Here is a 57671-nt window from a genome sequence, read left to right as displayed (position 1 = left end):
TCTAAGTTTTGGATTTGGAGTGAAAACAAATCTCCAAGGCTGTCATATTCTTGAACAGTTTTTTCCCGATAGCCTCCTTCAGGATTAATTCCGATAGTTTCCTTTTTGATTAAGCGGTTTAATAAATCGTAATACCGGATGATTTTCAGACTATCGCTTACCTCAGTACTGATTTTCAAAAATGCGATGTTAACTGAATCTTCTGGGGCTATATTGATAAAATGCCGATTTAATGGCTCGATTGTTCTTGTTTGTGCCTGAACAGCAGCAGCGTTCAATAATAAGCTGCTTACTAGGAGAAAAGCTTGAAAATAAAGAGATATTTTAAATAACATGAGTAGACTTTGAATACTAAACATCTAAGTAAAAAGGTTTTTCTCTTGAAGCAAAATCCAAGCAGTTCTTTTCCTATCGGGGATTAATCTTAATTTTGTTCCTCATTCCTAAAAACCTATACATGAAGGCAATCAACCCAACCTCCACTTCAGCTTGGAGGAGACTACTTGAATTAGCTACCAAATACAAAACACTTCAGATCCAATCTCTTTTTGAAGAAAGGGGTCGCTTTGATAGATATAGTATTTCTTTGGAAGATATCCTTGTTGATTTTTCAAAAAACCGCGTAAATGACGAAATCAGAAACGCTTTATTGGATTTAGCAAAAGAAACTGAGCTTCGTCAAGCCATTGAGGCAATGTTTAGCGGGCAACCTATCAATGAAACTGAAAACAGGGCTGTTTTGCATACTGCCTTGAGAAATCGTTCTAATCGGCCTGTTACTGTTGACGGCAAAGATGTTATGCCAGATGTAAATGCTGTTCTGGAAAAAATGAAATCCTTTGCTGATAAAGTCAATCAAGGAAACTGGTTAGGCTATACGGGTAAGCCCATCAAAAGCTTGGTTAATATTGGAATCGGAGGCTCTGACCTCGGGCCTGTAATGGTAACTGAGGCATTAAAGCCATACCAAGCCGAAAACCTGGAAATCTTCTTTGTATCTAACGTGGATGGAACTCACATTGCCGAGACTTTGAAGAAAGTTGATCCTGAAACTACCCTATTCTTTATAGCTTCCAAGACCTTCACTACTCAGGAAACCATGACCAATGCGCATTCTGCAAGGAATTGGTTTTTGGATCATGCCAAGGACGAGTCTGCTGTTGCGAAGCATTTTGTGGCTCTATCCACCAACCTCAAAGGAGTTGAGGCTTTCGGAATTGACCCCGCCAATATGTTTGAGTTTTGGGATTGGGTAGGAGGAAGGTACTCACTGTGGTCTGCCATCGGTCTGCCTATTGCCTGCGCTATAGGATTTGAAAATTTTGAAAAGTTACTTTCCGGGGCTTATGCCATGGATGAGCATTTTCGTACTTCAGAGTATGATCAAAATATTCCGATACTTCTCGCTTTAATCGGAATTTGGAATACCAATTTCTTAGGAGCTGCATCTGAGGCTATTTTGCCTTATGATCAATATTTACATCGCTTTGCAGCATACTTCCAGCAAGGCAATATGGAAAGCAATGGAAAATATGTGTCAAGATCAGGTGAGAAAGTAAATTATTCTACTGGCCCAATTATTTGGGGAGAGCCAGGAACCAATGGTCAGCATGCTTTCTATCAACTTATCCATCAAGGAACTCAGTTGATCCCTTGTGACTTCATAGCTCCGGCTAAATCTCATAATCCTCTTGGAGATCATCATCCAAAACTGCTATCTAATTTCTTCGCCCAAACCGAAGCTTTAATGAAAGGAAAGTCTTTGGAAGAAGTAAGAAGTGAAATGAATAAGGCGGGTAAATCCGTGGAGGAAATTGATAAAATAGCCCCTCACAGAGTATTCGAAGGAAATAGGCCTACCAACTCTATTTTGGTCAAGCAAATTACTCCATATACTCTCGGAATGCTGATTGCCATGTATGAGCATAAGATCTTTGTTCAGGGAGCGATCTGGAACATTTTCAGTTTTGATCAATGGGGGGTTGAGCTAGGAAAAGTTCTAGCAAATGGAATTCTTCCAGAATTACAAAATGAAGAAAAAATCACCACTCACGATGGATCAACTAATGGCTTGATCAATGCTTATAAAAAGATGAGGAATTAAAAAGAATGGCCTCCAGGTGGAGGCCATTTTCATTTTAAAATTTTGATTCCTGCTGACTCAATCCCAGGTAAATTTTCCTGACGCATATATTGTAGCAATACGATTGATTTTGTTCCTTCCTTCAATTGGAAAGGCATGGTGTCAAACTTGGTATAAGTATTTCCAAAACCGCTTCCCAAGGGTTCGCCTGACTTGGAATCAAATAAGGGAATATTGATTAGGCGATTTTCTGTAATCTGACCGGTAGAATCCTTGGAGATTACCCTCATATAAAAGTTAGAGAAAGGGTAGTTTTCTGTAAACCGGATTCCAATGATTGGTTTTTTGTCCTGAATAGGTAAATCTCCGATTACAAAACTTAAGCTATCATATTGATTCCAGCCTGAAGTTTCATTGACAGAAATGTAATCTTCATATAGCCTGTCTCCAGAGCAGGAATATAGACAGAGGGATAAACCGAGAAAACAAAGAATTCGCAAGCTATTCATTACCCGAGTTGTTGTTTGGATTTTGGTTTTTTCTAGGTGGAAAGCGTCTCTTGTTTTCTTTTTTAGCAGGCCCTTGCTGGTTATTACCTGCTGGATTATCCGGCTTAGCTTGTGGATTAGCAGGATTGGGAGCCTGATTTTGTGGATTTCTAGGCTTCTTTCTATTCTTATTTCTTCTCTTTCTATTTTCTGGATTTCCCACATCCTGCTTAGGACCAGCCTCAGGATTTCTAGGTCCTTTGTTCCTGTTCTCCCGGTTTTCCGGTGCTTGTCTTGAACTTGCTGCTTGGGGATTATTAGAGGTTTGCTGTTCCCTGGTTCTATTTCTGGGTTTTTTCTTCTTTTTCTTCTTAGCAAATTTCTTATCCAACAACTCTAGCTCTCTGGTAGATTGAGCGGCTAAGTCTTCCAATTCAGAAGATTCATTGTACTGTAGATTGAAAACTTTGACGCCTTTTGCATTGAGTTCCTGAATCTCCTTCACTCTTTCACAAGTGATGCTATGCCAATCGTTATCGTTGTTGTAACTGAACCACATCAACTTCCTGAAAATATCTGTTTTCTGAAGTTTGGCGATACCGGCTTCAGTTTGAAGGGGTTTGTCTACCTCTGGGATATCCTTGATGGCATCCATATAGGTATCCAATTCGTAGTTTAAGCAGCATTTCAATCTTCCACATTGGCCGCTTAACTTGCTTGGGTTCAAAGAGAGATTTTGATATCTGGCTGCAGAGGTACTGACGTTCTTGAAGTCAACAAGCCAAGTAGAGCAGCAAAGTTCTCTACCACAAACTCCAATTCCTCCCAATCTGCCAGCCTCTTGTCTCAGACTGATCTGCCTCATTTCTACCCGGATTCTGAACTCACCCGCAAGAACTTTGATCAGTTCGCGGAAATCCACCCGTTCATCAGCGGAGTAATAAAAGGTAGCTTTGGAATTGTCTGCCTGATATTCTACATCAGACATTTTCATTTTGAGTCCTAACTCTTCAACAATTTGTCGGCATCGGTATAAAGTAGGAATCTCCCGATTCTTGGCTTCTTCCCATTTTTCAATATCCTTTTGGTTTGCAATCCGATAAATTCTTAGGATGTTATCATCGTCCCGAACTTTTCTTTTTTGCATTTGGAGGCGAACCAATTCCCCCTGCAGGGATACATAGCCAATATGATGTCCGCTGGGTACATCTACTACCACAGGATCACCTGTTGTTAAGCTTAAGTAGTCTACATTTCGAAAGTATTCCTTTCTACCGCCTTTAAACTTAACCTCAACAATATCAAAATTATCAACTTGAGGAATTCCCATATGGCTTAGCCAATCAAAGGAATTCATTTTATTACAATCGCTCGTTCCGCAGGTGCCGTTGTTTTGACAGCCTCCGGTACCTCCAGTAGAGGTGGAGCAGCTACTACATCCAGACATATATCTATAAAGGCTTTCGCCCTGAATTTTTGGGTTTATTTAATCAATTTGAGAATATCCTGACCAATATCCTTTCGGTAGTAGGATTTATTCCATTTGATTTGATTAACAGCATCATAAGAGTTTTTTAGAGCCGTTTCCAAATCTTTTCCTCTCCCAGTTACTGCTATTACTCTTCCTCCTTGGTTTACTAATTTGCCTTCTGAGTTACTTGAAGTTCCCGCATGGAAAATCGTAGCCCCTTCAACTGAAGCAGGAAGTGAAATTTCAAAACCTTTTTCGTAAGAACCCGGATATCCACCACTAACCATCACCACAGTAGTAGCGTAATCAGGAGAAATTGAAAGCTCATAATCCTTCAGGTTACCTGTCCCTATAGCCCAAAGTAATTCCAAGAAATCGCTTTCAATTCTTGGTAAAACAGCTTCTGTTTCAGGGTCACCCATCCTCACATTGTATTCAATTACATAGGGGTTTCCGTTTTTATTCATCAACCCAATGAATAAAAACCCTTTGTATGGAATATCTTCTGCTGCAAGACCGGCGACAGTTGGCTGAACGATCAGCTCTTCCACCTTATCCATGAAAGCTTTATCTGCGAAAACAACAGGAGTAACAGCTCCCATGCCACCGGTATTCAAACCAGTATCGCCTTCCCCAATTCTCTTGTAATCCTTTGCCTCGGGTAAGATTTTATAACTTTTGCCATCCGTGGCAACAAATACTGAAAGCTCTATTCCTGTTAGGAATTCTTCAATCACTACTTTGGAAGAGGCTTCGCCAAATTTTTGATCCTGAAGCATTTCCTTCAGAGAAGCCTTGGCATCTTCTAATGTCTCACAAATCAGTACACCTTTACCGGCTGCTAGACCATCAGCTTTGAGTACGATCGGAAGACTTTGCTTTTCTAAATATGCTAAACCTTCTTCCAACTGATGAACGGAAAAGGTTTCATAGGCAGCTGTAGGGATATTGTTCCGCTGCATGAAGCGCTTGGAAAAATCCTTACTACCTTCTAAAGTCGCACCTAATTGGGGAGGTCCGACTACAGGAATTGTTTTGGTCTCATCGAAGGACAGAAGATAATCTACCAAACCCTCCACTAAAGGAGCTTCTGGTCCGACTACTACCAAATCAATCTTTTTATCAAGGATAGCAGCCTTAATTGCTTCAAAATCTGTGACGCCTATGGAAAGGTTGATTGCTATTTCAGAAGTCCCGGCATTACCAGGTGCAACATAAAGCTGACTGCACTTTGGGCTTTGTACTATTTTCCAAGCAAAGGCATGTTCACGGCCTCCGCTACCCAATAGAAGTATATTCATTGAATTAATTCAGTTTAATTGGCATGCTCTGAGATAAACTTGATTCGATAAACACGGAGTTCGTCTTCCGCAAAATCCTCATCTTCAAGTTCGTCAAGCGCTGCCTTTATACTATCGTTTTCCGCATTCATAAAGTAATCATGGAGAATATCTTCTCTTTCCTCATCCATGATGTGATGAATGTAGTAATCGATATTTAGTTTAGTTCCGCTATAGATAATTTGCTCTATTTCCTGAAGCAACTCACCCATACTCATATTCAAATTTTCTGCGATTTCATCCAGATCAATCTTGCGGTCGATTTGCTGGATTATTGAAATCTTCACTTTTGACCTTGTTCCTGAGGATTTGACTACAACATCAGAAGCAGTTTCAATTTCATTTTCCTCTACATAGGAAGCGATCAATTTCAGAAAAGTTGACCCAAATTTAGCCACTTTTCCCATTCCTACCCCGTTGATTTGAGCTAATTCCTCTCGGGTGGTTGGATAAACTGTTGCCATTTCCTCCAAAGAAGGATCTTGGAAAATCACATAAGGTGGTAGGTCTTTTTGTCGTGCAACCTTTTTTCGCTCTGCTTTAAGTAGTTCAAACAGTTTTTCATCATACGCCACTCCGCCTGAGGAAACTTCTACCTCCGGTTGTTCATTTTCCAGCTCTTTTTCGAAGTCATGATCGAAATGCAATTGCACTGAGTAAGGCTCATTCAGAAACGCCTGACCTTTTTTAGTCAGTTTCAGGACCCCGTAATTCTCGATGTCTTTCTCCAAGAGGTTCATGACCAATGCCTGTCGGAAAACAGATGTCCAAAGCTTTTCTGTTTGGTCTTGTCCTTTTGCAAAGACTTCTAATTTATCGTGCTTATAGCTTGATACATAATCCGTTTTTTCGCCCATCAATACTTTGACCAAATGCTCCAATCCAAATCGCTGATTGGTAAGCTTGGTAGTTTGTAAGGCCAGGGTTAGAAAATCCATCCCCTCGAAAGTTTCTCTCACGCGCTTACAGTTATCGCAGAAACCACAGTCTTCCTCCATGGTTTCTCCAAAGTAGTTGAGGATAAATTTTCTGCGACAAACTCCTGTTTCTGCATAGGCTGCCATTTCCTGAAGCAGGACTTTTGCATTTTCTCTTTCTGTTACCGCTTTGTCTTTATTGAACTTATCCAGTTTCAGGATGTCCTCATATCGGTAAAACATGAGACAATGTCCTTCCAAACCATCTCTACCTGCACGGCCAGTTTCTTGATAATATCCCTCCAGAGACTTCGGTACATCGTAGTGGATGACATATCGCACGTCCGGTTTATCAATCCCCATTCCGAAAGCGATGGTTGCTACAATCACATCCAGTTCCTCATTGAGGAAATCATCTTGGTTTTTGATTCTGACCGATGAGTCCAAACCTGCATGGTAAGGAGCAGCGTTTATTTGATTTACTTTGAGGAGATCAGCTATTTCCTCCACCTTTTTTCGGCTAAGGCAATAGATTATACCTGATTTCCCCTTGTGGGATTTGATAAACTTGATAAGTTGTTTTTTGGACTCATTCTTTACTTTTGGCCTAACCTCATAAAATAGGTTGGTCCGATTGAATGAGGACTTAAACAAATCCGCCTCTTCCATCTGTAAATTTCGCTGAATGTCCTGCTGAACTTTAGGCGTAGCAGTGGCAGTCAATGCGATGATTGGCAGATTGGGAGCAATCTGAGCGACAATAGATTTGATCTTTCTGTATTCTGGGCGGAAATCATGTCCCCACTCAGAAATACAGTGAGCTTCATCAATGGCTACAAAACTCAAATGAGCTTCCTTCAAAAAGGCTATGTTCTCTTCTTTGGTCAATGACTCAGGAGCCACATATAGAAGCTTGGCATTTTTTTTCATCACCTCGGACTTTACCCGATTGGACTCTGATTTACTGAGTGTTGAATTCAGAAAATGCGCATTGATTCCAATTGCATTCAGTTGGTCAACCTGATTTTTCATCAAGGCAATCAGAGGAGAAATGACTATCGCGGTTCCTTCCTTCACCACGGCCGGTAATTGGTAGCACAGCGATTTACCGGCTCCGGTTGGCATGATGACAAAAGTATTACGCTGCTTGAGCAGGTTGTCAACTATGAGTTCCTGATTCCCTCGAAAATGACTGAATCCGAATATGTGTTTAAGATCTGCTTTTACTTTTTCTTCCACTTGAACAGGGGCTTTAATGGTACGTAAAGCTGTAAACAGGAATGATTTATTACTTTTATACCTTTGTACAAAATTAGTGATTAACACAGGTAAAATTGAATTTAGCTAAAAATATTAAAAATACAGCGGCTAGGGTCCTGCAAAATGAATCAGAGGCTATTCTTAGGCTTGTTGATTATTTAGACGGGGATTTTGAGGCCTGTGTGGAAAGGATTCTGACAGGAAAAGGTCGCGTTGTCATCACTGGAATTGGTAAAAGCGCCATTATCGCCAATAAAATTGTAGCAACCTTAAATTCCACCGGAACTCCGGCAGTTTTCATGCATGCGGCAGATGCCATCCATGGGGATTTGGGCATGGTGCTGGAAGAAGATGTAGTTATCTGTATTTCCAAGAGCGGTAATACTCCGGAGATCAAAGTTTTGGTTCCTTTGTTGAAAAAACTGGGCTCAGTACTGGTCGCTTTGGTAAGTAATCCCAATAGTTATTTGGCAGATCATGCTGATTATGTGCTAAATGCCACCATCGGAGAAGAAGCTTGTCCTCATAATCTTGCTCCTACTACAAGTACTACCGCTCATCTGGCTTTGGGAGATGCATTGGCAGTTTGTCTTTTGGAAGCCAGAGGATTCAGTTCAGATGATTTTGCAAAATATCATCCGGGAGGTTCCTTGGGTAAGCAGCTTTATTTGAGAGTTGATGACCTGCTTAGCTCAGAGCAAATTCCTAAAGTAAAAGAAGACGCTGGCCTTGCAGAAGTTATAGTAGAGATTTCTGGAAAAAGATTGGGTGCCACCGCTGTAACCGACGAGAATGATCAACTTTTAGGGATTATTACCGATGGAGACTTGAGAAGGATGCTTCAAAAAACACTGGATATCCAAAATCTTAAGGCAAAAGATATCATGACTCAAAATCCAAAGACTATTTCAAAGGATGAATATGCCATTCGTGCCTTGAATATGATGCGTAATCATAATATTACTCAATTAGTGGCCATGGATGGGGAAAAAATCGCAGGATTTATCCATATTCATGAATTAATGAAAGAAGGTATAGTTTAACGAATTAATGCAGGAAAAACCCTACATCATCATCATGGCGGGGGGAATTGGCACCCGCTTTTGGCCTCATAGTAGAAGAAAGAGGCCGAAGCAATTTTTGGATATTCTCGGGACTGGGAGGTCACTTCTTCAAATGACCTATGATAGATTTTTGGAAGTTGCGGACAAGGATCGATTCTTCGTGATTACCTATAAAAAGTACGTCAACCTGGTAAAAGAGCAGTTGCCGGAATTGGAGGAGCATCAAATTCTAAGTGAGCCAAATAGAAAAAATACGGCTACCTGCATCGCTTATGCCTGCTACAAAGTAAACTCTATAGATCCGGGAGCCAGTATGATTGTTACTCCTGCAGATCATTTGATTTTGCAGGAAAGAAAATTCGTTAAAACCATTCAGAAAGCGTTAAATGCAGCAACTATTGAAGGAAGACTCATTACAGTAGGAATTAAGCCAAATAGACCGGAAACTGGATATGGGTATATTCAATACCTGGAATCCAAAAATTCAGAAGAGGCACTGAAGGTCAAAACCTTTACAGAAAAGCCTAATATCAAGCTAGCAAAGACATTTATAGAAAGTGGAGATTTCGTCTGGAACTCCGGAATTTTTGTCTGGAAATGCAGCAGTCTACTGAGTTCATTTCAAAAGCATATGCCTGACGTGGCAGAAATTTTTGACGAAGGCAAAGAGTTCTTCGGCAAGGATGCAGAACCTGATTTTGTGAGCAAGGCATACTTACAGGTGAAAAATATTTCCATTGATTACGGTTTGATGGAAAAATCCAGCGATGTATATGTGATTTTGGGCGATTTCGGATGGTCTGATCTTGGGTCCTGGTACAGCCTTCATGAGTTGAGGGAAAAGGATGAGCACAACAATGTGGTGGAGGCCAATGCCATGCTGTATGATACTGAAAACAGCTTTATCAAAGTAGATAGTGAAAAATTGGTTGTAGTGGAAGGACTCAAAAATTACCTAATCAACGAAACAGAGAATGTTCTTTTGATTTGTCCTTTGGATGGGGAGAAGAAATTTAGGGACTTTGTATCCAATGCCCGGAAAAAAGGAGAGGACTTCATCTGAAGTCCTCTTTTTTTTATGCTTTTCTCTGTCTTATTGCTTCGTATATCGCTACACCGGCAGATACTGAGACATTTAAGCTTTCAATATTTCCTGCCATAGGGATTTTGACTTTGTCATCTACGATGCCAAAAATTTCCTGAGAGATTCCATCTTCCTCTGAACCCATTACCATAGCAACAGGACTTGAAAAATCTGCCTCATACATGGATTTTTCGGTCTTTTCTGTGATGGCGATGAGACTTAAGCCCATTTTTTGTAAATCCCTGCAAGTGTAAAATAGATTTCTTACTCTCACTACGGGAAGGAAATTTAAAGCTCCGGCTGAAGTCTTGATGGCATCTGAGTTGATCTGAGCACTTCCCTTTTCAGGGATAACTATTGCATCTACCCCAGCACATTCTGCTGTTCTGGCTATGGCTCCGAAGTTTCTCACATCCGTGATATGATCCAGAACCAAAATTAAGGGAGACTTTCCGACTGCATAGCAATTGTCAATCACATGGTCCAAAGAGGCATAAGCGATGGCAGAGGTCTGTGCTATGACTCCCTGATGATTTTTGCGTGTGATTCGGTTCAATTTAGCTTCAGGAACCCTCACTACAGGCAGGCCTGAGCCTTTGCAAAGCTGAAGTAACTCCTTGATCAGGTCATTGTTCAGTTCCTTCTGAACCAATACCTTATCCAGTTCTTTGCCAGCATGGATAGCCTCCATAACTGCACGTGTTCCAAAAATAAAATCTTTGTCTTGAGCTCCTTTTTCTATTAGAAAGCCATCTTTCCGCTTCTCCATTGGGATATGTTTTTAAACCAGATCGGCTGATAGGCCCTGGATCGGTTTAAGGTGTAATAATGTGGGTTGAGAATATTTTTTACGCGGGCAAAGGTAAATCTAATTTTCGAACTCTCGTCCAATCCTTGATAGCTCCACACTTCACGGTCTAGATAAAAGTTGACTTCTTGCGGTGGACCCATCACAATATACACCATACCTTTGTCTGTTTTCCAACCTTCTTTGAAGTCTGTGAACAAAATATTAGCAAACTCAACTTGTCTAAAATACTCCCGAATGAGTTCTTTGGCGATCTCTGGGTTTCGGGTCAAATTCAACCAATATTGATCCAACGCTCTTTTTTTATCCTCCGCTATCAGTAGGGATTCATGCTCCCTTCTGGTAGAAATATATGTCACCATGTCCACCATTTCATCCCAATCTTTCACTTTAGGATAAGCATCATGGGTAGTTCGGATCAAAAGCCCAGTGGACTTACTCGTATCCTGCTGGAAAAAATAATATCCCTTTTCATCCAATTCATGAGGAACATTGGAAAGAAAATCCCCTTTATCCTTGACTTCCAATTCCCTGGGAACCGGTGCCGGTTTGGTTTCCATGGGAGGATAAGGTATTTCAAAATCCATAGGGTAAAAAAAACTATGGATGCTAGGCCCTGCTAAGCTTTTAAATAACAGCGCTTCACCAGCGGGTAGATAGTTTTGATCAAAAGGAACTCCATTGGCATAGTATGCGCCAAAACTGGGATGATCAAAAACAAATGGACTTTTGAGATCTATATGATAATTATATTCATCTCCCTGACGGGTGTCTAAGGCAGTGAAAAGTAATATGGCCTGTTCTTGATTCTCAGGAATCTGGATTTCTTTCTCAAATACCCAATGCCTGTCGGTGTCATATTTCAAATCTTCAGCAATCAGGATAGTTACATCCTCAGGTTTGATAGCTGTTTGATAGCCATCAGCCAAGGCATATGAAAAGCTGTAAGTGTTAAAATTCGGCTGATCTTCGATTTTCTCTATTACCAGCTGAGCCAAAAAAGTGGAGGAACTCTTTTTTTGAGGGATGATTTTCAAAGCCAACCTAGAATATCTGGAATATCGAAGCGCTTGATTATAATCAGCTAATCTTTTCTGGGAAAATGAGGGTATGGCACATAGAAATGCCAGTGCGAAAAAAATTGAAAGTTGAATGGTCTTTTGCTTCATCGGGTGTTATCTCTGGTTTTAAAAATTAACCTTACTTTTGCCAAAATAGTAAAATTTTACATGGCTACCTATACAACGGAAATCGCCTCGGACAAGTTGGTTAGCGATAATCCTATTCACCAACGATTATTGAAGGCATACATTGCAGCAAAACCCTGGATCAGTGGAAATCTCCTAGAAATAGGCTGTGGAGAGGGCAGAGGGGTAGAGACTTTATTGCCTTTGGCGGACAGTTATGTAGGCTTGGACAAGATAGGTGAAGTGATCGCAGACTTGCAAAAGAAATTTCCGGGGGTTGATTTTAGGCAGGCAGTAATTCCCCCTTTCCAAGGTTTTGAGGATGAGTCCTTTGATACGATTGTAAGCTTTCAGGTGATAGAGCATATCCAGAATGACCGATTGTTTTTACAGGAAATCTACCGAATGCTAAAGCCTGGAGGGAAAGCTATTATTTCAACTCCAAATAATACCCATACACTTTCCAGAAATCCATGGCATATCAGAGAATATGTTCCTCAACAACTGATTGATTTAAGTACTGGAATATTTGACAAAGTGGAGGCAAAAGGAATTGGTGGCAATGAGAAAGTTTGGACCTATCACGAAGCCAACCGTCAATCTGTACAGAAAATCATGCGTTTTGATATTTTTGACCTTCAATACAAATTACCTGCATGGATACTCCGAATGCCTTATGAAATCCTCAATAGGATGAATCGCAACAAATTGCATCAACAACAAGGTGATTCAGTAGTGCAAATCACTCATGAGGATTATCCTCTGGTAGATGATCCTAAAAAAGGGTTAGATCTCTTCTATATTTTATGGAAAAAATAAAAATGGCCGGGTTTTTCAAGATCCCGGCCATTTTTTTAATCTCTTCGCTGCAATCTGCTAGGGCCTTGACTTTCGGTTCCCAACAAAGAGTTAAGTCTTAAACTCAATTCCTGAGCTTTTTCCTGATAGCCTCTTTCTTCCAATAAAGGAATAAAGTACTTGACCATCTCAATAGAGATCATCATCTCTCTATCGTAATCTCTATTTTCTGCAGTGTAGTATTCTATCATGTCCAGAGATCGGTTGGAGATCTTGTCTATAATGTCCAGGGCTTTTTCTTCTTCTCCTACTTCAAAGAATAAAGGAACAGACTGCCCACTGGACAGATCATAAGGAATAGCTTCATTTGGCATGACTTCCAATCCATAATTCAGAAGATTAGCAGCTTTTTCCATATCATCCTGATCCAATAAGGCCATGACAATACTGTTGATGGCACTTCTATGGTTGGAGGCAAATCTTCTGTACTCTTCATCCAAATAAGCATCTGGATTATTCATGCCACGGAAGGCAAATTCGTTCATGTAATTTTCATAAGCCAAATCAGCGTTGACCAATTCCTCTCTTACATAGCCAGGCTTGCGTATAGGCAGTAGACGATAGGTCAAACCTTCCATCACCACATGCTCTTCCAAGTTAACTCCAATTGTTGCCAAAGAGGTATTGTTGAAATAAATCGGGCGTTCCCAATTATTGGTAACTATCAGATCAATCAACATCATGGTTCCTTTGGTCACATAGTTTCCTTTGACCTGAAGATTAATCTGCGGAGCGAATAAAGGTTCGAATTGCTCTGGAATGATATCCTTGCTGAATACCTTTGCGCTATCTACTTCTAAAATCAAATTTCTGGATGGAACCATGTTGACTTGGCTTTTTCCTCCTGTCTTCATTTTCAGAAGGTCAGAACCTGAGTTCAACAATTTGAGATATTCTCTGGCACTGATAGCATCCAGTCCATCTCTTTCCATAACAAATAGCACATCATTGGTTCCTTTTTGGTATCGCTCTGGAGCGAGAGAGAAAGGAAGCGCCTCGGACTCATTCACTGGACGGTTCATTTGGTCCACATACCAATCCGTATCGAAGTAACTCAATACGATAACTCTGACATCAGTTCTGAATCCTTCCACTTCCTGAACATACCAAAGAGGGAAGGTGTCATTATCTCCACCAGTAAATAAAATCGCGTTTGGAGCACAGGAAGCCAAGAAGTTTCTTGCTGCATCCACAGAGAAATAGCGTCCTTGTCTGTTATGGTCATCCCAGTTTTCTACAGCCATTAAGCCCGCAACCGGCAGGGTAATCAAAGTGGCTATTATTCCGGCAGTGGCCAGGTTTTTGGTGAATTTACCGATTCCATGAGCAATGGCTAAAACTCCCATTCCCGCCCAAATGGCAAAAGCATAAAAGCTACCCACATAGATATAATCTCTTTCACGAGGCTCAACTGGTGGGGAATTTAGGTAGAGTACCAATACTACCCCCATCATCAGGAATAGCATAAGGTTGACATAGAAGGATTTAGGATCAGCTTTAGCTTGGAAAAATAATCCTATGATTCCAAGTAAGAGCGGGAGCATCAAGTAATTATTATGTGCTTTGTTTTCTGTGATGTATTCCGGGAATTTATCAGAAAATGCATCAGTGATTCCAATCCAAGGAGCATCCGTAAAGTCACTTTCTCTTCCGGAAAAATTCCACATGAAATAACGGAAATACATATGTCCCAGCTGATGGCTGAGCATAAAGTAAATATTGTCTCCGAATGTAGGTTGTTGCCCTTCTCTAAGCCCAAGTTTTTGTCTATAAATTCTTTTGTGGTTTTCCTGTGTAGAGTAAATCCTAGGCAGAATGGTTGTCTTTTCAGGGTTATAAGTGTTTTTCAACTCATAATCAGCAATCTCATATTTGTCTTTGCCTTTTCTGTATACTGGAGCTCCTTCTTCCTGATCGATTAGCTCAGCAGTAAAAAATTGTCCGTGAATCAAAGGTCTATAGCCGTATTGCTCTCGCTTGAGATAAGAAACGTAGCTAATGATATCTTTTGGAGCATTTTCATTAATCACCGGATCCTGATTGGCCCGGATTACAATCAAAGCATAGGAACTATAGCCAATGAGAATAAATATCAATGATAGCAAAATGGTATTTAACCCTGCTAGAGCCTTGTTTCGAGAGTATCGATAAGCCACAAAAAGGATAGCGAAGAAGGCTAAGGAAAAGAAAATGATTCCTGAACCGAAAGGAAGGCCTAGGCTATTGACAAAAAAGATCTCCGTGGAACCTGCCAAGCTAGGAAGCCCGGGTATGATAAAATTATTGATTACTACCAATGCTACACCGCCGAAAAAGAATGCGATGGCAGCCCCTTTCAAGTTGGGTTTTTCGTACTTTTTGAAATAGTATATCAATGCTAAAGCAGGTAGTGTCACCAAGTTAAGCAAGTGGACCCCAATTGAAAGACCCACTAAATAAGCAATCAAAATCATCCACTTGTTCTCCTCACGAGGATCTTTGACTACATCCCACTTTAACACAGCCCAAATTACAATCGCCGTGAAAAAAGATGACATGGCATAAACCTCTGCTTCTACCGCTGAAAACCAGAAACTGTCCGAAAATGTGTAAATGAGAGATCCTACGATACCTGCACCCATCAGGCTGATGGTTTCTCCTTTAGATTCTTGACCTTCCTGTATTTTGAAAAGTTTTCTTCCAAATAGGGTGATTGACCAAAACAAGAATAAAATGGTAAATCCTGAGAATACAGCACTTCCCACATTCATCCAGTAAGCAATTTCCAGTTCGTTACCGAATGCCAGAAAGCTGAACATTCTATAAACCAGAAGGAAAAAAGGAGCTCCTGGAGGGTGGGGGACCTGAAGCTTGTAAGAAACAGCTATAAATTCTCCCGGATCCCAAAAACTTGCCGTCTCCTCGACGGTCAACACGTAAACCAAAGTGGCTACCAAAAAAACCACCCAGCCGGTGACATTATTGATTTGCTTGAAATTGAGCATTAATAAGGTAATTTTGACGGACGAAAATATAAAATTTATTCCCAAGTCAGGGTTTTTTAGCACTTTTTAAAAGTCTGACCTGTTTCTTCTAAGTGATAAACATTACCGACTTTGACAAAGCGGTCATTTTATCTTTGTTTAGAAATTTAAAATAGCGCTGATATGACTAGCAAACCAAAGACATTTCAGGAATTAATCAATGGAGAAACTCCTGTTTTAGTGGATTTTTTCGCTACTTGGTGTGGTCCTTGTAAAATGATGCAACCCATCTTAGAAGATACAGCCAAGCAAGTGGGAGAAAAAGTGAAAATAATCAAAGTAGATGTGGACAAAAATCCTCTTGCAGCCAGTTCTTATCAGGTAAGAGGTGTTCCCACTTTGATTCTATTCCAAAAAGGCCAAATCCTTTGGAGGGAATCCGGAGTAGTTCCTGCTCACCAATTGACTCAAATTATTGAAAAAAATGTCACAAAAACTGCCTAAGCCAGTGTGACAAAAGTCATTTTATACCCATGATTGGATCTCTAATTTTGATCCATCATCTTAAAAAAGAACAAAAATAAAATTATGAAAATAGAACAGATTTATACCGGATGTCTAGCCCAAGGGGCTTACTATATCGAATCTGATGGTGAAGCAGCTGTGATAGATCCATTGAGAGAAGTTCAGCCCTATATCGAAAAAGCCGAGCGCAGAAATGCTAAAATCAAATATGTTTTCGAAACCCACTTTCATGCTGATTTTGTGTCGGGACATAAGGATTTAGCTGCTAAAACAGGAGCGAAAATCGTCTATGGCCCAACGCCTATGAAAATGGGTTTTGAGGCTATTATTGCTGAAGATAATCAGGAATTTCAGATTGGGAAGGCAAAAATTAAAGTTATTCATACTCCGGGTCATACGATGGAGTCCTCCTGCTATTTACTATTCAACGAGGAAGGTAAGCCGGAAGCTATTTTTACAGGAGATACTTTATTTATTGGTGATGTAGGAAGACCAGATCTCGCCCAAAAGGTTGTGGAGGATTTAACTCAGGAAAAGTTGGCAGGACACCTTTATGAATCTTTGAGAAATAAAATCATGCCACTACCGGATGATTTGATTGTTTATCCCGCTCATGGGGCAGGATCTGCTTGTGGCAAGAATATGAGTAAAGAAACATCTGATACCTTGGGAAATCAAAAGAAGACCAATTATGCGCTTCAAGAAATGACCAAAGAGGAATTTATCAAAGAGGTTATTACTGGTTTGACTCCGCCTCCTGCCTATTTCCCTCAAAATGTGATGTTGAATATACAGGGATACGATAGTATTGATGAGGTGTTGGAAAGAGGTGTTAAGCCACTTTCTCCAGAGGAGTTTGAGACAGTGGCAAACGAGACAGGAGCATTGATTTTGGATACAAGAGCTCCACAGGTGTTTAACAAAGGATTTATCCCCAATTCCATTAATATTGGAATAGATGGTTCATTTGCTGTATGGGTTGGTGCCATGATTCCTGATGTGAAACAGGAGATTCTGGTAGTTGCGGAAGAGGGCAGAGAAGAAGAAGTAATCACTAGACTGGCAAGAGTAGGCTATGATTATTCTTTAGGATACTTAAATGGCGGATTTGCCAGCTGGAAAAAATCCGGTAAAGAAATAGATAGCATCACTTCCATCAGCGCAGCTGAATTGGCAAAAATCCAAGAAGCTGACCCTAATGTACCTATTCTGGATGTGAGAAAGAATTCCGAATTCCTTTCAGAGCATATCAAAGGTGCTGAAAATACTCCTTTAGATTATATCAATGAGAGCATGTTGAAAGTAGATAAGAATAAAACCTATTATGTACACTGCGCAGGAGGTTATAGATCTATGGTATTCAACTCTATTTTGAGAGCCAGAGGCTATGATAATCTGATTGATGTGGATGGTGGTTTTAAAGCTATCAAGGAATCAGGAAAATTTGAAGTATCAGACTATGTTTGCCCAACTACCTTGTTGTAAACCAGTCTTTCTTCCAAAGAAAATGGCAAGCCTTCGAGCTTGCCATTTTTCATTTAAAGGAAACCCATGTGATCAAAGTCACTGATATATGTTGAGGATACTTAGCAAATTTGTACTGGTTTTATTCTTGGGTCTTCATGCATTTGAGTTAAAGGCTCAACATGAAATCCCATCGGTTGAAACTGAAAAAACAGATCAAAAGCTATTTGGGCAAATCCTGAAGAGTGGCTCTTTTGAATTTCATTTGAGGTCTTTTTACATGACCACAATCAATCAAGGGGCATTGACAGACTATTCAACCTGGGGTACTGGAGCTGGGCTGGGTTATTTCTCGCCTCGATGGAAAGGATTTGGAATTGGATTTAGTGGGTTTTTCGTCTTTAGACATTTCGAAAATAATATCATTGCCAAAGACCCCTTAACAGGAAAGTCAAATCGATATGAACTGCTGCTCTATGATGTGCACCATCCAGAAAACCACAAGGATATGGATAGATTGGAAGAGTTCTACCTTTCTTTCGAAAAAGAAAATATCTCTGCATGGTTTGGAAGACATCACTTTGAAAGTCCATTATTAAATGCTTCAGATAATAGAATGAGACCCAATTTGTTCAGTGGGCTTTCAGTGGATTGGAAAGTAAATAATTGGAAAGTCAGTGGAGCTTGGTTCTCTCATGTGATATCGAGAGGATCTTTGGAATGGCTGCCAGTAGAAGAGTCCTTTGGATTTTTCGATTCAGGTAGGCATCCATTGGAGTCTGTGAAAGAGTATGACCAAGAGGTGGATTCAAAAGGAATTGGCGTTTTGGGGGTTGAATATGAGGGAAGAACCTGGTCCTTAGAGTCTTGGAATTATCTTTCTGAGAATGTGTTTGGGCTCACTATGTTACAATTGAATGGAAAATCCCCTTCTCATCATGGATGGAACTGGATTTGGGGTGTTCAAGCCTTTTATCAGGAAGCGATCAATGATGGGGGGAACCCTGATCCCGATCTTACATACATATTGCCAAATGAAAATTCTTCAGGATTTGGGGCGAGAGCGGGAATGAATTGGCCAAATACAAGTGTTTCCATTAATTATCTGGGAATCTCTAATTCTGGAAGATTTCTTTTCCCTAGAGAATGGGGAAGGGAACAATTCTTTGTTACGCTTCAAAGAGAAAGATTTGAAGGTCTGGGAGGTGCAAATGCAGTAATGTTACAGCTTGATCAGGAAGTGGTGAAAAATAAATTTAAAATGAGCTTTGGGGCATCACATGTCAAAACTCCCGAGATTGACAACCTTGCTTTAAACAAATATGGAATCCCAAATTACATCCATTTCACAGGCTTATTGGACTATAAATTTGACGGCTTCTTTCAAGGTTTGGACTTACAGTTTCTAGTTGCTTTGAAGAAGGAAAATTCTGAAAAGGAAATCCCCTTAGAATATGTGATCAATCGGATTAATATGGCGAATTTGAACTTGATTTTGGATTATAGGTTTTAATAAAAAATAGATAAAATGAATGAATTTATAGAATGGGTTTCACAACCTTGGCCTTGGTACGTGGCAGGTCCTTTAATAGGATTGACAGTGCCCGCCTTACTTATTTTGGGGAATAAAACCTTTGGGATTTCTTCCTCCTTGCGTCACGTCTGTGCAATGTGTGTGCCTGCGGGAATTCCCTTCTTTACCTACAATTGGAAGAAAGAAATCTGGAATTTACTCTTTGTGATTGGGATATTAATAGGAGGCTTTGTAGCCACTTCTTATTTATCCAATCCAGAAATCATCAAAATCTCTGAAGCTACACAGTCAGATTTGGCTGCTTTGGGTATTACAGATTATTCCAGCCTCTTGCCTGTGGAGATCTTTTCTTGGGAGAATCTCTTTACGGCCAAAGGCTTGGTGTTCTTTGTTGTCGGAGGGTTTCTAGTAGGTTTTGGAACTCGCTATGCGGGTGGATGCACCTCCGGACATGCAATTATGGGAATCAGTTCCCTGCAATGGCCTTCACTGGTAGCTACTATTTTCTTTATGATTGGTGGATTTTTAATGACTCATTTGTTACTGGAGCCATTGATGAAAATTGTGGGATTTTAATTGAAAAAAGACATGAAATGCCCATGAGGAAAAATCTCACACAACTTGTCCCGTCCGCCGCGGCGGATAGGGAGGGGGATGCCCCGATAAATCGGGGTAGGGCATTCCATCTGACCTTTAAAAAACAAAAAATAAACAGATGAAATCGAGCACGAGGGAAAACCTCACACACAGGCATGCCCCGATGTATCGGGGAACCGGTGCGACCTGCCTGCAGCAGGCAGGGATTCCATCTGACCACTAAAAAACTAATTATAAACAGATGAAAGTTATAGATAAGAAAACTGTAGTAGAGGATCCCAATTGTGTAGCACCAAATCTACGAGAGGATCATGATAAGGGGTTAGAATTACTGAAATATGTGATTTTAGGAGTGTTATTTGGGATTGTTTTTGTCAAGGCTGAAATCATTTCTTGGTTTAGAATTCAGGAAATGTTTAGGCTTCAGTCCTTTCATATGTATGGAGTGATTGGCTCAGCGATTGTTACTGGAATCATATCTATCCAGATTATCAAGCGATTTGGGATCAAAACCATTCATGGAGAAAAAATCAATATTCCAACCAAGGAGTTTAGAAAAGGGCAAATTATCGGAGGTTTTATCTTCGGTTTAGGCTGGGCTATTACAGGAGCATGTCCAGGGCCTTTATTCGCACAGATTGGTAGTGGATTTACAGTAGTAGGTATTACCCTTATTTCGGCAATTGCAGGAACTTGGGTTTATGGAAAGTTTGCTGATAAGCTACCTAACTAAGCCCTATATAAATATTAAAAGCCGTGGGAACTGATGTCTCCACGGCTTTTTTATGTCCTATAACTGTCAATTAGTTCTCTTTATAAGACCTTTAATAACTTTATGTTTTAGACTAATATAGTTCTGATAGCCGGCGAAATTTTCAATCGAATACTTTTTTAATAATAAACCGAATCATCAATATTATACAGGCTAGGATCGATCCCACTATTACAAATTCCATACAACAGATTTTCACTTTAAACCAAGCAAGTCCTAAATAGTTTTTCCGCTTCTAGGGTTTCCACAAGTTTATTTCTTTGAAACTTCTTTACTTTGGGATGCCTATTCAACTTATTTCAACTCATGAACCCATTGGTTAAACGTAGAATCGCCCTGGGAAGCCTTTTCTTTTTTATAGGGCTTTGCTTTGCTAGTTGGGCGGCAAGGATTCCCGACATCCAAGCAAAATTTGATCTTTCTGAAGGACAGTTAGGGACTTTGTTGTTGTTTTTGCCCATAGGTTCCATTTTGGGATTACCCATTGCTGGATGGTCAGTCCATGAGTTTGGAAGCAGAAGAGTGATTTTAACCGGAAGTTTTATTTACGCTATTTCTCTTCCATTAATAGGATTAAGTCCCACCACTTGGATTTTAGTAATTGTTTTGATTCTGTTTGGTCTAATGGGAAATATCATGAATATAGCTTTGAATACTCAGGCTTTAGACTTGGAAGATCAGATGGGAAAAAGTATCCTGGCTTCTTTTCATGGACTTTGGAGCTTGGCTGGATTTACCGGTGCAGGAATTGGAGCTGCCATGATATTTCTTGATTTCAATCCTACTCAACATTACCTGCTGGTAATGATTCTATCATTTGTCATCATTTTCTTGGCTCATAGTTATGTGGTCAAAGAGAAAAAACGGGATGATTCAGGCGGATTAGTTTTAAAAAAGCCAGATAATCTACTATTAAGAATTGGCTTGATAGCCTTCCTCGGTATGATGACCGAGGGTTGTATGTTTGACTGGAGCGGAGTTTATTTCAAAAAAGTATTGATCGCGGATCCGAGTTTGGTGAGCTTGGGATATGTGGCTTTTATGGGGACTATGGCCTCTGGTAGATTTATTTCAGATAGGCTGGTTCAACGCTTTGGAAAAGTGCCTGTAATTAGGGTTAGTGGCTTGTTGATATTTCTAGGTCTCCTACTTTCCGTCTTGATCCCGACATTGCCTTTTGCTACGCTTGGATTCTTTATAGTTGGATTCGGAGTTTCCTCTATCATTCCGGTTTCCTATAGCATAGCAGGAAGGTCCAAGCAGTTTGCTCCCAGTGTCGCTTTGGCCTTGGTTTCTACGATTTCGTTTTTTGGATTTTTGATAGGGCCTCCTATGATTGGATTTATTGCGGATTTATTCAGCCTGAAAATCTCATTTGCTCTTATAGCAATGAATGGATTAGGAATCGCACTCTTGGCATCCATTAGAAAAGAGGTTTTTTACCCTTCTCAAGTAAACTAGACGTTATGAGTTACCCCGAGAATTTCCAATTCAGAAAGATATTTGAAATCAACTCCTTCATGGTCAGCCCCAATGGTACGCTTCGTGTTAAATCCTTGGCAGACTTACTTCAGGAGATTGCTTGGAAGCACGCTGATTCTGAAGATTTTGGCAGGAATCTCATGGAGAGTCAGCAAATGTGGGCCTTATCCAGGTTTGAATTTAAAATTTTCAAGCTTCCTAAGTGGGGAGATGAAATTGAAGTATTCACAGGTGGAAGAGGGGTTGAAAAGTTTTTTGCCTTTCGGGAATTCTTAGTAAGAGATAAATCCGGGAATATTTTGGTTCGAGCTATGAGTTCCTGGCTGCTTTTAGATCTGCAAACCAAAAGGATACAAAGACCCGATCAGGTTTTGCCAGCTAAAGTATTTGATCCGCAGTTAAAGCCGGATTGGCAGCCTCCAAAAATACTGGTGGAAGGAGAGGAGATTTTCTCTTGCTCTCTTCATGTAAAGCACTCTGATTTAGACTTATACAATCATGTGAATAATACCAGCTATATCCGTTGGGTGGAGGATTGCTGTCTGGAATTAGGGATGCAAATTGTCGAGGAACTTAGCATCAATTATCAATCGGAGTGTAAACTTGGGGACCAGTTGAATCTCATGGTTTACGAATTTTCAGGAGAGTTTTTATTGAAAGCCGTGCTAGAAGATAAAGTCTGTTTCACTGCGAAGTGTCAGGGAAAGAGAAAATGAGAGGTGTTTTTCATTTCCTTTGCTTAACTTGATTTGGATGTGATGCAAGTCACAGGAATTCAGTGTATAAATCCTGCATTTTTGTAAAGAATCGAGCATCTTATGAATCAGTTAGGAAAACCTTTTTTACAAATCATTTCGCTGTTGTTAGGCTTATTGGTACTGGCTACTGCTTTGGTAGGAATGATTGGAGGCGTCGTTTTAATTTCCTCATCAGGGATTCAACTACCATCTTTGAAAGACTCTAATTCCGAAACCGAAACGACGATTGAAGGTACTGAAGTCAAACCCAAGTATTTAGAAGATCCAGCAGGAATGTGGATGGCTCCTGATTGGTCTAAAGTAGAATTAGAGCCAAATGCTGAAGAAATTAAGTACGGCAGGGATTTGATCGCAAATACTGCCGAGTATTTAGGGCCCAACGGGAAGGTGAGAAAAATGTCCAATGGACTCAATTGTCAAAACTGCCACCTACAGGCTGGTACGGTTCCCTTAGGAAATAACTATTCAGCCGTGGCATCTACCTATCCAAAAGTCAGATCACGCTCCGGAAAATCAGAGGATATTCCCAAGAGGATCAATGATTGTTTTGAGCGCAGTTTGAATGGAGGCATATTGGAATCAGACTCCAGGGAAATGGTTGCTATGGTAGCATATATGAATTGGGTAGGGAAGGATGTTCCAAAAGGTGAGAAGCCCAAAGGGGTTGGTTTGTATGAGGTTCCTTTGTTGGACAGAGCAGCAGATCCGGAAAAAGGGAAAAGTATTTACATCAATCAATGTCAAAGCTGCCACGGCCAAGAGGGTCAAGGTTTGGCTAAGCAAGATGGCAGTGGATATATCTATCCTCCTTTATGGGGTTCGAATAGCTACAATCAGGGAGCAGGATTATTTCGACTTTCTAGGTTTGCGGGTTATGTCAGAGCCAATATGCCCTTGGGAGCAACTTTTGAAAACCCGCTTATATCAGATGAAGAAGCCTGGGATGTGGCAGCCTATGTCAATAGCATGGAAAGGCCATCCAAAGATTTAAGTCAAGATTGGCCTGATATTTCCAAAAAACCTATGGATCATCCATTTGGGCCATATAGTGACAGTTTCCCTGAAGTGCAACATAAATTTGGTCCGTTCAAACCTATCACTGAAGCAAAGTCCAAGTCGGAATGAAACTGACCACATTGGTTTTATTTTGGATTCTTCCATTAGGACTGAATGCGCAAGATTCTGCCCAAAAGCTGAGTTTTCAGCCAACTATTCATGCTCGAAGTTTTTGGATGAGTACTTCTTACCAAAAAGACTTCAAAGATGATTTTGCTTGGGGTAATTCTCTGAGTCTGGGCCTAAAGTCCAATTATCTTCAAAAATGGTATTTCCGAGCATCTATCAGAGGTTTTTTGAATACATGGAGCTCGGATATAAATGCCAATGATCCCTTGACCAATAGAGATAACCGATACGAAACAGGATTATTTGATTTATTAAATAGGGGAGATAAAGCCTTTTTATCTTTTGAAAATCTATCCTTAGCTTATAAGTCTACCAAATGGGAGATTGAAATCGGAAGGATGGGAGTCAATACTCCATGGATCAACCCTCAAGATGGTCGATTGGCACCTACTCTGATGGAAGGTTTAAGGCTTGGTTTCAATCCAAGTTCTGATTGGAAAGTTTCTGGATGGTTTATTCATAGATTGAGAGTTCGTGGAACTAAGGACTGGTTAAGGCCGGGAGAAACTGTCGGTATTTTCCCAGTTGCCCGAGATGTGAATGGTCTTCCGTCTCAATATTTCAATAACACGGAGAGCCGGTCTATACTCATCTCAGAGGTAGAAAAAGAATCCGATTGGGGTGCTTTTAATTTTTCCAATACCTGGGCTGCTCATTTATTCTCTACATATTGGTTCCAATGGGAAAGGGATTGGAATCGAGAGGAAAAGACTTCATTTTTTTTCACAGGCTTACAGCTAGGTTTCCAACATGGAATCCGAAATGGGGGGAATGATAATCCCTTATTGGCATTCAAAGATCCTTCTGACCAAAATTGGGTTGTTTCCACAAGATTCGGATGGAAGAATCCTAAAATAGAAACCCATCTGAGCGCAACCATTCTTAGAGGCAAAGGCCGTTGGCTTAGTCCAAGAGAGTGGGGGAAGGATGCTTGGTATACTTTTATTCCAAGAGAAAGGAATGAGGGCTATGAAAGCTTGGAGGCACTGACAGCTTACTTTTCATTTCAATACCGAAGAAATATCCAACTATTTGGCCATATGGGCTTTCACTGGCTTCCAGATATTGGTGATCCATTAGCTAATAAATACGCTTTTCCATCCTATAGGCAAGTGAACTTGGGAGTCAAATTCCATCCTAAAAATTACCAAAAATTGGATTTCCAGATATTGGTCATGAATAAAGAAGCTTTGGGGTTACAAAACCTCAGCCCGACCCAACGCTATAATAAAGTTGAAATGATTCACCTGAATATCATAGCAAATTGGAGTTTAAACTGAATTAAGGTCGGTTCCAGTCAAAAAAACAGAATATCAATATTTTGGATGATTCTACCCAATTGGATGTTTTTCTAATAAATTAGGAAATACCGAAACTTCTCCTCACCTTTGATGCGGATTCAAAAAAGGGACAAGCCCTTTAGAATTCGAGAAAATAATTTAGCGTTGATATTCAACCTGCTTAAGTAGCAAATTTCAGAGTTCCTCCTTTGCAAAGGTTTTAATTCTCTTCTTTCTACTTTTTTAATGGACAGCTTTAGGGCTGGTAAATTAAAACCTGCAGCGAAATTCCCCCGGGAACAACTTTACCTTCTTAATTAACAGTTTATTAAAACAGTAAGATTCTCAGAGTCAGTTTTATCTGAATTCTCCAAAACCCTTCGAAAAAGAGTTTATAACCATTTTGAAACTACCCAGCAGTCCAAATACGGAAATGCTGAGATGGTATTCAAAACCGTTTTTTTACTCTCTCTCTACATTGTGCCCATCGCATTAGTGATTTTGGGCGTAGCTCAAACCACCTTTCAACTTTACGCTTGCTTTGTTTTAGCAGGATTTGGGATGGCAGGTGTAGGAATGGGCGTAATGCATGATGCCAATCATGGTTCTTATTCCAAAAATCCAACCGTCAACAAATGGGTAGGTTATACTTTAAACTTGGTAGGAGCTAGCTCTACGGTTTGGAAAATCCAGCATAATGTTTTGCATCATAGCTTTACCAATATTGACGAGCATGATGACGACATCAATGCACCCTTTTTCCTAAGATTTTCTCCAAGCGCGAAGAAAAATTTCCTGCATAAATTCCAGCATTTGTATGCTTGGATCTTTTATTCTCTTTCCACCATATCTTGGGTTACCGCCAAAGATTTCATTAGACTGACTCGTTATCACAAAATGGGATTGGTTAAGGGAGAGAATGCGTATAGAAACAATATATTCAAATTGATCGCATGGAAATTGGGCTATTTCATTGTAGCCTTGGGATTACCCTTGCTATTTGCTCCATTCTCTGCAGGTCAAATCATATTAGCATACATCGTGATGCACGCTGTGACAGGTTTTGTAATTACCATGGTATTTCAAACTGCTCATATTGTACCTGAAGTTGAATTCCCTCTTCCTAATAGCGAAGGAATCGTTGAAGGTGAGCGTATGCTACATCAATTGGCTACTACCTGTAATTTCGCCCCAAATTCCAGAGTTTTGGAATGGTTTATAGGTGGACTCAATTATCAAGTCGAACATCATTTATTCCCTGATATCTGCCATGTGCATTATCGGGATATTTCAAAAATTGTAAAAGCAACGGCTGAGGAATACCAGATTCCTTACTATTCAAAGCCTAATTTTTTTGGGGCAGTATATGATCATTTTAGAATGCTTTATCTCTTGGGGAATAGCCCTGAGTTAGAGCCAGTAAAAGCCTAACATTATGAATCCGAACAACAGACCAAAACCAAATAGGGACAAGAGCAGAAATGCACGTCCCGTCGGTAGAACATCGCCTAAACAAGGCAAGCAGGCCAAAGTGTCCAAATTGGATCCAAGGTTATTGGTGAAGACAGCTTCACCGAGCAGCAAAACAGATTTTAAATCTGAAACCACTTTCTCTGATCTACCTATCGGTGCTCAGTTGAAGAAAAACCTGACATTAAAGGGATATACTACCTTAACCAAAATTCAGGACCAGTCTCTTCTTCCTCTTTTGGAAAAAAGAGATTTGATGGGGATTTCCAATACCGGTTCAGGTAAAACCTGCGCTTTCTTAATACCTATCATTGAGCATGCTTTAGCAAACCCTCATGATTTCAAGGCATTAATTGTGACTCCGACCAGAGAGTTGGCGCTTCAGATTGAGGAAGAGTTTAAGAGCCTGACCAAAGGCATGAATTTGAGATCTGCCACCTTCATTGGAGGCACAAATATTAATTCTGACGAAAAATCCTTGCATAGACATCCACAGATTATTGTGGGTACTCCTGGAAGATTGTTGGATTTATATGGTAGAAGATTACTCAAGCTCAACATGGTCAAAACACTCGTCTTGGATGAGTTTGACAGAATGCTGGATATGGGTTTCGTAAACGATGTGAAGAAGTTGGTAGCGCCTATGAATCAAAGGAGTCAGACCATGTTATTCAGTGCTACGTTAGACCCAGATCAGTCAGTATTGATCAAAAGCCTTTTGAATAATCCAGTTGAAGTAAAAGTAAATAGTGGAGGCAATTCCAGCGAGAATGTAGATCAGGAGATTGTCCATTTGAAAGATGGTCAGGATAAGTTTACTGTTTTGCAAAATATGTTTCAGAGTGCAGATTTGGAGCGGGTGATCATTTTCACCGAAACCAAAAGATTGGCTGATAGACTAAGTAAAAAATTAAATCAGGCAGGGATTCAATCCGGTCTGATCCACGGCAATAAATCCCAGAATTTCCGCAATAGGACTATTGAGGAATTCAAAAACGGAACCACCAGAGTATTGGTAGCCACCGACGTGGCGGCCAGAGGTATAGACGTGGCTGATGTGACCCATGTGATCAATTATCAGCTTCCCATGTCTATGGATAGTTATATCCACAGAATAGGCCGGACAGGGCGCGCCGGAAAAGCCGGTCGTGCCATCACATTTGTCAACTAAAAATTCTATATGTCAAAAAATCAAAATGCATTCATCAAAAAACAAAAAGCAGAACTTAAAAGAAGAAAACAAAAAGAAAAATTAGAGAAAAAATTAGCCCGCAAAGAACAGCCTAAAAGCGGGGATTTAGAAGACATGATGGCTTATGTCGATGAGTTTGGAAACATATCCGAAACTCCTCCGGAACCGGAGCCACCAAAAAAAGAAAGACCTAAAAATCAATATTTCAATAACAAACAACAAAGTAAAAATTAGTAATCATGAATGAAGGAACAGTAAAATTCTTTAACACAACCAAAGGTTTTGGTTTCATTACACCAGCAGACAACAGTGAAGATGTATTCGTACACCACTCCGGTCTAGTACACGAAATCCGTGAAAATGACAAAGTTACTTTTGACGTAGTTCAAGGTAAAAAAGGTGTTAACGCAGTGAACGTTAAAGTAGTAGGTTAATTCCTCCTGCTTTCAAAATAGAATCCCTGGGGCTATGCTTCAGGGATTTTTTTTTGGAAAAATCGATTAGAAAAGGAAACTGGGAGTTCACTTCAAAGCAATCTGATTGTATAGCCTTTCTCCTTTTTCGAATTGAGTAATATTGTCTAGGGTAGTTTTGGCTATTTGTGCCAAAGCTTCATGAGTCAAGAACGCCTGATGGCCTGTAATCAAGACATTGGGGAATGTCATCAACCTGGAGATTTGCTCGTCCTCCAAAATTTGCTCAGAAAGATTTCTGAAAAATAAGTCTTCCTCCTGCTCATATACATCTATGCCCAAATAGCCTAGTTCCCGGGATTTTAAGGCCTGAATTACCGCCTTGGTTTCGATCAAGGCTCCTCTCGAAGTATTGATTAGCATGCTGTTGTTTTTCATCTGAGAGAGAGCAGTTTTGTTGATCAAGTGCTTTGTGTCGGGAGTTAAGGGGCAGTGAAGGGAAATGATATCAGACTGGGAGAACAAATCCTCTATACTGACATATTTTATCCCTAAGTCCTTCATTTCTTCATTTTGAATTACATCAAAGGCTACAACTTCACATCCAAAACCCAATGCTATCTTACAGAAAGCCCTACCAATGGCCCCGGTACCTATGACCCCGATAGTTTTTTGGAATAAATTAAATCCAGTGAGTCCCTCCAGAGAAAAGTTGGATTCCCTGATCCTGTTGTAAGCCTTATGTGTCTTTCTGCTGAGTGTAAGAATCAAGGCAAAGGCATGTTCAGCTACAGCCTCTGGGCTATAAACTGGCACTCTAACAACAGGAATACCCAAAGAACTTGCGGTTTCTAAATCTACCTGATTGTAACCGGCACAACGAAGAGCTATTAACTGAACTCCATTTTCTTTGAGGAGAGTAAGAGTATTTTGATCCAAACTGTCATTTACAAACGCACAGACTGCCTCATGTCCTTTTGCCAGTGGGGCAGAAAACTGGTCAAGCTTCGTCTCAAAATAGGTGATCTCGTGATGATAGTTTGCCAAGATGGAGCCAAAGCTATTTTCATCATATGACTTGGTACTAAAAAATGCAATTTTCATGCTTTTATATTTTTACCTGATAAATTGAAAAACGCGTTACTTCTTCCTCAATTTCTGAATTTTCAGGCTCTTGAACCAAAAATTTTCCATTTCCCATTCCAAATAAAATAGTTCCGGGTACAGATGGAAGTTCTTGGCCTAATTGCTTCTTATTTTTAATAAGGATCAATCTCTTTTCATTAAGGTCTGAAATAGGGCTATAAAGAGGGTCTTCAGCTTTTCGATTATCATATTCAGATGGTGTAATTCCCGTGAAATAAGAAATCAAATAAAGGTCCTCATCGATTTGAATCAGGGAGATATTCCTCCCAGCCATCATTCTAAGTTGGGTGATCCTTTCATCGTTTTGTTCGATTTCGATTGGGACCGAATTATAAGTTAGAAACTCCTCATGTTTCAGGGGAATACTTCCTTTGTAATTCAAACCCGGAAGATCATAAACTTCAATTTCATCCTCTAGACCGTGTAAAACCAATAATTCTGAAGTCTTCCGATTAATTTGGAAGGATTTGGTCATCAATTCAGGATAAAAACCTTCCGTTTGTCTGTATACCGATTGCGATCTATATGGGACCACAGATTTCATCTCTCCCGACTCCAGATGCAGTTTGTAGAAATTCTTTAATGTATCCCTACCTTCCTCGTTTCTGATCAGATAATGTGCAGATAAATAATTGCTGGGGCCCACTAAAAAAAAGGTACTGTCATTTGACTCGAAATATTGAGTTTTTCCGAGAGGACCGAATGCACGGATAGGTAATGGAGACTGGATTCGTTGCTGAAATTGGGTTTGATAAGTGGAATCAAAGGCAAATAATGCAAAGGGCAATTCAGCAATCCTTAATCCATCCGGACCAAAACTCATTCCGATCGGGTTCCAATTACCATAATTACCCGGACCATCTCCCTTCTTTTTAGCTCTTTGAATAATATTTCCATCCAAATCTATTTCCAGAATTTCATCTTCTACCGTAGCGTAGCCCAAATAGGTTTTTTCCTGCTCGGAGTAATCACTGATAATTACCCTTGTGAGATTGTTGACTTCAAAGGAGTCTATTTTCTCTATTTGAAAATCTTTTTCTGAATATTTTTCCTGTTGATTATCAGGCGAACAAGCCTGCAAACCCAATAAAAAAAGAAAAATCCATAAGATGTATTTGGGAGATAGAGTGGGATATTTCATTATTTAAAATATAGTTTTACTACTTATTTATCGTTGAATTTACAATCTATTCTTGACTTTCCCAGCTAATCTTCTTTTTTCCTATTTGTGACAAGAGTTGCTAACTTAAGCATTTCAAATTCAACCCTAATTCTATGAGAAAAAATCTGCTGTTTTGCCTGTTTATCCTAGTGTTTTCCTGTGCGGAAAAGAAAGAGAAAGTAAAAGAAATTGAAAAAGAAGTAATTAAAGAGATTACGATGGATTCAACCCCCGATTCTGTTTTAAGGCATGTTGTTTTATTTGCTTTCAAGGAAAGTATCAGTCCAGCCGATATCAATCAAATTATCGAGGCGTTTGAAAACCTTCAGAATGAAATTCCTGAAATCAAGTCATTTGAATGGGGACTCAACAATAGTCCGGAGAATCTGAATAAAGGCCTTACTCATGCCTTTTTTCTGACATTTCATTCAGAAGCAGACCGAGACACCTATTTGCCTCATCCTGCCCATCAGAAATTCGGAGAATTGATCGGGCCACATCTTAAAGATGTAACTGTGGTGGATTATTGGACCAAATAAGATAATCTTAATTGTAGGGGAGGCCGGATGAATTCCCCATCTTGCTTTCTCCTACAGTTAGAACTTCGGTGACCACAAAATTACTGGCTCCTCTCCAAGGGAGCATCCCATTGTATTCTTTATAGCGTAGCTCCACAAATTTGCCAGAGGCTCGTTCCAATTTTTCAGCAACTTCGGGGTCAGTTACACTAAATCTAAACTCATTGCTTTGGAGTCCGCCTGCAGTTGGACTTTGGAATCCTTCCTGTACTACACGTCCTTCGTAGGTTTTAAACAGGACTCCTTTTTTTACAAAATAATTCAATGAGCCAGCTTTTACGCCTTCACCGAAGACAAATAAAAATTTGTACCAAAAGATAGCTCCTAATATAAGCACAAGGATTAATCCGAAAATCCACCCGAATTTTTTCATAATATTCTATTTTCAGCTTCTAATATAAGCAGTGATTTTATCTAAAAAATAGAAAGACAAAATAAAACCTAGCAAGTGTTTTCGTGTTTTTAAATCATGCAGGAGGATTTATTTCAAAAAAGCGGACAAAATTTATTACCCTTTCAAGGTGAGGTAAGGTATTATCCTGACTTTATTCAATGTGAGATGGCTTTTGAATTATACCGGCGCTTGGAAAAAGAAATCAAATGGAAACAGGAGCCTATCCGCCTTTTTGGGAAAACAATCCTGCAGCCAAGATTAACTGCTTTGTATGGAGATCCCGAAAAATCATATAGTTATTCGGGGATTACTATGAATCCGATTCCATGGAACGATACCCTTCGTGAAATTAAGTTTCAGATTGAAAAATTAAGTATGGAATCTTTCACACATGTGCTGCTTAATTTTTATCGGGATGGAAAAGACAGCATGGGTTGGCATAGAGATAATGAGGCAAGTTTGGGACGAAATCCGACCATAGCCTCAATCAGTTTGGGGGAAACCAGGAATTTTCAGCTGAGGCATTACGAGAATAAGAAAATAAAATTGAATATGCCTTTAAATTCTGGAAGCTTATTGATCATGGGTGGGGAGAGTCAACATTTTTGGGAGCATCAAATTCCCAAAAGTAAAAAAGTAAGTAAAGGAAGAATTAACCTGACCTTTCGAAAATTGATTTAAAATATTACTTGTTCTTTCAACATGTTGAGATATTCAAACGGAAGTGGCTTTTCGATATAATCTATCACGCTTGAATATTCCATGGCTTTATTTTTATCAGCTACATTGACAGATGAGCTAATCAAAATCACTTTTATTTTTTCGGGAGTATTTTTGTTTTCAATGAAATCCAAAACACCCCATCCATCGATCGTTTTCATGTAAATATCCAAGAACAGAAGGTGGTTTTTATCCATGTTCTCTTCCAAGAAGCGGATTGCGTCATATCCATCTTCAAATTTCAAAGGGGTTTGATGGAAGTCGGATTTCTTTGCCAAGACATCATGGATGAACAAGAAATTAGGGTCGTCATCTACGATTATTAAGTTAAAATTGGCCATCAAATGGGTAAGTAGTGAAAGGTCGGAGTTGGGTTCCGTGGTGATATTAATAAGATTTATTTATTCAATTAATAAATTATGAAAAATAATTCCGAATTATTCATCAAAAATATAAAAAAAAAGCCCCGTTTTGAACGAGGCTGAAAATTAATTTACTAGCCAAATAAACTCGCCGTATCCCTCTTTTTCCATTTGGGACTTGGGGATAAACTTCATCGCGGCTGAATTCATGCAGTATCTCAATCCGGTGGGCTCTGGTCCATCATAGAAAACATGTCCTAAATGGCTATTGCCTAACTTGCTTCGAACTTCCACCCGAATCATTCCCAAGGTCTTATCAACTGGTTTGTCTATTATCCTAGCATCGATTGGTTTGGTGAAACTTGGCCATCCTGAACCTGACTCATATTTATCTTTGGAACTGAATAAAGGAGCTCCTGATACTATGCATACATAAATACCAGCCTCCTTATTTCCATTGTACTCATTTTGGAAAGCATATTCAGTTGCATCTTCCATAGTCACCTCATACTGTAAATCAGTTAATGTGGCTTTCAACTCTTCTTTGGATTTAGCAGGGTATTCTTTTTGGCTCAATTCCGGCCAATGCTTTTTGATAAATGCATCTCTACCACTTCCTGTTCTGTAGGAATAATAATCCTGGGGCTTTTTCTTATAATAATCTTGATGATATTCTTCTGCTTCGTAGAAGTTGGTGTATTTGATGACGGGAGTTGCAATAGGCTTGTCAAATTTCCCGGACTGATCCAACAGCTTTTTGGATTCTTCGGCTACCTTTTTTTGCTCAGCATCATGAAAGAAGATTGCAGATTCATATTGAGTACCTCGGTCATAAAAGGATCCGCCTACATCTGTGGGGTCAAAGGTTTGCCAAAAAATATCAACCAACTCTGAATAACTGATCACTTCTGGGTCAAAAGTAATTTGAACTGACTCTCGATGAGAGGTTTTTCCTGAACTTACCTCCCCGTAGGTTGGATTTTTTTCTTTTCCTCCAGCATATCCGGATACAACGGATAATACACCGTCAATTCCTTCAAATGGGGCTTCTACGCACCAGAAACATCCTCCTGCAAAAGTTGCAAGCTCTGTTTTACCGGAGAATGAAGTGACTGGATCTGCCTGTTTTTCTGTTTCTTGGTTTGCCGAACCTTGCTCGGATGGAGCACTACAGGCCATCAGTAGGCCTAGTATAAAGCTGAACATAATGGTAAATGATTTTTTAGGTGAAGACATATTGGATGTTTTTTTCACTACTAGGTGATTTTGGTCTCGTATTTGAAACTGATTTATAAACACTTCAGTTCGCGATCTGTTTGAGTTCCATTCCAATTACGTACTCAGATCCAAAAAAAGATGATTTTTGATTACAACTGAAGCGGCAGGATCGACCAAAACTTTAAAGAGAGAGTTATGAAAAGTTTTCAGCAGCTATTTTACCTGGTTTTTTTCTTTCTGATTTCTTACCCGATGGCTTTGGCACAGCAGGGCTCCGGTTTAGGAGTCAAATTTGGAACAAATTATAATACCTCTGGCAAATATTTTAAAGATGCCGAATCAGTTTGGAAAGATCCATTAGGAGGTGTGGGGTATCATGCAGGGATATTTTACAAAATGAGCTCTTATGATATTTATCTTCGTCCTGAGTTAGTATTTACTGAAAGCAGGTTCCAAACCTCCTTTGGAGAGGCGAATGCACAAAGAATTGATGCTCCAATTTTGGGTGGAATCCAGCTTTTCAAAATAATCAATGTCTTCGCAGGGCCTTCATTTCATTATACCCACAATGATAATTATCTAACGGGAAGTGCATCCGATTTCAACAAACGGCTTAGAATGGGCTACCAATTTGGGATGGGAGTTTCTATCGGTCCACTGGGGCTGGATCTCCGTTATGAACGAGAGTTCAATGATCAGAAATTCTCCATGGATCGCGTGTTAGGAGGGAATCAGGATTTCCGCCATCAGCAGATTTTGCTCGCGCTTTCTTTAAGGATTTTCGGGCCTTAAAAAAAATAATATAATAAAAATCTATTTTTCTAGTTAATTGAAAAATCAACTAGAATTATATGAAAAAGACACTTTTCATTTTTGGATTTTTATTTCTTAATTTCTTGACATTCGCGCAAGAAAAAACTGCATTTGAAATTTATGTCGGTCCATCAAAAGCCATTTTGCCTTTTGAGGTAATTCCTACAAATTTTAATATTTCTACATCGAATCCACTGAGCTATCACCTTGGATTGAGTTTTATAACTGAAATAGCCCCGACATGGCAACTCAGTACTCAGGTGGAATTTTTTAAGCGTCATCTAGGTACTTTTGCTTTTTCTTCTCAGGCGGACACTATTAGAATTACGGGGTATTCAACGGATGTTATCCCTTTAATTGCTCTGGGGATTCGCAAAAATTGGTTAGGTTTTTCTCACTCATATTATTTCCAGCCAAGTTTGAGTTTGATGAAAAGTCCTGCTTTCTTGGATGTATATGAACCTGAGCCTGGTGACGAATTTAATGGAATTCCTTTAGGTCTAGTTTCAGTTTCCAATTTAGGGTTAGGAATTAGGTTAGAAGGGGGAGTTAAGAGGTACCTAACGGGCGGGAATTACCTCACTTTAGGATTAAGATATCAGCAGGGCCTACGTTTAATGGATCAAATGAATGCACCTATTTTCTACAGAGGCAACCTTGAGCATGTCTTAGTTGCGAAAAGTAAAGGCAGTTATTTAGGAGCGTATATAGGTTTTGGAATAAGTGGTCAAAAATTCAAAAAATCTCCTAGTCATAGTAATAAACATATCCCTGATGAATTAAACCTCCAAAAGGAAAAAGCAGCAGAAGAAGACGGGGTTTATTTTTTTATGTTAGGAGGGATTAGGTTAAGGGAGCAACTTCTGCAAAACCCCTACACGTACTCCAATATTAGCGGTCAGTTCCAATTGGGTATTGGCTATTATTTCAAAGATTTTTCAATTGAAACTGGTTACGGAAGTTATAGTTATAACAATAATTATCAATTGGATTGGGATGGTCAAAAAGCTGTTTTTATGACCTTTGAGCATTTTTCTGCAGGAGGTATCCCTCTAACTTTGAAGTATCATTTGCCTCTTGATGAAAGGAAAAATTGGAAAATCGGCCCTAGCTTTTCTGGTTTTTTGATTTTGTCTAATACGGCAGATAGCCCCTATTACTATGGAGGGGGGCAAAGAACAACTACAATAGGAGATCAAACTTATGAGGCGACTAGTTCATTTGAAGCTTTATCAACAAATTGGCGAAGTATGTTCAGTTATAGGGCTGGATTATTTACTGAACGAAGATTTTTGAATTCTTCCTTTTTATCTCTTCAGTTTTCAAGGAATTTTGGTAGCCCGGTTTTATCCAGATTAGCTGTTGATTATCAAATTGAGGGTCAAAATATAAATCAAATCCATGAAGGGGGATTGAATGGTTATAGTTTAGAATTATCGTTAAGGCTCCCGATTAAAGTTTTAATGGCAGTCAATTGATCAAAATCAATTTTTCATAAAAGGTCTAAATGCCTCAGACCAGAGTTTGTATCCTTCAGCATTGAGATGGAGTTGATCTTGGATATAGAGTTCTGGTCGAGGGTTTCCATTTTCGTCCAAGAGGGCATCCCAAACAGACAAAAATTCCACTTGCTCTTTGCTTTGGGCATATTGCGCCATCATTTGATTTAAAATGACATAGCTTTCCTTTTTGGACCAGCGACTTGGGCTGGGTTTGGCACTGATCAATACCACCTCTGTATAAGGATTAATCACCTGAATTCTGGAAACTATATTGTCCAATGACTCCATGATTTGCGATATATTGACGTCTGCCCAGATATCATTATCACCTTCATAAATGAAGACTTTTTTGGGTTCAAAGCGGATGACAAGAGGAAATAGATGTTTCTCCAAATCTGAAGCCTTAGATCCGCCAAATCCGGTATTGATAATGTTTCGATTTGGAAATTCCTCTACTAAACTTTGCCAAAAACGAATACTGGAACTTCCGGTGAAAACAATTCCTCCCGGTTCCCAACCTGCATTGTCTATTCTTTCTGAGATTGCTTTTACTTCTTGCTCAAAAGGAACAACTTGGGCAAAAAGCACTTCGGCTTTTACAAAGAATGCCAAAAAGAATAGGAAGAGAATCTGGCTAATTTTCATGTATTTTAAAATTGTGGGTCGGAATGAATTGTGAAATCTTTCAAATCTGAAATAAACACTTCAAAATTGATCTTTTTTGCAAAATAAAAATACGGGGAAAATTCACATGCTCAAAACCGTTCACCAAGTGGACGATTCCGCACAGAGCGAACGAATCTGATTTCTGACCTGCAAAATTGCCAAGTAGATCAAAATGTCGCTTTCTATCCCATTTTAGGGGATTTCTGTCACAGGTAAGCTTTTGACGATCCCTGATTTTCTGATTCACTTACTTTTGGAGTGGTTTCTGCGTTTAAAAAGAGAATCCAAGCAATCCTTCCTATCATGCAGCAACTCACCCGTTTTTTCTGGTTTTGTAGCGGAGCTAATTTCTCCATTCTCAAACGAACTCCCACTGAATCAAATAAATATGTAGGAATTGGCGCCACAGTCTTTTTTACAGGAGTGTTGGCGGCCTTGGCTGCAGGCTATGCTTTGTTCACGGTTTTTCAGTCCATTTGGCCTGCCATCGGATTCGGATTCCTTTGGGGTTTGATGATTTTTAATTTGGATAGGTTTATCGTGTCCAGTATGCGTAAAAAACAAAATGCCTGGGCTGAGTGGAAGTTGGCGATTCCCCGATTAGTATTAGCAGTATTATTGGCCTTAGTCATTTCCAAACCTCTTGAATTGAAGATGTTTGAAAGAGAGATAAACCGGAAATTGGATGAGAAAAAAACTGAGTTTATCGCTGAGTCCAAAGCCAATTTAGCCAAAGGTTTTCCGGAGATTCAGGAGCTGGAAGCAAAAATTGATACATTAAAGTATGAGGTTGCTTCAGCACAGTCTTTTCGGGATCAGTTGCAAAAAGAGTACGATGCTGAGCGCTTTGGCGAAAAGACAAGCGGTACCAGTGGGATAGTGGGACTGGGAACCAATGCCAAGAAAAAAGAGCAGCAGTTGGATGCAGCCCAGGAGGCTTTAAATAGTTTGAGGGCAAGGAATCAAATTCGCATCGATACTATCGAAGCTCAAATTCGAGAATTTATGGCTTTGAGACAGCAGGAATTTGAAAAGCAACAGCCTGGAATTGAAAATTTTGATGGTTTGGCTGCCCGGATGGATGCTTTGTCCCAACTGACTGAAGAAAGTCAGGCCATGGCTACTGCCAATATTTTTATCATGCTATTGTTCATTGCAATCGAGACTGCTCCGATTTTTGTGAAATTGATTTCCAATAGAGGCCCATATGATGAAATTCTGGAATTGCACGAGGATAAGGTGATCCTGTTTAAAGGGGAGAAATGGACCTTTGCCAAGGGGGAATCAGATGCCAGAGTAGATTACTTTCAAGGTACTCATACCTTTGAAAATGAGTTAAGGAAAGAACAAACTAACAAGAAAAATAAAGCACTCTTGGATATTGATTGATTACGACTTAAAAGGCACTTCTACAGGAAAAATTTCTCCAACACATCCCCTACATAAAAAGCGACCACAGCTGCTAAAAGACCCAATGACAGGGTTTCGCTAATACTTCGCAAGGCTGATGTTTGATTGACTATGCCTTTTAGCCAACCCACTATAACAAAGGCTAAGCCTGTCAAAATGCTGGTCCAAAGAAAGATGTCTTGATCTATGGGTATGAAAAAATCCCACAGATAAACCATCAAGGGAATAAATCCCACCAGTATAAATGATAGTAAGGTAGCCAGACCTATTTTGAAAGGGCTTTTACTTTCTTTCATCATGCCCAGCTCATCTTTCATCATCTCTGCCACCCAAAGGTCTTTATCAGAGCAGATATGGTTCACAATTTTGTCCAAAAGCTCTCCTTTGAATCCTTTTTCCCGATAAATCTCAGCGATTTCCTCTCGTTCTAAATCAGGGAGATTTTCTATTTCCCAATATTCGATTTTCTCGTGTTTGTTAAAATTATCTCTCTCACTTTTCGCTGAGAGATAAGCGCCTACAGACATGGAAAAGCCGTCTGCAAACAAATTAGCGAAGCCAAGAATAATCAAGATTCCCGCATCCAAATTCGCTCCGTATCCACCAGCCACGACGGCAAAAGTGGTGACTGCACCATCGATTCCTCCGTAGACAAATTCCCTTAAATACTCCTGTAGCTTACCAAATTTTCTGTTTTGATGATGGATTACTTTTTCCATATTATCTGAGATTCTTTAAGAAAAACTCTTTGACATTTTCACCCATAACTGCTCTAATCTCAGTTTTGGTAAATCCTTCTTTAAGCAGGCCTTCTACAATCAGAGGCAAGCCTGTAATATCAAAAGGAACCGCCACAGAACCATCATAATCAGAGCCTAAGGCCACATATTCAATGCCCACCAAATCTCTAATATGCTTGATAGAGGCAATAATATTAGGGAGCTCAGGCTCTCCAACTGCCATGTCAAAAAATGCAACGCCTATAATCCCTCCCTTTTCCGCTATTTTTTTGATTTGTTCGTCACTGAGATTTCGTTGTGAGTCTAAGACGGCCCGTACACCGGTGTGGGATACAATAACTGGCTGTGTGCTAATAGCCAATACGTCATCAACGATGGCAGGAGAGGAGTGAGCCAGATCGACAAATATTCCCAAGTCATTCATCCTTTTAACAGCCGCCTTTCCAAACTCGGTTAAACCGTCCCCGCTCTCACCGTGGGCAGAGCCTCCTAATTCATTGTCAAAGAAATGAGTTGGTCCTATCATGCGAACTCCTGCTTCAAATACCCGATCGATATTTAAAAGATCGCCTTCCAAAGCATGAGCCCCTTCTATCCCTAGCATGGCTCCAATGGTGTTTTTATCCTCAGCTCTAAGGGTTAAGAGTTTTTGTAAATCAGCTTTTGACTGGATGAAAATTGTCCTTCCGTCTTTACTGATAAAATCATTTAAATCACTGCTTTGAGATAAAGTCCTATTGATTAAGCTAAACCAATTGAATGGGCTTTCACCTTTGACAATGGTTAATGGAGTAATATTATCAAAAGTCTCAGCACTGTTTTGCTGCATATTTTGACCTGATGGGGATTTGGAGACTATAGTAAACATTTCGAAGGCCACATTAGCCTCTCGCATTCTTGGGAAATCCACGTGCCCTCTGTCGCCTCTTTCGGTAAGATCTCTTCCCCAAAGCAAAGCATCACAATGGAGGTCTGCGATAAAATCCAAGCTATCATAGAATGCTTGAGCTTCATCAGAAACTCGATAAGGCCCACTGGATTTTACCGGGTTTCTTTCATTTTCTATGTAGGATGGGATAGTGGAGATTGCGATTACAAACAGTAAAAACAGAGCAAGTAGGGCGATCAGTATTTTTTTCATAGTTGTTGGGGAATCCTTTTTTTAAGATACTAAAAATTAATCCTTTGAAAGAAGCGAATGAAATCCATTAATTCTACTTTTCTTATTTCAATTCAAATTCATTTCAATTTTTCTTCACATGGGATCAGAAAAATAATTTATGGAGGAGCAACCAAGTATATTCAAAAAAAAATGAAAAATTTTTTACTGATTTTGTGCCAAATATTTAAATTTTATTAAGTTTAAGAAATTTTGGTATTCATAAAAGTTACTCAACCCAGCTGTTTACCAAAGTTTATTTGGTTTTACTTAATCAACAATAGACCCTGATTGAGAGCTTGTTTTCGAACAAGCTCTCTTTTTTTTAACTAGTTCTAAACCACATTTTGTTGAGATTTAAAAAACAGGTTTAAAAATTAAGCTTAGCCTCTTGTTTTTTTGTAAAAGTTGAAAAAATCGGTTTCTCACCCTAAGGTTTCGTCAAGAAATATATTCTTTTGTTTTTGATCGGTTAAAAAGAAAAACCTTCTCAAATATTTCGAGAAGGTCTTTACATAGATAACCCTTTAATCCAATGAATTTTGAAAAACTCTCCTGAAGAGTTAATAATCTCCATTCATTGTTGAATTTGCATAATCTCCAATTCACAATCAGTGATTCAAGTCACCAGACTTTGTGTCAATTAAGGCCTTGGTAAGTTTTTCTTGCCGTAGTTGATAGCTGAAAAAATCTAGAATTCTCTTACGCGCAAGAATAGATTTTTCTTTCGGGTTTTCCAGCAAAAATTGAGAAAGTAAGTCTTGCAATAAGGCTAAATCTTTTTTGGGCAGAATCAAGCCCGTAGAATCAATAATTTCTGGAATTGCACCTACTGCGCTGCCTATAGGTATGCAGCCACATGCCATAGCTTCTCCCATCGAGTTGGGAAATCCTTCAGAAGTGGACAATTGAAGGTAATAGCGATGGGTGTTGTAGGCTTCTACCAGGTCTTGAGCTTTCATTTTGCCAAAGACCTTGATATTGGGCAATGAGCTTTTGTAGTTTGAGTCTCCAATTAAAGTGAAGCTCCATTCTGGATGATTTTTGGCAAGTTCTTCTATCAAATCATAGCCTTTGACAATAGCTCGGGAAGGATTGGAAGTGCCTGTAGCTACTGAAATAAAGCTCAAAGGTTCTCTCGTTTTCCCAATGTCCCTCCAAAATTCCGTATCGAAGCCATTTGGGATTACTTGAACGGGAGTTTGAAGATCTGGTATCAGGTTTAATAGGCCTTGTTTGGGACTGATTCTAGAATCATAGGTATAATTTTGCTTGATCAATGCATCTGCTACCGGCAATATCAAGGAGCAGTTTTTAAAGGAATAAGTGGTAGCCTTTCTCAACCACTTTTTTCTAAAATTGCCATAACCTATTTCGGGCATGTTAATACAATCCATGCCTCCTGCCTGAATGATGCAACGTTTCTTAAATATTTTTCCAAACCATACAGGTAGTACAGAATGATATCCTCCAAAAAAGCATAAATACTGACTGGTTTTAGGTAAAAACCATAACAATTGAAAAAACTGAATGAAGAAGTAGAAGGGGAGTTTAATTGGGCTTTGGGTAAACTCTAGGCTTTTGATATTTGCGACCGGGCGGATCATTTCCAGATCTCGGTCGGTAAATGCTGTGCGGATAGGGTAGGTAAAGAGGATCATTTTTCCTCCAAAAGTTTTTTGCCTTCTTTCTTTAAGACTGGAAAGTTCTCATTGATGACCTTGACTATAGTCTCATAAGTTATTGCTCCATATTCATGGGCAATATAATTTCTAGCACTGATTATTTTCCTTGTATCCGAAATGGCAATTGAAGGCGATATTTTAATAAGTTTTTTCGTCGCTTCACCGATAATTTCCAACTCTCGCTCTACTGCGCGAATAGTTTTTATATCTTCTAACAAGGATTCTAAAGTCACTACTTTTCCTTCAAAAAATTGTTCTACCTCCTCAATACAAGTAAGAAAGTCAAAAAGGTAGGTTTTTATTTTTCTATCCATAGATCAATTCTTTGGTTTCATCCACCTCATCTCTAAAATATGGATTACGGATAGCGTCATATTCAATTAAATCAACTTCTCTCCCAAGAAGGTCTTTTAATGCAAATTGCAATTCGAAATAGTTGCTGGCAAAATCCGAAATATCATGTCTCTCAAAGTCTACCAAAAAATCGACATCGCTTTCTTCATTGAAAACCGAATTAAGAGCCGAACCAAAAGCATAAAGCTTTGCTACTTTGTGTTTTTGACAAAGGCTTTTAATGGCTTCGATATTTGCTTCTAAAAGCTCCATTAATCAAATATAGTCTTATTACATTTAAACAAAAAAAGACTCAAATTTAGATTTTGAGTCCTTTTATTTAGCGTTTATAGCGACTTAGATTACCAAATTCACAATCTTACCCGGTACAACAATGATCTTTTTCGGGGTTTTCCCTTCCAGCCATTTTTGAACTGTTTCATCTGCCAAAGCCTCTTTTTCAATAGCTTCTTTGCTAAGGTCTAAAGATAGGTTGATCTTGGCACGCATCTTTCCATTGATCATTACAGGATACTCAAAGCTGCTTTCAACCAAAAACTCCTCTTTAAACTCAGGGAATTTAGCTTCGGTAATCGATCCAACATGACCTAGTAATGACCAGAGTTCCTCGGCAATGTGAGGAGCGTAAGGCGAAACCAAAATAGCCAAAGGTTCTAATATTTCACGCTTATTGCATTTCAGTGATGTCAATTCATTGACACAGATCATAAAGCTAGAAACGGAGGTGTTAAAAGAGAAATTAGCCATATCCTCTTCCATTTTCTTGATGGTTTTGTGCAAGGTTTTCAGCTCTTCCTTGCTGGCTTTTGCATCAGAAACTTCAAATTCTCCTTTTCCATTGTGGTAAAGGTTCCAGAGTTTTCTCAAAAACTTGAACACCCCGTCAATACCGTTGGTATTCCAAGGCTTGAACTGCTCCAAAGGCCCTAAGAACATCTCATACAGCCTTAAGGTATCAGCTCCATAACGCTCAATGATATCATCAGGGTTGACTACATTATACTTGGATTTGGACATTTTCTCTACTTCAGCTCCGCAGAGGTATTTGCCGTCTTCCAGGATAAACTCAGCATCTGCCAAATCTGGTCTCCAGGCCTTGAATTTATCCAAATTCAATTGGTCATTATGAACAATATTGACATCCACATGCATGGCTGAGGTGTCATATTGATCTTTTAATCCATGAGAGACAAAGGTGTTGCTTCCTTTCAACCTGTAAACAAAATTGGATCTACCCTGAATCATCCCTTGATTGATCATTTTTTGGAAAGGCTCGTCAATACTCACCACTCCTAAATCATACAAGAATTTGGTCCAGAATCTGGAATACAATAGGTGTCCCGTGGCATGTTCTGACCCTCCTATATACAGGTCAACAGAACCCCAATAGTCAGTTTTGCTTTTATCAGCAAAAACTGCATCGTTTTTCGGATCCATGTATCGGAAAAAATACCAGCTCGAGCCCGCCCAACCAGGCATGGTAGAAAGCTCCAGTGGATATTCTCCATCTGCGGTTTTATAAGTCCAATCTTTGGCTCTTCCCAAAGGAGGCTCTCCATCTTCTGTTGGTAAATACTTATCTACTTCAGGCAGAACTAAAGGAAGGTCCTTTTCATCAATTAAGTAGGGAAGTCCGTCTTTGAAATATACGGGAAGTGGCTCGCCCCAATAGCGTTGACGGGTAAAAATTGCATCCCGCATTCTGTATTGGATTTTTCCTTTTCCGATTCCTTTTTCTTCCAAAAAGGAGATGGCTTTTTCCATAGCCTCTTTCATATACAATCCAGAAATGAATCCAGAATTGATAATCAAGCCTCCTTTTCCGGGGAAGGATCCGTTTTCCATGGAACCTTCAATTACTTGACGGATTTCCAAGCCAAAATGCTTGGCGAAGTTGTAATCTCGCTCATCATGGGCCGGTACTGCCATGACAGCTCCTGTACCATATCCTGCCAACACATAGTCTGCCACCCAAATTTGGATTTCTTCTCCATTGAAAGGATTGATAGCATAGGAACCCGTAAAGGCACCTGATATAGTTTTGACATCACTCATTCGCTCTCGCTCGGAGCGATTTTTTGCTACTTGAATATAAGCTTCAGCAGTTTCGCGCTGATCTTCTGTAATCAGCTCAGCCGCCAAATCAGATTCAGGTGCCAAAGCCAAATAAGTTACCCCATAAATGGTATCTACGCGGGTTGTAAAAACCTTGATTTGATGATCAGATCCTTTGACTTGAAAAAGTACTTCCGCACCGATGGATTTTCCAATCCAATTTCGTTGCATTTCTTTGATGGGTTCAGCCCAGTCTACTTTCTCCAATCCCTGCAATAATCTATCTGCATAAGCAGTGATTCGCATGGACCACTGCATCATCTTTTTTCGCTCTACTGGGTGACCGCCTCTTTCAGAAAAACCATCCTTCACTTCATCATTTGAAAGTACGGTTCCTAAAGCAGGACACCAATTGACGGTAGTTTCTGCCAAGAATGTTAGTCTGTATTTTAGTAGAATTTCTTGTTTCTCATTTTCTGAAAAACCAGCCCAATCAGAAGCTGAAAAAGTAGGAGTATCCTCGTCGCATACAGCAGATACTTGGGTGTTTCCTTCTTTTTCAAATTGGGATACCAAAGAATCTATAGAAAGTGCTTTGTCAGCTTTCAGATCATAATAGCTATTGAATAGCTGCATAAAAATCCACTGAGTCCATTTGTAGTAGGATGGGTCAGAAGTACGAACTTCTCTTTCCCAGTCAAATGCAAAGCCTATATTTTTTAGCTGCTCGGTGTAACGAGCGATGTTTTGCTCAGTTGTGATGGCTGGATGTTGTCCAGTCTGGATTGCATATTGTTCGGCTGGTAATCCAAAAGAATCATAGCCCATAGGGTGGAGGACATTGAATCCTTTCAGCATCTTAAATCTGCTGACGATGTCTGAAGCGATGTACCCCAATGGATGGCCTACATGCAAGCCCGCACCTGAAGGGTACGGAAACATGTCCAGAGAATAGAATTTGGGACGATTGGGATCGACTTCTGCATGAAAGGTTCCTTTTTCTTTCCAGAAGCCTTGCCACTTCTGTTCTATTTCCCTGAAATTATATTCCGCCATGATTAATTATTTCTTGATTTTTTAGCTAAACGCCTGCAAAAATAGAAAATTCAGGCGGGTTTGGTAATCAATTTTCTAATTCCTCTTGCACTTATCATTTTCCATCCGTCAATTTTTTGATAGAGAGTTTCCTGTTTTTATTAATTTCAGCAAGCTAACCATCAACCTTATGAAATGCCTATGAGGAAAAATCTCACACAACTTGTCCCGAACTTGTTTCGGGAGGGAGATGATTATCCTGGGCATTCCATCTGGCCACTGAAAAACAAATTCTAAACAGATGAAATCGAGCACGACGAGAACGACACACACTGGGAAGATTGTAATATGTGCGAGATTCCATGTGACCTTAGAAACACAAATTATAAACACATGAAAAGTAAATTATTGCTAATGTCCGCTGCATTGATCTTTTGCAGCCAGATAACTTTTGCACAAAAGAAATATTCTCAAAAACAAATCGATGCCCTTAAAGCTGAAGTAAGCCAACTGGTACAGGAAAATCATAAAATGAGCCAAGTAATGGTGGATAAGATTTTCAGTTTTGCTGAGTTAGGCTTTCACGAAGTGGAATCTTCGAAATACCTGACTGGAATTCTGGAAGAAAATGGATTTACCATAGAAAAAGGAGTGAGTGGGATACCTACTGCTTGGTTTGCAACATGGAAAAATGGGGAAGGCCCGGTTATCGCCTTGGGTTCAGACGTAGACTGTATTCCAAAAGCCTCTCAATACCCCGGAGTAGCTTATCATAAGCCCATGGTGGAGGGGGCTCCCGGTCATGGAGAGGGACATAATGCAGGAATTCCTTTGAATATTACGGCAGCTCTTGCAGTGAAGAAAATCATGGAGCGGGAAAAAATTGGAGGAACATTGATTTTATGGCCCGGAATTGCTGAAGAGCTGGTTGCTGCCAAAGCTTGGTATACCAGAGATGGTCTGTTTGATAATGTTGACCTATGTATTTTCACCCATGTTGGCAATAATTTGGGAGTAAGTTGGGGACAATCCTCAGGCACTGGATTAATCTCTGTGGAGTATACTTTTTCAGGTGAAGCAGCTCATTCTGCCGGTTCTCCATGGAGAGGCAGAAGTGCCTTGGATGCAGCCGAATTAATGAATATAGGTTGGAACTATAAAAGAGAGCATTTGCATCCTTTGAAAAGGTCTCATTCCATTTTTACAGATGGAGGAGATCAACCTAACGTAGTGCCTTCCAAGGCTTCTATTTGGTACTATTTCCGCGATGTGACTTATGAAGGAATTATGGAAATGTATGAAACGGCCAATAAAATGGCTGAAGGTGCTGCATTGATGACTGAAACGGAAGTTAGCAGTAAGATTTTGGGTACTGCCTGGCCGAGGCATTTCAATAAGGTGATTGCAGAACAGATGTACCAAAATATTTTGAAAGTAGGATTGCCTCAATGGTCAGAGGAGGATCAAATGTTGGCTAAGGCTGTTCAGGAAGAAGTTGGATCCTCCAGAGAAAATGGATTGCCTACCAAGCTGGATACTTTGGGTTTACCTGTGACACAACCTGTTTCCGGTGGTTCAGATGATATTGGGGATGTGTCATGGGTGGTGCCTACTGTTACATTGAGATTTCCATCCAATATTCCGGGACTTCAAGGACATCATTGGAGTAATGCCATAGCTATGGCTACGCCGATTGCTCACAAAGGGGTGACTCAAGGGGCAAAAGCTGAAGCAATGACTATTTTGGATTTCCTCCTTAAGCAAGAATTGGTAGATCAAGCTTGGGATTATTTTAAAAATGTCCAGACAAAGGAGACCCAATATAAGCCAATGATTACTGCTGATGATGCTCCTCCAATTTATCTGAATACAGAAATCATGAATCGTTTCAAGCCTGAGTTGCAAAAATTTTATTATGATGAGACTAAATTCGAAACTTATCTGGAGCAATTAGGTGTAAAGTACCCTACAGTGAAGAGAGACTGAGAAATTTCTTATCTGAGAAATAACAAATCCCAGCTATTGATTGAAAACATGTTTTGAAAAAATGCTAATTTAATAGAGTAATTAGCTGATAATCCATGGATTCAGAACATCATTCGATAGTAATTCGTGAGGCCTCACTAGAAGAAATTCTTTCGGTTCATCGTGAGATACCAGAATTTCAGGGTGAGGTCTCATTGGATTTTTATAAAAATAGATTGGGTAACAAGTCTTATTTAGCCTTGGTAGCAGAATTGGAAGGGGAACTATTAGGATTCAAAATTGGCTACGAGGGAGAGAATCCAAAAATATTTTATTCTTGGATGGGAGGAGTGAAGCCAGAGTTTAGAAAAATGAGAATCGCTGAATCTTTGGCGGATTATCAGGAAAAATGGGCTCTTGAAAAAGGGTTTGATACCGTGTATTTCAAAACAAGAAATCGCTTTTCAGACATGATCAATTTCGCTTTTAAAAGAGGTTTTCAGATAGTAGATTTTTTTAGAAAAGGGGAAGTGGAAGATTTCAGGGTTGTGATGATGAAAAAACTGGATGGTTCAAAGATTGAATTTTAGTAGTCTTCTCCATCATATTCAAAACTTAGCTTTACCTTTGTGAGATAATTCACCAGCGGTCGAATCACCCGCTTTACCAAAAATTCAAATGACTACTCAAGAATTAGTGGCCTCAGGCCTACAGCTTCCAGTCATGGAAGCTTTTTACACTATCCAAGGAGAAGGACGATTTACCGGAACACCAGCATATTTTATCAGACTGGGAGGTTGTGATGTGGGCTGCGTTTGGTGCGATGTTAAGGAATCATGGGAAGCAGGGAAATGGCCGGTATTAGCTATTGAAGAAATAGTAGAAGAGGCTGTAAAATATCCTGGAAGATTAGTGGTGATTACCGGAGGAGAGCCATTGATGTATGACTTGGGTCCTTTGACGCGTCTTTTGAAAGAAAATGGCTTTACCACCAATATTGAGACATCAGGGGCGCATCCTTTTTCAGGAGATTTTGACTGGGTATGTTTTTCTCCTAAGAAATTTAAGAAGCCCCACCCCTCCATTTATTTAGAGGCTGATGAACTAAAAGTGGTGATTTTTCATCAAAGTGATTTCAAATTTGCTGAAGAGCATGCTGCATTGGTGAATAAAAGTTGCGAGTTAAGGCTACAACCAGAGTGGAGTAAGGCCGAAAAATTCACTTCCGAGATCATAAACTATGTGAAAAATCATCCAACTTGGAATATTTCCCTACAAACTCATAAATTTATGGATATTCCATAAGTTCATGCGCCCTGTTTTAGTAGGAATTCTTCTTTTGTTATTGACCTCCCATGCATTTGCACAGGATTTTTCCATTATTGATGGGCGGGCAATTCGTTTTTACAAAGAAGGAGAGCAGCTCATTTTGGAAAGAAGGTATGATGCTGCCTTAGAAAAATTCAAGGATGCGATCAATCGAGAGGCCTCTTTTTTGGAAGCCTACGTCAAAATGTCCCAGCTTTTGATTACTATGGGAAATTTGGAAGAGGCTGAAAGAGTAGCTGAGTCGGGAAGATCCAGGTTGAGTGGGAAAAATGCAACCCCTAAGCACAGCGCTGACATTGGGTGGGTTTTCTCCAACATTTATTTACAAAAAGGAGAATTCGAAAAAGCCTACAAGCAGTTTGAAGCCATAGATCCTCTATTGGATGATTCCTTTCGCTCTCATGTCTATTATAAAGAGATGAAAACTCAGATGGAATTTCTCAAAACCCAATTGGGAAAATCCATGTCCATAGAAAAGGAAAAACTAGAGGCTCCTCTAAACCAATTTCAATTGCAATACTTTCCTGTCTTGACTGCGGATGGGAAGCAGATTCTTTTTACCAAAAGAGATGGTACGGGCAATTATGACAAAGAAGACATTTTCACCTCCTTTTTGGATGAGTCAGACGAGTGGTCAGTACCGAGAAGCATTGCCTCTACCATTAACTCACAATACAATGAGGGCACTTGTTCGGTGACCGCAGACGGAAATATTCTAATTTATACTTCATGTGATGCGCCTGATTCCGAAGGTAGCTGTGACTTATATGTAGCCTATAAGGTCAACGGAACTTGGCAGAGGCCCAGAAATATGGGTAAAAAGGTGAATTCAAGGTCCTGGGATTCCCAGCCATCCCTGTCGGCCGATGGTCGAATCCTGTTTTTCTCTTCCAATAGAAAAGGTGGATTTGGAGGGAATGACATATGGTATTCAGTCAGGTTGGCTGATGGGAGTTGGGCAGAAGCCAAAAATCTAGGAGAGATCGTCAATACACCAAAAGATGAGATTTCACCTTTTATGTTTTTCAACAATGAGATCTTGTTTTTTGCTTCAGACGGTCATCAGGGTTTTGGAGGGATGGATATCTTCCTGTCAAGGGTAAAGGACGGGAAGTTTACCAAACCGGAAAATCTAGGCCTTCCTATCAATGATCAACTAGATCAGGTCGCCTTGTTTATCACAGCTCAAAAAGACTATGCATACTTTACGGAGTTAGCGAGTTCAGAAAATGGGAGAGACCGGTCCTTATTGTATAGATTCAAATTCCCGAAGGATATATATTTAGGAGAAAACCTGACTGTCACAGGCGGGAGAGTATTTAACTCTAAAACAGGGGATCCAATAGATGCGACCCTATCTTTAGTTTCTCTTACGAATGACAGCACACTTTATCAATTTAAAGCGGATGGTAAAACGGGTGAGTTTATGATGCTCTACCCTGAAAAGTCAATATCAGGTCTCTATGTGGAGAAGAAAGGGTACCTGCCAAAGATTTATAACGTAGAAAGAGACAAACTTCAGAATGTAAAGGATTTGGAGGTACAATTGACTCCGGTAGCTTCAGGTGAGGAGTTTGTGTTCGAAAATGTATTTTTTGATTTCGATAAATATAATCTGAAGCAAGAGTCCATGTCTTCTCTGAAGCGATTGGTGAAGTTTCTCAATGAAAACCCCAATGTAAACATCATGGTTACCGGTCATACAGATAACGTGGGATCTTCAGCGTACAATCAAACACTTAGCTTGCAAAGGGCTAAAAGTGTACAAGATTATTTGATCCAAAACGGTATGCATCCGGGTAGGGTTTTAGTGGAAGGAAAAGGAGATAAGGAACCGATGGTTCCAAATACAAACTCTCAAAATCAAGCCTTAAACAGGAGGATTACTATACGCGTTTTGTGATTTTTTGAAGCTTAGGGCCCTAAGTTGATTTGCTCGTAATTTCAGAATAAAATTCTGTATTAGAGAGAAAAAACAAATACTATTAATCAGCTAAAAAATACTGTATTAGGTATATTTTTCAATTATTATAATATGCAATTTTTAATATTCAATAAACCTTATTTCATATCTAAATAATTTTGCAAAAATTTAAAAAAGGGCAATAAAAGTTGGAATTGTATTTTTTCTCTTAAATTTTTTAGACAAAATTAAGATTTAGTATTAAAAATTAACTTTTGTTAACATTGAGATAATGTGCCTAATTCAGAATAAAATATCATATATAGTATTTATTCCAAAATTAATTCTGAAAATATCTTTTTTATCAAATTTTGAACGTAGTTTTTCTTATAAACAATTCGAATTTTTATGGGTAGTGCTCTTGGGATATTCAAAGATATCGGATATCATTGAACTTATTTTAAACCATAATCAAACCAAATATGAGGAAAGTTTTACTTCTAGGACTCATGCTGTTTTTGGGAAGTGCGGTAGCATTTGCCCAAAATCGTGTGATTACTGGTACTGTTACCTCAACCGAGGATAACTTGGGAGTACCAGGAGCGACTGTTCTGGTAAAGGGAACTACGATTGGTACTGCCACCGACTTGGATGGTAATTATTCAATCAGCGTTCCAGCCGGAAGCAATGTTTTGGTCTTTAGCTTTGTAGGCCTAAGACAGCAGGAAGTGAGCATCGGAAACAGAACTACTATCAATGTAGCTTTGGAGCCAGATGTTCAAGCTCTTTCTGAATTCGTGATCACATCATACGGTGATCAGTCGAAAAGAGAAATTACAGGTGCGATTGCGTCTGTGAAAGGTGAGGTTTTCGAAAACCTGCCTGTTCAATCATTTGACCGTGCTATGCAAGGCCGTATTGCGGGTGTTCAGGTAACTTCAACTTCTGGTGCTCCAGGAGGTACCTTGAACGTTCGAATTCGAGGTGTAGGTTCGATCAACGCGGGAAATGATCCACTTTACATCGTTGACGGTGTGCAGGTGGCTTCAGGATCCTTGTCTGGTCAGGGACCTCAAAACGCATTAGCATCTATTAACCCAAATGACATCGAGTCAATTGAGGTATTGAAAGATGCGGCCGCTGCTTCCATTTATGGGGCTCAGGCAGCAAACGGTGTAGTTTTGATTACTACCAAAAAAGGTAAAAAAGGTGTTACCAAAACAAAAATCACTGCTCAGGAAGGTATTGTTCAGCCTTTGAACTTGTACGAAGTGATGAATGCTACTCAGTTGGCAACCATCAAGCGTGACGCTTTTCTAAATGCAGGATTGAATCCAGCAAATGCAGCTGCTACTTATGGAAACCCTGAAGATCCAAACTTACAGTCTTATGACTGGGTAGACGAGTTGTATAGACAAGGTAGACTTTCTGTTTATGACGTTTCAGTATCAGGAGGTGATGAAAAGACTAACTTCTATCTTTCTGGATCCTACACTAACCAAGAGGGTCAAATCATCCAGTCAAGTTATGAAAGAGCAACCGGTCGTTTGAATGTGACTCACAGACCAAACAAAAAGTTGACTGTTGCGGCTAACCTATCTTTGGCATACCAAAGAACTTTGGGAACTATTGCAAACGGTAACTTCGTAAACGGTCCGTTCTCTGCTGGTTTCACTATGAGACCAAATGTGCCTATTTACAATGAAGATGGTTCATTCAAAGCTGATTATCCATCTAACCATAACTTTGGTTACAACATCGTACAAGGTGTTTATGAAGAATTGAGAAGAGGTACTTCAGTTCAGACTGTATCAAACTTACAAGCGAATTACCAGATCACTCCTTGGTTGAGCTGGACATCTTACTTTGGTTTGGACTTCTCTGACAACAGAGACGAAAACAACAGACCTTCTACGATCCCTGTATTCTCCTCTTACGGAGGTCAATCATTCTATGCAGATAGAAGAAATAATAACTTTAACACTAACCACAACTTGAATTTCAACAAGAAATTTGGTGATGTACATACCATTACTGGTTTGGCTGGTTATGAATACAAGGGATTCCAGTCTGAAGAGACTACAGCTACTGGTCGTGGATTTGCTAACCCAACTTTAAGATACCTTCAAAATGCAGCGACTCCTTTTGCAGTTGGAGGTTTCTTTACTGAATTCAAAAGAATCGGTGTTTTTGGAAACGTGAAGTATAACTACGATGACAGATACGATGCTGAATTCACAATCAGAAGAGACGGTCACTCTAGATTTGGTGCCCAAAACCAGTGGGGTACATTTGGTGCTGCTTCAGTAGGATGGAGAGTTTCTTCTGAGTCTTTCATGCAAGATTTGACTTGGTTGGACAACTTGAGAGTTAGAGCATCTTTCGGTATCACCGGTAACTCTGATATCTCAAACTTTGCATCTAGAACTCTAGTTGGAAACACTGGACAGTATTTAGGTTCAGGTTCATTAGGTCTTTCTCAGTTGGGTAACGATCTATTGACTTGGGAAGAGTCCAAGACTATCAACTTGGGTGTTGACTGGACTATTTTCAATGGTAGATTGATCGGTACAGTTGACTTCTGGAGAAAAGATTCTGAATCATTGTTGTTCAACACTCCTCTTCCAATTGACTCAGGTTTCGGTGGTATCACTAGAAATACTGGTTCTGTAAGAAACCAAGGTATCGACATTGATTTGCAGACTGTGAACGTAGTATCTGGTAAATTCCAGTGGAATACGGGATTCAACATCACTTTCTTGGAGAATGAATTAACTGAATTATATGACGGACTGGATAGAATTGGAAACAGCCTAATCGTTGGAAGACCAATTTCATTCTGGTATACGCATCAATTCTTGGGCGTTAACCCTGCAAATGGTAGAGCCATGTATGATGATGCGAATGGTGGATATACTTACATCGTAGGTGAATCAACTCTTCAATACATTGGAAGTGGATTGCCAACTAGCTATGGTGGTTTATCAAATACCTTCTCTTATGGTCCGGTTTCTTTGGAAGTATTCTTCCAAGGTCAATTTGGAAACTTAGCTGGAAACCAGGATATGTTTAACCTTGAAGATTGGGGAGCATCTACCGGTAACTTAAGAACTAACCAGTTGAGCTATTGGAAGCAGCCAGGTGATATCACTACTGTAGGTCGTCCTTACGAAGGTGGTCAGGCTCCAGGAACATCAAACATTGATACTTTCTCAACTCGATTCTTGAGTGATGGTGGATATGTAAGATTGAAGCAAGTGACATTGAACTATGTACTTCCAAGTGCTACTGCACAGAAAATCGGTATGCAAGGTTTAAGTGCTTTCGTTCAAGGTTTGAACTTGGCCACATTTACTAAGTACACTGGTCAAGATCCAGAAGTTGTGGGTATTGCTGAATTTGTGTCAATTGGACGTTTCCCGAATGCAAGACAGTTCTCAGCAGGTTTAACCTTAACCTTCTAATTTGAATACAGCTATGAAAAATATATTTAGAATAATGGTATTTGGTGGTGCTCTAGTAGCAGCATCTTGTACTGATCTAGAAACACAACCAAGACAAAGCTTAACTCCAGAAGTTGCTTTCGCTGATGTGGACGGAATGGAAGCACTTGGCTTCACCACTTATGGTGTTGCAAGAGCGTTCAATCAATACGGACAGCAGATGATGATTGCACCGGAGATTATGGCTGATAACTTGAGAATTATTGCTAATACCGGTAGATATATCGGACAGGAGCAGAATGCTGATAGAGCTCATATGAACCTTTGGACCACTCAGTTTTGGTCCGGCATCAATACTGCAAACATCGTTTTGGCGCAGGTTGATGATGTTCCGGGTGATGCAACAAAGAAAAATAGAGTAAAAGGTGAAGCTCATTTTATGAGAGCCTTGTTCTATTTCGATTTGGCAAGAGTATATGGCTATGAGCCAGGTAAAGAAGTAAATGGTTGGGATAAAGCAGTTATTTTGAGAACTGAGCCTACCTTAGGTTTCTCCAATGCTGACTTCAGAGCTAGAGCAACTAACCGTCAGATTTATGATCAGATCATCTCTGATTTGCAGGCTGCTATCAACTTGTTGCCTACTGCGACAAAAGGTACTGCTGCGGTTTACAGAGCAAGTAGAGGTTCTGCTCAGGCTTTGTTAGCGAGAGTTTACCTATATGACTCTAAATTTGCTGAGGCTGCTGCTTCTGCATCAGCTGCAATGGCTTCTTTCGGAATCGCTGATGACGGAACAGGTCTTGCAACTCCAGCAAACTACATTGCAGGATTCTCAACTGCTCCAAATCCGGAGTCTTTGTTCGAAGTAGAGATTCGTTCCAATGACTGGTCTACTGTAGACGGCGTAAACAACTCTGTATGTTCTTTGACTGCTAATGTATTCGCCAGTGCTCAGTTTATTGCAACTGCGACTGACGAATTGATCGAATCTTATGAAGATGGGGATGTTAGAAGAAATGCTTGGGTTGCTACTACAAGATCAGGTGCTTCAGGTACTGTTTACAGATCTGCTAAGTGGTTAGGCCACAAAGGTGATTTCTTGGAAAATCTTCCAATCATCCGTGCTGCTGAATTGTTCTTAATCCGTGCTGAGGCAAGATACAGAACCAATGATGCTGCCGGTGCAAGAGCTGATTTGAATGCTTTAAGATCCAAAAGAGGATTGGGAGAAGTAGAAGCTGGACTTTCCGGTCAAGCTTTGTTCGACCAGATCATGTTGGAAAGAAGACAAGAATTTGCATTGGAAGGTCACAGATGGTTTGACTTGAAGAGAAATGGATTGCCAATTACTAAAGCAGACCGTTTCGAGGTTATTCCTTACAACGATTACAGACTTCTAGCTCCGCTACCTACTGCTGAACTTCAATTGAATGATCAGTTGGAGCAGAACCCTGGTTATAACTAAAAAACAGAAAACTAATTATGAAAAAGTTATATATCTTATTCGCAGTTGCATTCGCCTCTTTGGCAATGACTTCCTGCTTTGATGATCCGGGGCGCGAAGTGTTCTTTGACGGAAATGTTGTGGAATTCCAGGACGGAAATCTTCCTAACGGATTCACAACTACACAAGTCAGGAGAAACGCAACTCAAACTGATCAAGTTGATATTCAAGTAAATAGGGTGTCAACAAATGCAAGTGGTGCTATCACCATTAATATTGCTGTGGATCCGGCCTCAACCGCTGTTCAAGGCGTTCATGTAGACTTTACAGGAACTACTGTAACAATTCCTGCGGGACAGTTTGTTGCAACTTTCCCTGTAACTGTCCTTACTGGAAACATTGATCCATCTGAATCTCCTGTTTTGAAATTAGTGATGCAATCTGCTACAGGTGCTGAAATTTCAAGTAACTACGGGGATCTTGATTTGAATATCAATGTGATTTGTGAGTCTAAAATCTCTACTGCTGCTGACACTTGGACAGCAACTAGTAACTCAAGATTTGGAACATTTACAGCTGATGTTAAAGTGACTCCGGTTTCTGGTGCTGTTGGAGAATATGTAGTATCTGATATTTCTGCAGGCTTGTATGCAGCGTTCGGATTTGGAACTACTCAGCAGGCTATTTATGGTGATAATTGTAATGTATTGACTTTCCTAAGACCTGGTCAAAGAGAGTTTAACATTTCTGCACCAAGAGTAGATCCTAAGTTAGGTTCTTTTGATCCTGCAACAAATACTCTTGTATTGTACTGGAGTGATCCTAATAACAACATTGATGGAAAGACTACATTAGTAAAAAAGTAATCAAATTTGATTCAGATTAAAAAAGGAGGGTTTCCCTCCTTTTTTTTGCTTTTTTTTATATAAACGGGATTATTAATAGTTGGCATAGAATTAAATTGAACCTTCTTTGAATTATTTCCTGTTAAAATTTATTATGGATATCCGCTTTCTTACCAGTATTGACAAAAATACGGCTTATTGTCTGCTGAAAGGATCAGAATCCGGAAGCTTCGCCTGCCAGTATTCTAAGGTTTAAGCAAGAAGATTTTCAGTTTTTTTTCATGCGGCATATTTTAATATGTCTACATAGCTGGAATTTCGGTTGACAACAGCAAAAGCCCTTGCAATAAGTTTATTTCTGATAATATTAAGTGTGCTCATTTTGCTTTTCCCTTCACCGGTTCTTCTCTTGTAATAGGTCTTCATCTCAGTGCTGTATTGGATGGCTGTGCCTGCACATAATGTCAGCAGTGTTTTAATTCTCTTATTCGCCAGCGGACTGGTTTTGGTTCTCCCTCGATAGGATGTACCTGACTGGTTGGGAAACGGTGCTGTTCCTGCATAACTGGCAAACTTTCTCCAGCTATCGAATAGGGTAAACCCTTCTGTTAAGACGATAAGTGCAACAGCTGTCTGTGGGCCTATGCCCTTGATAGAGTTAATCAGCTTATATTGGTTCATTAACAGTTCATCTTTGCGTAAAAGTTTGTCTATTTCTTTCTCTACGGTTTCGATCTGTTTATCTAAACAAGCGATTACTTCGGTATTGGATTTTTGATAGACTTTTAATTTGTTTTCTGAAACTACAGCTTCATATTCTTTGATACGGGTGATGTAAGCTGCTCTGTCTTTTACAAGTCGCTCTCTGTAATTAAACAGCTTTTTGAGATCCTGGATGACCTTTTTGGGAGGAACAGTGGGGATAATCTTCTCCTGCTTTTCATAAAGATATTCAGCTATGTCTTTAGAGTCTGCCTTGTCTGACTTACCTCTTCTTATTCCCAAGGATCGCTTTAATTCAAGTCCTGAGATGATATAAAATGGTAGGGAGTGCTTTTCAAGAAACAAAGCAAGTTCTGAAGAATAAATCCCAGTGGATTCAAATCCGAAAAGCAGTTCTTCTGCGAGTATTAACCCAGAGTTTTCCATTACCCATTCCACCAGCTCCTGGTAACCTTTCTCATTATTTTCAAAGACTGCGTGGCATTGGTTGATCTTCAGATAAGCATCAAGTGTAGATTTACTTACATCGACTCCAATAATTGATTTGAATTTCATAATTTAGACATTGAAGTTTAACAAATGAGAGTTGCGGAAACTAAAACCTTTAACAGGCCTAAAGCCTAAAATTCTAACTGGTTACTGGCAACTCAACTAAGAATGGGGACTGATACTGGCAAGAGGTCGCTAGCCTAGCCGTGGCGAAAGTTCACCCCATTCTTTTTCAATTTATTCAATATCTGAGTCACTTAATAATCGTAAAGATATTAGCTCTGATTTTCTCAAATAATTCTACTTTGCAAACCTAAAGGCCGTGGCTGGGTC

50 protein-coding genes (1 of these 50 running past the window's edge) are annotated in these 57671 nt (G+C 39.7%); 29 read left to right on the top strand and 21 right to left on the bottom strand.

Going from position 1 to position 57671, the window contains the following annotated elements:
* A protein-coding gene (locus FL972_RS15085; RefSeq protein ID WP_144606552.1) for a hypothetical protein crosses the window boundary here: on the bottom strand, positions 1–335 show its beginning. Its footprint begins 430 nt before the window's first position; only the first 335 of its 765 coding nucleotides appear in the window; its start codon is at positions 333–335; its stop codon lies beyond the left edge, outside the window.
* A 122-nt stretch (positions 336–457) separates the two neighbouring features.
* On the opposite strand from FL972_RS15085, the gene pgi reads away from it, so the two are divergent.
* Positions 458–2104, top strand: a complete 1647-nt coding sequence (pgi, locus tag FL972_RS15080) for a glucose-6-phosphate isomerase (RefSeq protein WP_144606549.1) — start codon at positions 458–460, stop codon at positions 2102–2104.
* A gap of 29 nt (positions 2105–2133) precedes the next feature.
* Here the strand turns inward: pgi and FL972_RS15075 are convergent, their stop codons facing one another.
* Genes FL972_RS15075 through recQ form a run of 4 tightly spaced genes read right to left on the bottom strand, consistent with a single transcriptional unit; the run spans position 2134 to position 7538 of the window.
* Positions 2134–2592, bottom strand: a complete 459-nt coding sequence (locus FL972_RS15075) for a gliding motility lipoprotein GldH (RefSeq protein ID WP_144606547.1) — start codon at positions 2590–2592, stop codon at positions 2134–2136.
* Positions 2585–4018: a regulatory iron-sulfur-containing complex subunit RicT gene (gene ricT / locus FL972_RS15070; protein WP_186300127.1), complete on the bottom strand. Its 1434-nt coding sequence runs from the start codon at positions 4016–4018 to the stop codon at positions 2585–2587. The genes FL972_RS15075 and ricT overlap by 8 nt, the downstream gene beginning before the upstream one ends.
* A gap of 35 nt (positions 4019–4053) precedes the next feature.
* Entirely contained in the window at positions 4054–5343 is a 1290-nt protein-coding gene (purD, locus tag FL972_RS15065; RefSeq protein ID WP_144606543.1) for a phosphoribosylamine--glycine ligase, read from the bottom strand.
* A gap of 14 nt (positions 5344–5357) precedes the next feature.
* On the bottom strand, positions 5358–7538 hold the full coding sequence (gene recQ, locus FL972_RS15060) for a DNA helicase RecQ (protein WP_144606696.1): 2181 nt from the start codon (positions 7536–7538) through the stop codon (positions 5358–5360).
* Positions 7539–7633: 95 nt separating this feature from the next.
* Here recQ and FL972_RS15055 point away from each other — a divergent pair, with 95 nt between their 5' ends.
* Together FL972_RS15055 and FL972_RS15050 are read left to right on the top strand one after the other, a co-directional pair.
* Positions 7634–8602, top strand: coding sequence for a KpsF/GutQ family sugar-phosphate isomerase (locus tag FL972_RS15055; RefSeq protein ID WP_144606541.1), 969 nt, complete (start codon positions 7634–7636; stop codon positions 8600–8602).
* Positions 8603–8609: 7 nt separating this feature from the next.
* Positions 8610–9686 carry a mannose-1-phosphate guanylyltransferase gene (locus FL972_RS15050; RefSeq protein ID WP_144606539.1) on the top strand — a complete coding sequence of 359 codons (1077 nt, stop codon included), beginning with the start codon at positions 8610–8612 and terminating at the stop codon, positions 9684–9686.
* A gap of 13 nt (positions 9687–9699) precedes the next feature.
* On the opposite strand, the gene rlmB is transcribed toward FL972_RS15050, so the two are convergent.
* A complete protein-coding gene (rlmB, locus tag FL972_RS15045; protein WP_091649035.1) occupies positions 9700–10476 on the bottom strand; it encodes a 23S rRNA (guanosine(2251)-2'-O)-methyltransferase RlmB in 777 nt (258 codons plus the stop codon).
* Positions 10449–11684 carry a GWxTD domain-containing protein gene (locus tag FL972_RS15040; protein WP_144606537.1) on the bottom strand — a complete coding sequence of 412 codons (1236 nt, stop codon included), beginning with the start codon at positions 11682–11684 and terminating at the stop codon, positions 10449–10451. Before FL972_RS15040 ends, rlmB begins: the two co-directional genes overlap by 28 nt.
* A 60-nt stretch (positions 11685–11744) precedes the next feature.
* On the opposite strand from FL972_RS15040, the gene FL972_RS15035 reads away from it, so the two are divergent.
* Positions 11745–12521, top strand: a complete 777-nt coding sequence (locus FL972_RS15035; protein WP_144606535.1) for a class I SAM-dependent methyltransferase — start codon at positions 11745–11747, stop codon at positions 12519–12521.
* A gap of 35 nt (positions 12522–12556) precedes the next feature.
* Here the strand turns inward: FL972_RS15035 and FL972_RS15030 are convergent, their stop codons facing one another.
* Positions 12557–15544, bottom strand: a complete 2988-nt coding sequence (locus FL972_RS15030) for a glycosyltransferase family 117 protein (protein WP_144606533.1) — start codon at positions 15542–15544, stop codon at positions 12557–12559.
* A 162-nt stretch (positions 15545–15706) separates the two neighbouring features.
* Between FL972_RS15030 and trxA the strand changes: the two genes are divergently transcribed.
* The 13 genes from trxA to FL972_RS14965 all read left to right on the top strand — a co-directional run bounded on the left by trxA (position 15707) and on the right by FL972_RS14965 (position 28216).
* Positions 15707–16027, top strand: a complete 321-nt coding sequence (trxA, locus tag FL972_RS15025; protein WP_144606531.1) for a thioredoxin — start codon at positions 15707–15709, stop codon at positions 16025–16027.
* An 84-nt stretch (positions 16028–16111) separates the two neighbouring features.
* Positions 16112–17533, top strand: coding sequence for an MBL fold metallo-hydrolase (locus FL972_RS15020; RefSeq protein ID WP_144606529.1), 1422 nt, complete (start codon positions 16112–16114; stop codon positions 17531–17533).
* 88 nt (positions 17534–17621) lie between these two features.
* Positions 17622–19025, top strand: a complete 1404-nt coding sequence (locus FL972_RS15015) for a hypothetical protein (protein ID WP_144606527.1) — start codon at positions 17622–17624, stop codon at positions 19023–19025.
* Between the two features lie 15 nt (positions 19026–19040).
* The gene (locus FL972_RS15010) at positions 19041–19622 is read left to right on the top strand and encodes a YeeE/YedE family protein (RefSeq protein WP_144606525.1); all 582 of its coding nucleotides are present in this window, start codon (positions 19041–19043) and stop codon (positions 19620–19622) included.
* Positions 19623–19884: 262 nt separating this feature from the next.
* Positions 19885–20376, top strand: coding sequence for a DUF6691 family protein (locus FL972_RS15005; RefSeq protein WP_091649670.1), 492 nt, complete (start codon positions 19885–19887; stop codon positions 20374–20376).
* Between the two features lie 345 nt (positions 20377–20721).
* Positions 20722–21876, top strand: coding sequence for an MFS transporter (locus FL972_RS15000; protein WP_144606523.1), 1155 nt, complete (start codon positions 20722–20724; stop codon positions 21874–21876).
* Positions 21877–21881: 5 nt separating this feature from the next.
* Positions 21882–22613 (top strand): acyl-[acyl-carrier-protein] thioesterase, encoded by a 732-nt coding sequence (locus tag FL972_RS14995; RefSeq protein ID WP_144606521.1) that lies wholly within the window; start codon positions 21882–21884, stop codon positions 22611–22613.
* 102 nt (positions 22614–22715) lie between these two features.
* Positions 22716–23780 carry a c-type cytochrome gene (locus FL972_RS14990; protein WP_144606519.1) on the top strand — a complete coding sequence of 355 codons (1065 nt, stop codon included), beginning with the start codon at positions 22716–22718 and terminating at the stop codon, positions 23778–23780.
* Entirely contained in the window at positions 23777–25120 is a 1344-nt protein-coding gene (locus FL972_RS14985; protein ID WP_144606517.1) for a hypothetical protein, read from the top strand. The genes FL972_RS14990 and FL972_RS14985 overlap by 4 nt, the downstream gene beginning before the upstream one ends.
* Before the next feature lie 441 nt (positions 25121–25561).
* On the top strand, positions 25562–26551 hold the full coding sequence (locus tag FL972_RS14980) for a fatty acid desaturase family protein (RefSeq protein ID WP_144606515.1): 990 nt from the start codon (positions 25562–25564) through the stop codon (positions 26549–26551).
* Positions 26552–26555: 4 nt separating this feature from the next.
* Positions 26556–27761: a DEAD/DEAH box helicase gene (locus FL972_RS14975; protein ID WP_144606513.1), complete on the top strand. Its 1206-nt coding sequence runs from the start codon at positions 26556–26558 to the stop codon at positions 27759–27761.
* A 9-nt stretch (positions 27762–27770) separates the two neighbouring features.
* Positions 27771–28016 (top strand): cold-shock protein, encoded by a 246-nt coding sequence (locus FL972_RS14970; RefSeq protein WP_091649069.1) that lies wholly within the window; start codon positions 27771–27773, stop codon positions 28014–28016.
* A gap of 5 nt (positions 28017–28021) precedes the next feature.
* Positions 28022–28216 carry a cold-shock protein gene (locus tag FL972_RS14965; RefSeq protein WP_091649072.1) on the top strand — a complete coding sequence of 65 codons (195 nt, stop codon included), beginning with the start codon at positions 28022–28024 and terminating at the stop codon, positions 28214–28216.
* An 87-nt stretch (positions 28217–28303) separates the two neighbouring features.
* Here FL972_RS14965 and FL972_RS14960 read toward each other — a convergent pair whose 3' ends face one another.
* Positions 28304–29299, bottom strand: a complete 996-nt coding sequence (locus FL972_RS14960) for a 2-hydroxyacid dehydrogenase (RefSeq protein WP_144606511.1) — start codon at positions 29297–29299, stop codon at positions 28304–28306.
* A 4-nt stretch (positions 29300–29303) separates the two neighbouring features.
* The gene (locus FL972_RS14955) at positions 29304–30482 is read right to left on the bottom strand and encodes a hypothetical protein (RefSeq protein ID WP_144606509.1); all 1179 of its coding nucleotides are present in this window, start codon (positions 30480–30482) and stop codon (positions 29304–29306) included.
* Between the two features lie 134 nt (positions 30483–30616).
* On the opposite strand from FL972_RS14955, the gene FL972_RS14950 reads away from it, so the two are divergent.
* Positions 30617–31042 (top strand): Dabb family protein, encoded by a 426-nt coding sequence (locus FL972_RS14950; RefSeq protein WP_144606507.1) that lies wholly within the window; start codon positions 30617–30619, stop codon positions 31040–31042.
* A gap of 7 nt (positions 31043–31049) precedes the next feature.
* On the opposite strand, the gene FL972_RS14945 is transcribed toward FL972_RS14950, so the two are convergent.
* Complete coding sequence (locus FL972_RS14945) at positions 31050–31454, bottom strand: hypothetical protein (protein ID WP_091649083.1); 405 nt, start codon at positions 31452–31454, stop codon at positions 31050–31052.
* Between the two features lie 96 nt (positions 31455–31550).
* Here FL972_RS14945 and FL972_RS14940 point away from each other — a divergent pair, with 96 nt between their 5' ends.
* Positions 31551–32156 (top strand): alpha-ketoglutarate-dependent dioxygenase AlkB family protein, encoded by a 606-nt coding sequence (locus tag FL972_RS14940; protein ID WP_144606505.1) that lies wholly within the window; start codon positions 31551–31553, stop codon positions 32154–32156.
* Here the strand turns inward: FL972_RS14940 and FL972_RS14935 are convergent.
* Complete coding sequence (locus FL972_RS14935) at positions 32153–32536, bottom strand: response regulator (protein WP_144606503.1); 384 nt, start codon at positions 32534–32536, stop codon at positions 32153–32155. The genes FL972_RS14940 and FL972_RS14935 overlap by 4 nt on opposite strands.
* Positions 32537–32683: 147 nt before the next feature.
* Positions 32684–33811, bottom strand: a complete 1128-nt coding sequence (msrA, locus tag FL972_RS14930) for a peptide-methionine (S)-S-oxide reductase MsrA (protein WP_317129954.1) — start codon at positions 33809–33811, stop codon at positions 32684–32686.
* Between the two features lie 159 nt (positions 33812–33970).
* Here msrA and FL972_RS14925 point away from each other — a divergent pair, with 159 nt between their 5' ends.
* Positions 33971–34567: an outer membrane beta-barrel protein gene (locus FL972_RS14925; RefSeq protein ID WP_222116045.1), complete on the top strand. Its 597-nt coding sequence runs from the start codon at positions 33971–33973 to the stop codon at positions 34565–34567.
* A 59-nt stretch (positions 34568–34626) separates the two neighbouring features.
* The gene (locus FL972_RS14920; RefSeq protein WP_144606501.1) at positions 34627–36066 is read left to right on the top strand and encodes a hypothetical protein; all 1440 of its coding nucleotides are present in this window, start codon (positions 34627–34629) and stop codon (positions 36064–36066) included.
* Positions 36067–36072: 6 nt separating this feature from the next.
* On the opposite strand, the gene FL972_RS14915 is transcribed toward FL972_RS14920, so the two are convergent.
* Entirely contained in the window at positions 36073–36735 is a 663-nt protein-coding gene (locus FL972_RS14915) for a GDSL-type esterase/lipase family protein (RefSeq protein WP_144606499.1), read from the bottom strand.
* A gap of 324 nt (positions 36736–37059) precedes the next feature.
* Here FL972_RS14915 and FL972_RS14910 point away from each other — a divergent pair, with 324 nt between their 5' ends.
* On the top strand, positions 37060–38145 hold the full coding sequence (locus FL972_RS14910; protein WP_144606497.1) for a DUF4407 domain-containing protein: 1086 nt from the start codon (positions 37060–37062) through the stop codon (positions 38143–38145).
* Positions 38146–38165: 20 nt separating this feature from the next.
* Here FL972_RS14910 and FL972_RS14905 read toward each other — a convergent pair whose 3' ends face one another.
* The 6 genes from FL972_RS14905 to leuS form a co-directional block, all read right to left on the bottom strand.
* Positions 38166–38885, bottom strand: coding sequence for a VIT1/CCC1 transporter family protein (locus tag FL972_RS14905; protein WP_144606495.1), 720 nt, complete (start codon positions 38883–38885; stop codon positions 38166–38168).
* Between the two features lies 1 nt (position 38886).
* Positions 38887–40047, bottom strand: a complete 1161-nt coding sequence (locus tag FL972_RS14900; RefSeq protein ID WP_144606493.1) for a dipeptidase — start codon at positions 40045–40047, stop codon at positions 38887–38889.
* 629 nt (positions 40048–40676) lie between these two features.
* Positions 40677–41726, bottom strand: coding sequence for a glycosyltransferase family 4 protein (locus tag FL972_RS14895; protein ID WP_144606491.1), 1050 nt, complete (start codon positions 41724–41726; stop codon positions 40677–40679).
* Positions 41723–42064, bottom strand: a complete 342-nt coding sequence (locus FL972_RS14890) for a HepT-like ribonuclease domain-containing protein (RefSeq protein ID WP_144606489.1) — start codon at positions 42062–42064, stop codon at positions 41723–41725. The genes FL972_RS14895 and FL972_RS14890 overlap by 4 nt, the downstream gene beginning before the upstream one ends.
* Positions 42057–42356: a nucleotidyltransferase family protein gene (locus FL972_RS14885; RefSeq protein ID WP_144606486.1), complete on the bottom strand. Its 300-nt coding sequence runs from the start codon at positions 42354–42356 to the stop codon at positions 42057–42059. Before FL972_RS14885 ends, FL972_RS14890 begins: the two co-directional genes overlap by 8 nt.
* 84 nt (positions 42357–42440) lie before the next feature.
* Positions 42441–45215, bottom strand: a complete 2775-nt coding sequence (leuS, locus tag FL972_RS14880) for a leucine--tRNA ligase (RefSeq protein WP_144606484.1) — start codon at positions 45213–45215, stop codon at positions 42441–42443.
* 372 nt (positions 45216–45587) lie between these two features.
* Here leuS and FL972_RS14875 point away from each other — a divergent pair, with 372 nt between their 5' ends.
* From FL972_RS14875 to FL972_RS14845, 7 genes are all read left to right on the top strand, one after another.
* The gene (locus FL972_RS14875) at positions 45588–47180 is read left to right on the top strand and encodes an amidohydrolase (RefSeq protein WP_144606482.1); all 1593 of its coding nucleotides are present in this window, start codon (positions 45588–45590) and stop codon (positions 47178–47180) included.
* Between the two features lie 95 nt (positions 47181–47275).
* Positions 47276–47749: a GNAT family N-acetyltransferase gene (locus FL972_RS14870; protein WP_144606480.1), complete on the top strand. Its 474-nt coding sequence runs from the start codon at positions 47276–47278 to the stop codon at positions 47747–47749.
* 88 nt (positions 47750–47837) lie between these two features.
* Positions 47838–48464, top strand: coding sequence for a 7-carboxy-7-deazaguanine synthase QueE (locus tag FL972_RS14865; RefSeq protein WP_144606478.1), 627 nt, complete (start codon positions 47838–47840; stop codon positions 48462–48464).
* Between the two features lie 4 nt (positions 48465–48468).
* A complete protein-coding gene (locus tag FL972_RS14860; protein WP_144606476.1) occupies positions 48469–50391 on the top strand; it encodes an OmpA family protein in 1923 nt (640 codons plus the stop codon).
* Between the two features lie 482 nt (positions 50392–50873).
* A complete protein-coding gene (locus tag FL972_RS14855; protein WP_144606474.1) occupies positions 50874–53855 on the top strand; it encodes a SusC/RagA family TonB-linked outer membrane protein in 2982 nt (993 codons plus the stop codon).
* 13 nt (positions 53856–53868) lie between these two features.
* Positions 53869–55302, top strand: coding sequence for a RagB/SusD family nutrient uptake outer membrane protein (locus FL972_RS14850; RefSeq protein WP_144606472.1), 1434 nt, complete (start codon positions 53869–53871; stop codon positions 55300–55302).
* A 17-nt stretch (positions 55303–55319) separates the two neighbouring features.
* Complete coding sequence (locus tag FL972_RS14845; RefSeq protein ID WP_144606469.1) at positions 55320–56147, top strand: hypothetical protein; 828 nt, start codon at positions 55320–55322, stop codon at positions 56145–56147.
* Between the two features lie 258 nt (positions 56148–56405).
* On the opposite strand, the gene FL972_RS14840 is transcribed toward FL972_RS14845, so the two are convergent.
* The gene (locus tag FL972_RS14840) at positions 56406–57404 is read right to left on the bottom strand and encodes an IS110 family RNA-guided transposase (RefSeq protein ID WP_144602881.1); all 999 of its coding nucleotides are present in this window, start codon (positions 57402–57404) and stop codon (positions 56406–56408) included.
* Between the last annotated feature and the right edge of the window lie 267 nt (positions 57405–57671).

This window comes from Algoriphagus algorifonticola, assembly GCF_007655305.1.
Lineage (GTDB): Bacteria > Bacteroidota > Bacteroidia > Cytophagales > Cyclobacteriaceae > Algoriphagus > Algoriphagus algorifonticola.
Note: the sequence above shows the minus strand (reverse complement) of the source record. Positions and strands in the feature narration are given on the sequence as shown.

Coding starts and splice junctions, on each gene's coding strand:
- pgi (WP_144606549.1), top strand. CDS start 458: ATGAAGGCAATCAACCCAACCTCCACTTCAGCTTGGAGGAGACTACTT.
- FL972_RS15075 (WP_144606547.1), bottom strand. CDS start 2,592: ATGAATAGCTTGCGAATTCTTTGTTTTCTCGGTTTATCCCTCTGTCTA.
- ricT (WP_186300127.1), bottom strand. CDS start 4,018: ATGTCTGGATGTAGTAGCTGCTCCACCTCTACTGGAGGTACCGGAGGC.
- purD (WP_144606543.1), bottom strand. CDS start 5,343: ATGAATATACTTCTATTGGGTAGCGGAGGCCGTGAACATGCCTTTGCT.
- FL972_RS15050 (WP_144606539.1), top strand. CDS start 8,610: ATGCAGGAAAAACCCTACATCATCATCATGGCGGGGGGAATTGGCACC.
- rlmB (WP_091649035.1), bottom strand. CDS start 10,476: ATGGAGAAGCGGAAAGATGGCTTTCTAATAGAAAAAGGAGCTCAAGAC.
- FL972_RS15040 (WP_144606537.1), bottom strand. CDS start 11,684: ATGAAGCAAAAGACCATTCAACTTTCAATTTTTTTCGCACTGGCATTT.
- FL972_RS15035 (WP_144606535.1), top strand. CDS start 11,745: ATGGCTACCTATACAACGGAAATCGCCTCGGACAAGTTGGTTAGCGAT.
- FL972_RS15030 (WP_144606533.1), bottom strand. CDS start 15,544: ATGCTCAATTTCAAGCAAATCAATAATGTCACCGGCTGGGTGGTTTTT.
- trxA (WP_144606531.1), top strand. CDS start 15,707: ATGACTAGCAAACCAAAGACATTTCAGGAATTAATCAATGGAGAAACT.
- FL972_RS15020 (WP_144606529.1), top strand. CDS start 16,112: ATGAAAATAGAACAGATTTATACCGGATGTCTAGCCCAAGGGGCTTAC.
- FL972_RS15015 (WP_144606527.1), top strand. CDS start 17,622: ATGTTGAGGATACTTAGCAAATTTGTACTGGTTTTATTCTTGGGTCTT.
- FL972_RS15010 (WP_144606525.1), top strand. CDS start 19,041: ATGAATGAATTTATAGAATGGGTTTCACAACCTTGGCCTTGGTACGTG.
- FL972_RS15005 (WP_091649670.1), top strand. CDS start 19,885: ATGAAAGTTATAGATAAGAAAACTGTAGTAGAGGATCCCAATTGTGTA.
- FL972_RS15000 (WP_144606523.1), top strand. CDS start 20,722: ATGAACCCATTGGTTAAACGTAGAATCGCCCTGGGAAGCCTTTTCTTT.
- FL972_RS14995 (WP_144606521.1), top strand. CDS start 21,882: ATGAGTTACCCCGAGAATTTCCAATTCAGAAAGATATTTGAAATCAAC.
- FL972_RS14990 (WP_144606519.1), top strand. CDS start 22,716: ATGAATCAGTTAGGAAAACCTTTTTTACAAATCATTTCGCTGTTGTTA.
- FL972_RS14985 (WP_144606517.1), top strand. CDS start 23,777: ATGAAACTGACCACATTGGTTTTATTTTGGATTCTTCCATTAGGACTG.
- FL972_RS14980 (WP_144606515.1), top strand. CDS start 25,562: ATGGTATTCAAAACCGTTTTTTTACTCTCTCTCTACATTGTGCCCATC.
- FL972_RS14975 (WP_144606513.1), top strand. CDS start 26,556: ATGAATCCGAACAACAGACCAAAACCAAATAGGGACAAGAGCAGAAAT.
- FL972_RS14970 (WP_091649069.1), top strand. CDS start 27,771: ATGTCAAAAAATCAAAATGCATTCATCAAAAAACAAAAAGCAGAACTT.
- FL972_RS14965 (WP_091649072.1), top strand. CDS start 28,022: ATGAATGAAGGAACAGTAAAATTCTTTAACACAACCAAAGGTTTTGGT.
- FL972_RS14960 (WP_144606511.1), bottom strand. CDS start 29,299: ATGAAAATTGCATTTTTTAGTACCAAGTCATATGATGAAAATAGCTTT.
- FL972_RS14955 (WP_144606509.1), bottom strand. CDS start 30,482: ATGAAATATCCCACTCTATCTCCCAAATACATCTTATGGATTTTTCTT.
- FL972_RS14950 (WP_144606507.1), top strand. CDS start 30,617: ATGAGAAAAAATCTGCTGTTTTGCCTGTTTATCCTAGTGTTTTCCTGT.
- FL972_RS14945 (WP_091649083.1), bottom strand. CDS start 31,454: ATGAAAAAATTCGGGTGGATTTTCGGATTAATCCTTGTGCTTATATTA.
- FL972_RS14940 (WP_144606505.1), top strand. CDS start 31,551: ATGCAGGAGGATTTATTTCAAAAAAGCGGACAAAATTTATTACCCTTT.
- FL972_RS14935 (WP_144606503.1), bottom strand. CDS start 32,536: ATGGCCAATTTTAACTTAATAATCGTAGATGACGACCCTAATTTCTTG.
- FL972_RS14925 (WP_222116045.1), top strand. CDS start 33,971: ATGAAAAGTTTTCAGCAGCTATTTTACCTGGTTTTTTTCTTTCTGATT.
- FL972_RS14920 (WP_144606501.1), top strand. CDS start 34,627: ATGAAAAAGACACTTTTCATTTTTGGATTTTTATTTCTTAATTTCTTG.
- FL972_RS14915 (WP_144606499.1), bottom strand. CDS start 36,735: ATGAAAATTAGCCAGATTCTCTTCCTATTCTTTTTGGCATTCTTTGTA.
- FL972_RS14910 (WP_144606497.1), top strand. CDS start 37,060: ATGCAGCAACTCACCCGTTTTTTCTGGTTTTGTAGCGGAGCTAATTTC.
- FL972_RS14905 (WP_144606495.1), bottom strand. CDS start 38,885: ATGGAAAAAGTAATCCATCATCAAAACAGAAAATTTGGTAAGCTACAG.
- FL972_RS14900 (WP_144606493.1), bottom strand. CDS start 40,047: ATGAAAAAAATACTGATCGCCCTACTTGCTCTGTTTTTACTGTTTGTA.
- FL972_RS14895 (WP_144606491.1), bottom strand. CDS start 41,726: ATGATCCTCTTTACCTACCCTATCCGCACAGCATTTACCGACCGAGAT.
- FL972_RS14890 (WP_144606489.1), bottom strand. CDS start 42,064: ATGGATAGAAAAATAAAAACCTACCTTTTTGACTTTCTTACTTGTATT.
- FL972_RS14885 (WP_144606486.1), bottom strand. CDS start 42,356: ATGGAGCTTTTAGAAGCAAATATCGAAGCCATTAAAAGCCTTTGTCAA.
- leuS (WP_144606484.1), bottom strand. CDS start 45,215: ATGGCGGAATATAATTTCAGGGAAATAGAACAGAAGTGGCAAGGCTTC.
- FL972_RS14875 (WP_144606482.1), top strand. CDS start 45,588: ATGAAAAGTAAATTATTGCTAATGTCCGCTGCATTGATCTTTTGCAGC.
- FL972_RS14870 (WP_144606480.1), top strand. CDS start 47,276: ATGGATTCAGAACATCATTCGATAGTAATTCGTGAGGCCTCACTAGAA.
- FL972_RS14865 (WP_144606478.1), top strand. CDS start 47,838: ATGACTACTCAAGAATTAGTGGCCTCAGGCCTACAGCTTCCAGTCATG.
- FL972_RS14860 (WP_144606476.1), top strand. CDS start 48,469: ATGCGCCCTGTTTTAGTAGGAATTCTTCTTTTGTTATTGACCTCCCAT.
- FL972_RS14855 (WP_144606474.1), top strand. CDS start 50,874: ATGAGGAAAGTTTTACTTCTAGGACTCATGCTGTTTTTGGGAAGTGCG.
- FL972_RS14850 (WP_144606472.1), top strand. CDS start 53,869: ATGAAAAATATATTTAGAATAATGGTATTTGGTGGTGCTCTAGTAGCA.
- FL972_RS14845 (WP_144606469.1), top strand. CDS start 55,320: ATGAAAAAGTTATATATCTTATTCGCAGTTGCATTCGCCTCTTTGGCA.
- FL972_RS14840 (WP_144602881.1), bottom strand. CDS start 57,404: ATGAAATTCAAATCAATTATTGGAGTCGATGTAAGTAAATCTACACTT.